At 63.1% G+C, this 55,658-nt stretch carries 56 protein-coding genes and 1 tRNA gene (2 of these 57 running past the window's edge); 25 read left to right on the plus strand and 32 right to left on the minus strand.

Annotated features, from left to right (window positions below; translation table 11 throughout):
* Positions 1-809: the 5' portion of a helix-turn-helix domain-containing protein gene (locus D1223_RS17370; protein WP_119377611.1), read on the minus strand. Its footprint begins 187 nt before the window's first position; only the first 809 of its 996 coding nucleotides appear in the window; it begins with the start codon at positions 807-809; the stop codon falls past the left edge of the window.
* A 132-nt stretch (positions 810-941) separates the two neighbouring features.
* On the opposite strand from D1223_RS17370, the gene D1223_RS17375 reads away from it, so the two are divergent.
* Positions 942-1,196 carry a hypothetical protein gene (locus tag D1223_RS17375; protein ID WP_119377612.1) on the plus strand — a complete coding sequence of 85 codons (255 nt, stop codon included), beginning with the start codon at positions 942-944 and terminating at the stop codon, positions 1,194-1,196.
* A 108-nt stretch (positions 1,197-1,304) separates the two neighbouring features.
* Positions 1,305-2,348, plus strand: coding sequence for a sodium:calcium antiporter (locus D1223_RS17380; RefSeq protein ID WP_199288229.1), 1,044 nt, complete (start codon positions 1,305-1,307; stop codon positions 2,346-2,348).
* A gap of 16 nt (positions 2,349-2,364) precedes the next feature.
* Here D1223_RS17380 and D1223_RS17385 read toward each other — a convergent pair whose 3' ends face one another.
* From D1223_RS17385 to dapD, 4 genes are all read right to left on the minus strand, one after another.
* Positions 2,365-3,891 (minus strand): S10 family peptidase, encoded by a 1,527-nt coding sequence (locus D1223_RS17385; RefSeq protein WP_119377613.1) that lies wholly within the window; start codon positions 3,889-3,891, stop codon positions 2,365-2,367.
* 67 nt (positions 3,892-3,958) lie between these two features.
* Positions 3,959-4,402 (minus strand): hypothetical protein, encoded by a 444-nt coding sequence (locus D1223_RS17390; protein ID WP_119377614.1) that lies wholly within the window; start codon positions 4,400-4,402, stop codon positions 3,959-3,961.
* 56 nt (positions 4,403-4,458) lie between these two features.
* Entirely contained in the window at positions 4,459-5,889 is a 1,431-nt protein-coding gene (locus tag D1223_RS17395; protein ID WP_119377615.1) for an amidohydrolase family protein, read from the minus strand.
* A gap of 76 nt (positions 5,890-5,965) precedes the next feature.
* Positions 5,966-6,796 (minus strand): 2,3,4,5-tetrahydropyridine-2,6-dicarboxylate N-succinyltransferase, encoded by an 831-nt coding sequence (dapD, locus tag D1223_RS17400; RefSeq protein ID WP_119377616.1) that lies wholly within the window; start codon positions 6,794-6,796, stop codon positions 5,966-5,968.
* Positions 6,797-7,057: 261 nt separating this feature from the next.
* Between dapD and D1223_RS17405 the strand changes: the two genes are divergently transcribed.
* Positions 7,058-7,837 (plus strand): outer membrane protein, encoded by a 780-nt coding sequence (locus D1223_RS17405; RefSeq protein WP_119377617.1) that lies wholly within the window; start codon positions 7,058-7,060, stop codon positions 7,835-7,837.
* Between the two features lie 52 nt (positions 7,838-7,889).
* Here D1223_RS17405 and D1223_RS17410 read toward each other — a convergent pair whose 3' ends face one another.
* A complete protein-coding gene (locus D1223_RS17410) occupies positions 7,890-8,573 on the minus strand; it encodes a cytochrome b/b6 domain-containing protein (protein ID WP_119377618.1) in 684 nt (227 codons plus the stop codon).
* Between the two features lie 108 nt (positions 8,574-8,681).
* Between D1223_RS17410 and D1223_RS17415 the strand changes: the two genes are divergently transcribed.
* Positions 8,682-9,182, plus strand: a complete 501-nt coding sequence (locus tag D1223_RS17415) for a helix-turn-helix transcriptional regulator (protein ID WP_119377619.1) — start codon at positions 8,682-8,684, stop codon at positions 9,180-9,182.
* A 13-nt stretch (positions 9,183-9,195) separates the two neighbouring features.
* On the opposite strand, the gene D1223_RS17420 is transcribed toward D1223_RS17415, so the two are convergent.
* Together D1223_RS17420 and D1223_RS17425 are read right to left on the minus strand one after the other, a co-directional pair.
* The gene (locus tag D1223_RS17420) at positions 9,196-9,975 is read right to left on the minus strand and encodes a DUF2189 domain-containing protein (RefSeq protein WP_119377620.1); all 780 of its coding nucleotides are present in this window, start codon (positions 9,973-9,975) and stop codon (positions 9,196-9,198) included.
* Between the two features lie 72 nt (positions 9,976-10,047).
* Positions 10,048-10,704, minus strand: coding sequence for a TetR/AcrR family transcriptional regulator (locus D1223_RS17425; RefSeq protein WP_119377621.1), 657 nt, complete (start codon positions 10,702-10,704; stop codon positions 10,048-10,050).
* A gap of 130 nt (positions 10,705-10,834) precedes the next feature.
* Here D1223_RS17425 and D1223_RS17430 point away from each other — a divergent pair, with 130 nt between their 5' ends.
* Positions 10,835-11,671 (plus strand): sterol desaturase family protein, encoded by an 837-nt coding sequence (locus tag D1223_RS17430; protein WP_119377622.1) that lies wholly within the window; start codon positions 10,835-10,837, stop codon positions 11,669-11,671.
* An 11-nt stretch (positions 11,672-11,682) separates the two neighbouring features.
* On the opposite strand, the gene D1223_RS17435 is transcribed toward D1223_RS17430, so the two are convergent.
* The 10 genes from D1223_RS17435 to D1223_RS17480 all read right to left on the minus strand — a co-directional run bounded on the left by D1223_RS17435 (position 11,683) and on the right by D1223_RS17480 (position 21,897).
* Entirely contained in the window at positions 11,683-11,958 is a 276-nt protein-coding gene (locus D1223_RS17435; protein WP_119377623.1) for a metal-sensitive transcriptional regulator, read from the minus strand.
* 18 nt (positions 11,959-11,976) lie between these two features.
* Positions 11,977-14,208: a copper-transporting P-type ATPase gene (locus D1223_RS17440; RefSeq protein WP_119377875.1), complete on the minus strand. Its 2,232-nt coding sequence runs from the start codon at positions 14,206-14,208 to the stop codon at positions 11,977-11,979.
* A 142-nt stretch (positions 14,209-14,350) separates the two neighbouring features.
* Positions 14,351-14,773: a c-type cytochrome gene (locus D1223_RS17445; protein ID WP_119377624.1), complete on the minus strand. Its 423-nt coding sequence runs from the start codon at positions 14,771-14,773 to the stop codon at positions 14,351-14,353.
* 98 nt (positions 14,774-14,871) lie between these two features.
* Positions 14,872-15,213 (minus strand): YXWGXW repeat-containing protein, encoded by a 342-nt coding sequence (locus D1223_RS17450; RefSeq protein WP_119377876.1) that lies wholly within the window; start codon positions 15,211-15,213, stop codon positions 14,872-14,874.
* Between the two features lie 77 nt (positions 15,214-15,290).
* Positions 15,291-16,037 (minus strand): pyrimidine 5'-nucleotidase, encoded by a 747-nt coding sequence (locus D1223_RS17455; protein ID WP_119377625.1) that lies wholly within the window; start codon positions 16,035-16,037, stop codon positions 15,291-15,293.
* Complete coding sequence (locus D1223_RS17460) at positions 16,034-17,062, minus strand: DUF1036 domain-containing protein (protein WP_233350013.1); 1,029 nt, start codon at positions 17,060-17,062, stop codon at positions 16,034-16,036. The genes D1223_RS17455 and D1223_RS17460 overlap by 4 nt, the downstream gene beginning before the upstream one ends.
* Positions 17,052-17,951 carry an acetylglutamate kinase gene (argB, locus tag D1223_RS17465; RefSeq protein WP_119377627.1) on the minus strand — a complete coding sequence of 300 codons (900 nt, stop codon included), beginning with the start codon at positions 17,949-17,951 and terminating at the stop codon, positions 17,052-17,054. Before argB ends, D1223_RS17460 begins: the two co-directional genes overlap by 11 nt.
* 79 nt (positions 17,952-18,030) lie before the next feature.
* On the minus strand, positions 18,031-18,489 hold the full coding sequence (locus D1223_RS17470) for a hypothetical protein (protein WP_119377628.1): 459 nt from the start codon (positions 18,487-18,489) through the stop codon (positions 18,031-18,033).
* A gap of 123 nt (positions 18,490-18,612) precedes the next feature.
* Positions 18,613-20,598, minus strand: coding sequence for a hypothetical protein (locus tag D1223_RS17475; RefSeq protein WP_119377629.1), 1,986 nt, complete (start codon positions 20,596-20,598; stop codon positions 18,613-18,615).
* A gap of 72 nt (positions 20,599-20,670) precedes the next feature.
* Positions 20,671-21,897, minus strand: coding sequence for an ATP-grasp domain-containing protein (locus D1223_RS17480; protein WP_119377630.1), 1,227 nt, complete (start codon positions 21,895-21,897; stop codon positions 20,671-20,673).
* 294 nt (positions 21,898-22,191) lie between these two features.
* On the opposite strand from D1223_RS17480, the gene D1223_RS17485 reads away from it, so the two are divergent.
* The 3 genes from D1223_RS17485 to D1223_RS17495 all read left to right on the plus strand — a co-directional run bounded on the left by D1223_RS17485 (position 22,192) and on the right by D1223_RS17495 (position 24,153).
* Positions 22,192-22,692: a DUF4440 domain-containing protein gene (locus D1223_RS17485; RefSeq protein WP_158586619.1), complete on the plus strand. Its 501-nt coding sequence runs from the start codon at positions 22,192-22,194 to the stop codon at positions 22,690-22,692.
* Positions 22,693-22,755: 63 nt separating this feature from the next.
* Positions 22,756-23,583, plus strand: coding sequence for a MipA/OmpV family protein (locus D1223_RS17490; protein WP_119377632.1), 828 nt, complete (start codon positions 22,756-22,758; stop codon positions 23,581-23,583).
* A 15-nt stretch (positions 23,584-23,598) separates the two neighbouring features.
* Positions 23,599-24,153 (plus strand): lipocalin family protein, encoded by a 555-nt coding sequence (locus D1223_RS17495; RefSeq protein WP_119377633.1) that lies wholly within the window; start codon positions 23,599-23,601, stop codon positions 24,151-24,153.
* 39 nt (positions 24,154-24,192) lie between these two features.
* Here the strand turns inward: D1223_RS17495 and D1223_RS17500 are convergent, their stop codons facing one another.
* The 7 genes from D1223_RS17500 to D1223_RS17535 all read right to left on the minus strand — a co-directional run bounded on the left by D1223_RS17500 (position 24,193) and on the right by D1223_RS17535 (position 32,641).
* Positions 24,193-24,696 carry an anthrone oxygenase family protein gene (locus tag D1223_RS17500; protein WP_119377634.1) on the minus strand — a complete coding sequence of 168 codons (504 nt, stop codon included), beginning with the start codon at positions 24,694-24,696 and terminating at the stop codon, positions 24,193-24,195.
* Positions 24,697-24,775: 79 nt separating this feature from the next.
* On the minus strand, positions 24,776-25,204 hold the full coding sequence (locus D1223_RS17505; RefSeq protein WP_119377635.1) for a DUF4345 domain-containing protein: 429 nt from the start codon (positions 25,202-25,204) through the stop codon (positions 24,776-24,778).
* Positions 25,201-26,046 carry an NAD(P)H-binding protein gene (locus D1223_RS17510; RefSeq protein WP_119377636.1) on the minus strand — a complete coding sequence of 282 codons (846 nt, stop codon included), beginning with the start codon at positions 26,044-26,046 and terminating at the stop codon, positions 25,201-25,203. The genes D1223_RS17505 and D1223_RS17510 overlap by 4 nt, the downstream gene beginning before the upstream one ends.
* Positions 26,047-26,162: 116 nt before the next feature.
* The gene (locus D1223_RS17515; protein ID WP_119377637.1) at positions 26,163-27,164 is read right to left on the minus strand and encodes an AraC family transcriptional regulator; all 1,002 of its coding nucleotides are present in this window, start codon (positions 27,162-27,164) and stop codon (positions 26,163-26,165) included.
* Between the two features lie 258 nt (positions 27,165-27,422).
* Positions 27,423-29,666: a catalase/peroxidase HPI gene (gene katG / locus D1223_RS17520; RefSeq protein WP_119377638.1), complete on the minus strand. Its 2,244-nt coding sequence runs from the start codon at positions 29,664-29,666 to the stop codon at positions 27,423-27,425.
* A 138-nt stretch (positions 29,667-29,804) separates the two neighbouring features.
* Positions 29,805-30,272: a GNAT family N-acetyltransferase gene (locus tag D1223_RS17525; RefSeq protein ID WP_119377639.1), complete on the minus strand. Its 468-nt coding sequence runs from the start codon at positions 30,270-30,272 to the stop codon at positions 29,805-29,807.
* 92 nt (positions 30,273-30,364) lie between these two features.
* Positions 30,365-32,641 (minus strand): TonB-dependent receptor, encoded by a 2,277-nt coding sequence (locus tag D1223_RS17535; RefSeq protein WP_119377641.1) that lies wholly within the window; start codon positions 32,639-32,641, stop codon positions 30,365-30,367.
* Between the two features lie 217 nt (positions 32,642-32,858).
* Between D1223_RS17535 and D1223_RS17540 the strand changes: the two genes are divergently transcribed.
* Both D1223_RS17540 and D1223_RS17545 read left to right on the plus strand, forming a co-directional pair.
* Positions 32,859-33,332: a hypothetical protein gene (locus D1223_RS17540; RefSeq protein WP_147372892.1), complete on the plus strand. Its 474-nt coding sequence runs from the start codon at positions 32,859-32,861 to the stop codon at positions 33,330-33,332.
* Positions 33,333-33,365: 33 nt separating this feature from the next.
* The gene (locus D1223_RS17545; protein ID WP_158586617.1) at positions 33,366-33,920 is read left to right on the plus strand and encodes a DUF1697 domain-containing protein; all 555 of its coding nucleotides are present in this window, start codon (positions 33,366-33,368) and stop codon (positions 33,918-33,920) included.
* Here the strand turns inward: D1223_RS17545 and D1223_RS17550 are convergent.
* Entirely contained in the window at positions 33,917-34,300 is a 384-nt protein-coding gene (locus tag D1223_RS17550) for a glutathione S-transferase N-terminal domain-containing protein (protein WP_158586616.1), read from the minus strand. The genes D1223_RS17545 and D1223_RS17550 overlap by 4 nt on opposite strands.
* Positions 34,301-34,475: 175 nt before the next feature.
* On the opposite strand from D1223_RS17550, the gene D1223_RS17555 reads away from it, so the two are divergent.
* A complete protein-coding gene (locus D1223_RS17555; RefSeq protein ID WP_147372894.1) occupies positions 34,476-35,063 on the plus strand; it encodes a hypothetical protein in 588 nt (195 codons plus the stop codon).
* Here D1223_RS17555 and yihA read toward each other — a convergent pair.
* The 4 genes from yihA to rpmH are packed head-to-tail and all read right to left on the minus strand — an operon-like array spanning position 35,060 to position 38,133.
* Positions 35,060-35,704 carry a ribosome biogenesis GTP-binding protein YihA/YsxC gene (gene yihA, locus D1223_RS17560; RefSeq protein ID WP_119377646.1) on the minus strand — a complete coding sequence of 215 codons (645 nt, stop codon included), beginning with the start codon at positions 35,702-35,704 and terminating at the stop codon, positions 35,060-35,062. The two genes, D1223_RS17555 and yihA, sit on opposite strands and share 4 nt — an antisense overlap.
* A complete protein-coding gene (gene yidC / locus D1223_RS17565; protein ID WP_233350011.1) occupies positions 35,701-37,548 on the minus strand; it encodes a membrane protein insertase YidC in 1,848 nt (615 codons plus the stop codon). The genes yihA and yidC overlap by 4 nt, the downstream gene beginning before the upstream one ends.
* A 35-nt stretch (positions 37,549-37,583) precedes the next feature.
* Entirely contained in the window at positions 37,584-37,967 is a 384-nt protein-coding gene (gene rnpA / locus D1223_RS17570; RefSeq protein ID WP_119377648.1) for a ribonuclease P protein component, read from the minus strand.
* Between the two features lie 31 nt (positions 37,968-37,998).
* Positions 37,999-38,133, minus strand: coding sequence for a 50S ribosomal protein L34 (gene rpmH, locus D1223_RS17575; RefSeq protein WP_119377649.1), 135 nt, complete (start codon positions 38,131-38,133; stop codon positions 37,999-38,001).
* 171 nt (positions 38,134-38,304) lie between these two features.
* Here rpmH and D1223_RS17580 point away from each other — a divergent pair, with 171 nt between their 5' ends.
* From D1223_RS17580 to D1223_RS17595, 4 genes are read left to right on the plus strand one after another with little or no spacing between them, the layout of a single operon-like run.
* The gene (locus D1223_RS17580) at positions 38,305-39,099 is read left to right on the plus strand and encodes a DUF547 domain-containing protein (RefSeq protein ID WP_119377650.1); all 795 of its coding nucleotides are present in this window, start codon (positions 38,305-38,307) and stop codon (positions 39,097-39,099) included.
* Between the two features lie 49 nt (positions 39,100-39,148).
* Positions 39,149-39,934 (plus strand): TVP38/TMEM64 family protein, encoded by a 786-nt coding sequence (locus D1223_RS17585; RefSeq protein ID WP_119377651.1) that lies wholly within the window; start codon positions 39,149-39,151, stop codon positions 39,932-39,934.
* A complete protein-coding gene (locus D1223_RS17590; RefSeq protein WP_119377652.1) occupies positions 39,931-41,409 on the plus strand; it encodes a dihydrolipoyl dehydrogenase family protein in 1,479 nt (492 codons plus the stop codon). The genes D1223_RS17585 and D1223_RS17590 overlap by 4 nt, the downstream gene beginning before the upstream one ends.
* A gap of 39 nt (positions 41,410-41,448) precedes the next feature.
* The gene (locus tag D1223_RS17595; RefSeq protein WP_199288230.1) at positions 41,449-42,816 is read left to right on the plus strand and encodes a sensor histidine kinase; all 1,368 of its coding nucleotides are present in this window, start codon (positions 41,449-41,451) and stop codon (positions 42,814-42,816) included.
* On the opposite strand, the gene ggt is transcribed toward D1223_RS17595, so the two are convergent.
* Positions 42,813-44,600 (minus strand): gamma-glutamyltransferase, encoded by a 1,788-nt coding sequence (gene ggt, locus D1223_RS17600; RefSeq protein ID WP_119377653.1) that lies wholly within the window; start codon positions 44,598-44,600, stop codon positions 42,813-42,815. The two genes, D1223_RS17595 and ggt, sit on opposite strands and share 4 nt — an antisense overlap.
* A gap of 78 nt (positions 44,601-44,678) precedes the next feature.
* On the opposite strand from ggt, the gene D1223_RS17605 reads away from it, so the two are divergent.
* The 10 genes from D1223_RS17605 (at position 44,679) to D1223_RS17650 (ending at position 54,321) form a co-directional block, all read left to right on the plus strand.
* A complete protein-coding gene (locus D1223_RS17605) occupies positions 44,679-45,671 on the plus strand; it encodes a P1 family peptidase (RefSeq protein ID WP_119377654.1) in 993 nt (330 codons plus the stop codon).
* A 50-nt stretch (positions 45,672-45,721) separates the two neighbouring features.
* Positions 45,722-45,798: transfer RNA gene (locus D1223_RS17610), tRNA-Arg, on the plus strand.
* Between the two features lie 458 nt (positions 45,799-46,256).
* Complete coding sequence (locus D1223_RS17615; RefSeq protein WP_119377655.1) at positions 46,257-48,101, plus strand: tetratricopeptide repeat protein; 1,845 nt, start codon at positions 46,257-46,259, stop codon at positions 48,099-48,101.
* Between the two features lie 75 nt (positions 48,102-48,176).
* Entirely contained in the window at positions 48,177-48,809 is a 633-nt protein-coding gene (locus tag D1223_RS17620) for an ABC transporter C-terminal domain-containing protein (protein WP_119377656.1), read from the plus strand.
* Between the two features lie 12 nt (positions 48,810-48,821).
* Positions 48,822-49,325, plus strand: coding sequence for a tellurite resistance TerB family protein (locus D1223_RS17625; RefSeq protein WP_119377657.1), 504 nt, complete (start codon positions 48,822-48,824; stop codon positions 49,323-49,325).
* 67 nt (positions 49,326-49,392) lie between these two features.
* Positions 49,393-50,439, plus strand: coding sequence for a hypothetical protein (locus D1223_RS17630; RefSeq protein ID WP_147372895.1), 1,047 nt, complete (start codon positions 49,393-49,395; stop codon positions 50,437-50,439).
* A 93-nt stretch (positions 50,440-50,532) separates the two neighbouring features.
* A complete protein-coding gene (locus tag D1223_RS17635; RefSeq protein WP_119377659.1) occupies positions 50,533-51,714 on the plus strand; it encodes a vWA domain-containing protein in 1,182 nt (393 codons plus the stop codon).
* A gap of 7 nt (positions 51,715-51,721) precedes the next feature.
* Complete coding sequence (locus tag D1223_RS17640; protein WP_119377660.1) at positions 51,722-52,456, plus strand: AbiU2 domain-containing protein; 735 nt, start codon at positions 51,722-51,724, stop codon at positions 52,454-52,456.
* A 169-nt stretch (positions 52,457-52,625) separates the two neighbouring features.
* The gene (locus tag D1223_RS17645) at positions 52,626-53,549 is read left to right on the plus strand and encodes an alpha/beta fold hydrolase (RefSeq protein ID WP_119377661.1); all 924 of its coding nucleotides are present in this window, start codon (positions 52,626-52,628) and stop codon (positions 53,547-53,549) included.
* Between the two features lies 1 nt (position 53,550).
* Complete coding sequence (locus D1223_RS17650; RefSeq protein WP_119377662.1) at positions 53,551-54,321, plus strand: crotonase/enoyl-CoA hydratase family protein; 771 nt, start codon at positions 53,551-53,553, stop codon at positions 54,319-54,321.
* A gap of 148 nt (positions 54,322-54,469) precedes the next feature.
* Here the strand turns inward: D1223_RS17650 and D1223_RS17655 are convergent, their stop codons facing one another.
* Positions 54,470-55,658 carry the 3' portion of a DUF2207 domain-containing protein gene (locus D1223_RS17655; protein ID WP_119377663.1) on the minus strand. It continues 503 nt past the right edge of the window, so the window shows 1,189 of its 1,692 coding nt (coding positions 504-1,692); its start codon lies off the right edge, out of view; it ends in the stop codon at positions 54,470-54,472.

The raw sequence follows: 55,658 nt of genomic DNA on the forward strand, positions 1-55,658 counted from the left end.
CGCTCGCGGCGTAGCCATTTTAGCGGCGTTGTACCCGTCCCCTCTCGGAAGCGGCGCAGGAAGGTGCGCTCGCTCATGCCGGAGAAGGCCGCCATCTCGCCAATCTCGATGACCTGATCGAGGCGCTCGCGGGCCCAGTCGAGGACAACAGCGACAGACTGGCCAGCCCGCTCCTGGTAAGGCGCTTCGATGTATTGGGCCTGACTGCCTTCGCGATGGGGCGGCGTGACAAGGCTGCGCGCAATGCGATTGGCGATCTCACTGCCAAAGTCAGTGCGAATGATATGAAGGCTGGCATCGAGGGCCGCGCTGCTGCCTGCTGACGTAATGATCTCACCATCATCGACGTAGAGCACGTCCTCGGTCGCCTTGGTGTCGGGAAAGGCCTGTTTGAAGCCCTGCATGTAGCGCCAGTGCGTGGTTGCCCGTCGCCCTTTCAGCAGGCCGGCATGCCCGAGCACGAAACTACCTGTACAGTAGGAAACGATCCGTGCGCCCGCCTTGTGCGCGCGGCGAACCGCCTCGAGGACGTCGTCCGGCGGGATTTCATCGACCTCCCGCCAGGCCGGGACGATGAGCGTGTCGGCCTCAGCCGCAATGTCATAGCAATGATCCGGCGTCAGCGAGAAAGCGCCGAGGCTTCGCACAGGCCCGCCCGGACCGGCGACCTTGAAGTCATACCAGGGGATGCCGAGGATTTCCGGCCGCGACCAGCCGAATACCTCGACCGCGATCCCGAACTCGAACGGCCAGAACCGGTCATAGACGAGGGTCACGATGCGGTGCGGCTTTGCGGCGCCGTCAGCCATGGCTTCCTCCTCGTGTCGGGCCTCACTTTGGCGAAAATCCACCAACTGTTGGCATTATTGCCAATACAGGCGCCGGCTTCAACCCCCTAGTTTCGATGCAGACAAGGACGGAACCTGCAGAGGAGACGAGAGATGACCCAGGTGAACACGAGCCGCTTGGCTGGGCTGGGAAGAGAACTGGTCCTCGCGGTCCTCACCGCCTCGATCCTTGCGCCCGTGATCATCGGCGCGGCCAGCATCATCTCGGACGAACCCGGGCTTCACACCGGCGAAGCGGTAGACGCGGTGCAATGCTACCGCCTGGCCGGTGGGGTCCTTGAGCAACACGCAACCACTCTGGAGCTGCAGGAACAGCGCCGCGCCGTTCGCAACCCCATCGCGAAATAGGCCGCGGCCGCTGGGCTGCCCGGCTGGCCTGTAACGAGGGGCCATGCCGGGCAGCCGCTCTTGGCGCTCTCGTCCGGGCGGAACCTTCGTGCCCTGAAGACATTGCCCTTGCGTGTCCGGTTCGCCAGGAGAGGTCCGTCCATTTCGCTCGAAATCGCCATTGCAATCCTGATCGCCGCCGCCGGTGTGGTGACGCTGGCCGGTGTCGCGATCACCGGTGAAGCCGACCGGCTGGCCGACCGGACAGGCCTTGGCGAAGCGGTGTTTGGCGGGGTCCTGCTGGGGGGGAGCACATCGCTCTCCGGCATCGTGACGTCGGTAACCGCCGCGCTGGATGGACAGGCGTCGCTCGCCCTCTCCAATGCGGTTGGCGGGATCACCGCGCAGACGACCTTCCTCGTCCTCGCTGACATGCTGCACCGGCGGGCCAATCTTGAGCATGCCGCCGCTGACGCGAACAACCTCCTGATGGCGGCGATGCTCGTCCTGATGGTGGCGCTGCCGCTTGGCGCGGCCTATGCTCCGCCGGTCACGCTGTTCGCGATCCACCCGGTCTCCATCCTGCTCTTCGTGATCTACCTGTTCGGGGCGCGTGCCGCCGTGTCATTGAACAACACGCCGATGTGGCGCCCGCAAAGCACGCCCGAAACCCGCGCCGATGCCCCTGATGAAGCCGCCGCCCATGCCCGCCCGCTCTGGCTGATGGCCGCGACATTTGCCGGGCTCAGCCTGATCCTTGCCGTCAGCGGCTTCGCCATTGCGCGGGCCGGCGAGACGATCTCGGTGGAACTCGGCATTTCGCAGACCGTGGTCGGCGCGTTGATGACCGCGGTTGCCACCTCCCTGCCCGAACTCGTCACGACGATGGCGGCCGTGCGGCGCGGTGCGCTGCAGCTGGCAGTCGGCGGGATCATCGGCGGCAACACCTTCGACGTCCTCTTCCTGTCCCTGTCGGATGCGGCCTATCGCGATGGCTCGATCTATCATGCGATGTCGCAGGCCGACGGACTGATGATGATGGGTGCGATCATCATCACCGCCATCCTCCTGATGGGCCTGATCATGCGCGAGCGCCGCGGCATTGGCTTCGAGGGTGCGGCCATCCTGGTCACCTATTTCGGTCTCGCGGCGGTGCAGGTCAGCCTGGGCTGATCGAAAGCGCCCCCTGTCAGGGGCGTGCATCCTCCAGCTCGCCGCGCAGGAAGGCGCGCATGTCTTCGCTGATCGCTTCGAGAGACGGCTCGTGCAGGTACATCATGTGGCCGGCCGGATAGTAGCTCATCGTCACCCGGTCCTGCGGAATACCATAGCGCGCAAAGGTCATCTCGGCATCGAAGAAGGGCGTGATCATGTCGTAATAGCCATTCGCCACCCAGACCTGCATCGCCGTGTTACGGCGCATGGCCGTGGTCAGCTGCCGGGCGGAATTCACATAGTGCGGTTCCCAGGCGCCATCCTCCGGGCCGTATTTCCAGCCGCTGCCGACCTCACCGCTGGAGGCGATATAGGGCCGGTCCATCTCAACCTTGAGATCACCGAGAAGGTACTGGTTCATCAGCGCCGAATAGGCCGAGGACACGAAATAGCTCGCCGCGTCGCCGGACGGGGTTTCGGCGGCGTCATCGGCTTCATCGCCTGCATAGCGACCGTCGAGGCGCCCGATGGCGAGGCCCTCATCGCGCAGCAGCTCTTTCTGGAAGCGCGGCATCAGGATGCGCAGGTCGGAGGTCTCGATATAGGCCGGATCAAGGCCGGTGAAGTAGGCAAGCCGGTCGCGGATGCGCGCATGCTCGGTCTCCGTCAGCCGCGCACCTTTCAGCAGGGCCGGGCCATAGTCGTCACGCGCGAACGTGCGGGCTTCGGCCAGGAACTGGTCCTGAGGCACGCCCTGCCCGGCCTTGCCGTGATACTGCGCGGCCGCCGCCATGCTCGGCAGGTAGGTGATGTAGGAATAGACATTGTCGTGGACCGAGGTCGAGCCCTGATAGTCCAGCGCCTGCGAGATCAGCAGCAGGCCATTGAGGGCGATATCGACATCCCCGGTCGACAATTCTTCGGCCAGATAGGCCGCGCGCGTCGTGCCGAAGCTTTCCCCAATGATGTATTTCGGCGCATTCCAGCGCTTGTGCTTGTTCAGCCAGAGGCGGATGAACTCGGCAATCGAGCCCTTGTCGCCATCCTCGTTCCAGTAATCCTTGCCTTCACCCTCACCGATGGCCCGGCTGAAGCCGGTGCCGACCGGGTCGATGAAGACAAGGTCGGAGACATCGAGCAGGCTTTCTGGATTGTCGACCATGCGATAGGGCGCTGCGCCATCATCGGCGTCGGCATTGCTCGCAACGACGGCGCGCTTTGGCCCGAGCAGTCCAAGATGCAGCAAGACCGAGGCCGAGCCCGGCCCGCCATTGAACACGAAGGCCACAGGCCGCTGCGGGCCCGCACCCTCTTTCACATAGGAGATGGTGAAGAGGCTTGCGGCCGGCTCGCCATCTTCATTGTCGATATAGGTTTCGCCGGCCTCGACCGTGTAGTTGACCCGCGTGCCGTTGAACGTGCCGCGATGGGCCGTCTCGAACATCACCGGTTCGGGGATGGGCTCTGCCGCCGCTTCGGCCTTGTCTGCTCCAGCCTCATCGGCCCAGGCAAGACCCGCCGCCGACGTCGCCACCAGGCAGGCCACCAGAAATCTGCGCATGATCGATCCCCTCAACTCAAATTCGGATGGCTCCATTCACACGCTAATCAGCAGGCGGGCAAGGGCGCTATCCGACGCGGGTCAGCGAGAAGTAGCCGTCGTCACCCTCACAGCCGCACGTATCCGGCTTGAGGCAGGGCATATGCCATTTGCCCTCATAGCGCTCGCCCTCGGTCTTCGCTTCGCCGGTACAGAAAAAGGGGGAAACGCTGAGCGTGCCCTCATGCATATGCAGGTCGAGCAGGACGAGATTGCCGGTCAGCTCACCCTCGACATCGGCCTCGACGCTGTATTTTGTGACATCCCCGATCTGGAAATCCACGGTGGTCTGTCCGCTGAAAGCACTGTCGATCTGGACGAAATCCGCGATGGCCCGGAGGTCGACGACGGAGTTCGACGAGACCAGCCGGTATGCCAGGTGCACCTCCCACCGACCGGCCTCTTCCGGCGCAGGATCACCGATCATGGCGAGTGCCGATGGCCGGGTGAGGGTGTCAGGGTTGCCTGCCATAGGACATCCATAGGCAGATCGCTCACCGAGCTCCAGCCCCGGTTCATTCCTGCGACCTATGGCAGGCCGACCCGGCCCTCGAGCCCGTCTGTCAGCCGCTTCGGATCGTATGCGCGTCCGGCCTTGAACACGATTTCGATGTTGCGAATGGCCGCCGGGTCCGCCTCAATGTCTCCAACGACCAGGACCAGGTCAGCCCGATAGCCCGGCTCGATCCGCCCGATCTCATCATCGAGGCCCAGCGCCCGCGCACCATTGAGCGACATGATGGCAATCGTCTGCGAGGTCGAGAATCCTGCTTCCCGCAGGAGCTCGAAGTTTCGCTGATCGCCAAGGCCCGGCAAGACGTGGCGCCCGGTATCCGGCCCCGCCAGCAGCCGCCCGCCCGCCTCCACAAAGCGGCGCTCGAACGCCGTCAGGAGGCTCCAATAGGCCGGGTCAGTCGATGGCGTTGCTGCGCTCTCATTCATCGCCTTCGTCCGCGCGCGGGCGGCGTCGGCCAGTTGTGGCGCAAGCAGCTTTAGTGCGCGCTCATCTGCCTGCGGACGATGCGGAAAACGCGACTCCAGGATGGCCAGTGTCGACGTCAATTCGACACCCTTGCTGACCAGCGTCTCGATCAGGGAGCGGATCTGCGGATCGTCAATGTCCATCGCTGCCTTTGCGTCGAGACTGGGCACACAGACGCCACGGGGTTTGTCCGGCACCATGTCGCTCGCCGGGTGCAAGCCGTGCTCCAGGCCATCGATGCCCATTTCGGCAGCCTCTGCATAGGTGATCGAACAGAGATGGCCCGTCACACGCAGACCGCGCTTGTGCGCCTGGTCGATGATGATGGCTGCGATGTCGGAGTCGGTATGCCGGTAGAGCTTGATTGTGCTGACCCCGCGATCAGCCCATTCGTCCACGAAGCGGCGCGCGGCCTCCGCATCGGCGGGCTTGTCCATCGGCGCATTGCCGCCTGGCCCGGTGATGTACGGCGCTGAGGCCAGGATTCGGGGGCCGGGGACAGTTCCCCGCTCAATCTCCCGGGCAAGCCTCAACTCCCCAATCGGATCAGCGCTGCCGGCCGTCTGGATCGTCGTCACGCCCGAGGCAAGGTAGAGGCGGGCCGCAACATCGCCCATGGATGGCGCGCCGGGCATATGCAGATGATTATGCATGCCGACAAGGCCGGGCAGCAGCGACTTGCCGCGCCCGTCTATGCGCAAGACGTGGTCGGGTGCCGCGAGCGTTCCGGCAGCGCCCAGTCCGGCTATCCGACCGTTCAGGAACAGAATGTCCCGGGGGACGCGGCCAGTATCGTCCTCAAAACCGGGGATCATCACGCCATTGATCAGGAAGTCGTCGCCCGGTGCGACCAGATAAGGCGCGAGAAGGTTCTCTCTGGTTTGCGCAACGACTTGCCCCTGAACGCCTGCTGCTACGAATGACAGCGCCACGGCGGCCCGACGGACAAATCCGAAAATCGTGATCAGGATGGACACTCTCGCTGATTCGCTACACTTGTAACAAACCTCTTGTCTCCTGCTTCGATCTGCCCGTCAAGACGCCAGAACAACGTCAAGGCCGAAGGAGTTCGTTGATGCCGGTCTTGCTGCGCGTGCGCTCATCCACGGTCTTGATGATCACCGCGCAATAAAGGCTCGGGCCCTTATTGTCGCCGGACGGCATGGTGCCCGGCACGATCACCGAATAAGGCGGAACCTCGCCCATGAAAACCTCACCGGTCTGGCGGTGCACGATCTTGGTCGATTGCGACAGGAACGTCCCCATCGCCAGCACCGAGCCCTCACGCACGATGACGCCCTCGGCGACCTCGGCACGCGCGCCGATGAAGCAATTGTCCTCGATGATCGTTGGATTGGCCTGCAGCGGCTCCAGCACGCCGCCAATGCCCGCGCCGCCCGACAGGTGCACGCCCTTGCCGATCTGCGCGCACGAGCCGACCGTCGCCCAGGTATCGACCATGGTGCCCTCATCGACATAGGCGCCAATGTTCACGAAGCTCGGCATCAGCACGACGCCGGAGGCAATGTAGGAGCCGCGGCGCGCAACGGCGCTCGGCACGGCGCGCAGGCCGGAGGCTGCGAAGTCATCCGCGCTCCAGCCGTCGAACTTGCTCGGCACCTTGTCCCACCAGGTCGAACCGTCCGGCCCGCCCTTGATCGGGCCATTGGCGTTGAGGCGGAAGGAGAGGAGCACAGCCTTCTTGAGCCACTGGTTCACAACCCAGTCGCCATCAGCGCCCTTCTCGGCCACACGCGCCTTGCCGGAATCCAGCATCGCCAGCGCTTCCTCGACGCTGTCGCGCACCTCGCCTTTGGTGTCGGTAGAGACATTGGCCCGCTCGTCCCAGGCTTTTTCGATAATGCTTTCAAGCTTCGCGGTCATGGCGCGCTCTCCGTCTTGGTCTTTTCAGGTGCTGGCGTGTTCAATCGCGATTGAGGCCATGCCACAAGGTCGCCGGTGACATAGTCCATCTGGCCGGGGGCGTCATCCCCTTCTCTCGCGAATGGCCCATTCGGCGAGACCGCCTTCCCTCTTCTAACGAAACCGTAATGACAAGGCGCCGCGATCGGCTTGATCGCCGCGATGCGAAATCTAGTTCGCTGGATCGAGGGAGAGCAAAACAACGGTTAACAGGAGAAACCGATGACCTTTGGAAGAAGCCTTCTTTTCGCATCTGCCGCCTTCATGCTTGCCGGAACCGCCCATGCCGATGGCTGGTATATTGGCGGCTCCATCGGCCTGAACAATCAGTCCGATTCCGACAATTCAGGCTCCACAGGCGCCTTCACCACGGGCAATCTCGGCGACGGGACGACCCTCGATGTCGCCTCCGGCACATCCTATGGCTGGACGACGGAGTTCGACAGCGGCATGGCCTATTCGCTGGAAGCGGGGCTGCGCTATGATACAGGCTGGCGCTCGGGCATCGAGATCACCCGCACCGACGCCGATGTGGACACCCACAAGAATGTCGCCCTGGGCGGCTCACCGATCGGCACGCTGGACGCCGCCGCAATCGCCGGCTCGCCGACACCGCTGGGTGTCAGCATCGCCGATGTCGTAGCCGATGGCCGGGGCGACATCACCAATACCGGCCTCTTCGTGAACGTCTATTATGACTTCAATCGCGGCAATGCGTTCGAGCCCTATCTCGGTGCCGGTCTCGGCTATGCCGACGTCGAAGTGACCTACAACCCGTCGGGCATCGGCGTCATCAATGGCAGCGAAAGCAAGTTCGCCTACCAGGCCAAGGCCGGCGCAACCTATGCGATCAACCCCGACTGGGGCGTCTATGCCGAATATGCCTACCGGGCGACCGAGGATATCGAGCTGCAGAACCAGCTCTTCCCGGGCAGTCTCGAAATCGAGAACACCCAGCACATCCTCTCCATCGGGGCCCGCTACCGCTTCGGCGGCCTCTAGACTGAGGAAACGACAGGACGCCCCGGCCTCAAGCGCCGGGGCGTTCCTGCTTTTAGGACGACTTCCGGCCGGTAATCATGGCCCGCACCAGGTTCTCGCCATGCGCGAGGCTTGAGGCGATCACACCAATCACATGCAGGCCAACAAGGACGAGTGTCAGATAGACAAAGGTGGAGTGCAGGCCCTCGATCACTTCGCCCGCTTCACTCTCGCCATATTCGCCGTGCTCTTCATGTTCGTCATGATCATCGTCCTCATACACGCTTCGACCTGCCTCAGAATCCGTAGCAGCACCGGGCGCATCGACCGCGATGATGCCGGCGAGCGGACCTTCCCCCTTTTCCACGGCCAGCAGCGCCATGCCGGTGCCGGCTGTGCCGGCCAGTGAAATCAGGAGAGCGACAATCATCGCAGCGCCGGCCGGGTTGTGGCCGAGATGCCGCTCGGCCTTTCCCGACAGAAGCCCGCGCAGATAGCCAAGGACAGCCGCGGGCCCACGCACGAAAGAGGCGAACCGGGCATGCCTTGTCCCGACAACACCCCAGGCAAGGCGGACCACCACCAGCACAGCGACCGTATACCCCGCCCAGGTGTGAAGGCCCGGCAGTTCGTCACCCGTCAAATAGGCGGTAAAAAACGCGATCACGACGCCCCAGTGGACAAGCCGGACGATGGGGTCCCAGACCCTGATGGTTTTTCTTTCCGGCTCGGTGCCGGTTGCTGATGTCGCTGCCATGGCATTCACCTTTCCTCATTAGGTGAATTCTCTGATGGGACCGCCAGCCGTGTTGCGCCATACGTCATTCGACAGGCCATCCGGCCCTGGTGCATTGGAGGGACAGCCATGTCAGATGACAGGGGCAGCCATTTCATCCGTCTGATCTCGGCAACCGTGTTTGGCGTGATCGCCGTCCTGATCGCGTTGGACCTGCTGCTGGACAGCCGCGACGGCGTTGGCTGGCTGCACGTGATCCTCGAAGGCAGCGTGCTGGTTGCCGCGCTCATCGGCATGCTGGCCATGCTGCACCGTTTCGGTCGGGTGAGTGTGGATCTCGACACGGCCCGGATCGATGCCGAGCGCTGGCGTGCGGAACATCAGGCCATCCTGCAGGGACTGGCCGCCGCGATCACACGCCAGTTCGAAGCCTGGCAGCTGACAGAAGCGGAAGCCGAGATCGGCTTCCTGCTGCTCAAGGGGCTGAGCCATCAGGAGATTGCGCAGGTCCGGGGCACGAGCGAACGAACCGTGCGCGAACAGGCCCGCAGCCTGTACCGCAAATCAGGCCTCACCGGGCGAAGCCAACTCTCGGCCTTCTTCCTGGAAGACCTGCTGCAACCGGCTTGAACACGGAACCCGCCTAACCCGCGCGCGCCTCGCGGTGCTGGACCAGATCGCGATAGGCATGCCAGCTGGCCAAGCCGATCCATGGAAACACGATGACGAGGCCGACCAGCGCCAGCGCCATGCCGAGCGCCGTCAGCGCTGCAATGAGGAACGCCCAGAACAGCATCACCGGCAGGTTGGCAAGGACGCTGCGCGCGCTGGTGATCACCGAAATGAAGACGTCGCTGTCGCGCGCGAGCAGCATCGGCGCGGAGACGACGACCAGCGTAAAGGCGAAGAAGGCGATCACCCCGCCCACCGCGCTGCCGATCAGGCCCATGCGAAGTCCTTCGGGCGTGGTCAGCAGGAAGGCCAGGAAGTCGGCTACGGATGTGTGCACCGAATAGGTCGACAGCCCGTAGATGATGTAGGCCGCCTCCGCCCAGATCCCGAACAGCACGAACAGCGCGACACCCAGCAGGACCGTGTCGGCCCGCAGCACGCCCTTCGGAAAAACCATGTCACCCAGCCCTGGCGCCTCACCCTCCCCCAGCATGGCCGCCGCCCTGTAAAGGCCCATGCCGAGCAGCGGCGCCACAATCAGAAAGCCGCCCGCCATGACAAGGAACCATGTGAACTGGCCCGTGAGATACAGCGTCGCCGTCACGGCAAAGCTGATGAGGGCGAGCCCCACGCCATAAGCGAGGCACACGCCCGGCGCGCGCCACAAATCCTGCCATCCGCGCGCCAGCCAGGTCATCGGCGCGTTCATCGGGACACGGTTGATCCCCGGCAGCTGAAACGGTTCAGACATGCCCCCTCCCTTGCTTTTTGAGAAGGTTAGCGGGCGATTCCACAAACGCCAATCAGGAAGGGTCCGTATGAGCTAGTCTCGTTCCAGCGCCGCCAGCGCCCGCGGCGAAACAGGTGCCGATATCCCGGCGGCAATCATGTCGATCAGCGTCTCGACCTCGAATTCGAAATCCGCCGACGCGCCAATATCGCGTGCCTCGAAAGAGGCCAGCGCGGAGACGCACTGCTCGCTGGCCAGCAATAGGCGGGCCTCTGCAATCGCTTCAGGAAAATAACGCATGGTCTCCGACAGGTGGGTGATCGTTTCCATCCAGGCTGTCATCAGGTCTGGCGGCGCAAGCTCAATCGCCAGCAGACGCTCGCGGGCTGCCCGAGTCAGGAACTGGAGATAATGATTACCTTCCGGGCGCGGGCGCAGCTCCTCGGCCATTGGCCAGACCATCACCTCCACCAGGGCACGGACATCATGGATTCGGCCTGCCTTGCGGACCTCGTCCAGCGCTGCCTGCCGGCGGGGATTGATGACAGCCATGCGCAGCGCAAACACCGCCTCGACCAGGCGGTCGCGCGAGCCGAAATGATATTGAATGGCGGAGGTATTCTTCTGGCCGGCCGCCTCGCTGATCTGGCGCAGCGACGCACCATGGAGGCCATAGTCCGCAAACATCTTTTCCGCCGCCACGAGGATTGTGTGACGGCTATCCCGCTGTTCTGTCTTTGTATTCGGCATTAACGCGATCACCTTAAATGATGACGATCAAGTCATGAATTTACCCTATATTGTTTCTTTTCATTTGCCAAATTAATGCGGGTGAATTAATTTGGTTGTGTTGGATTGCCGAAAGAAGGGAGACACGGCCATGCCCGAAGACACGTTCACGCTTGCTGATGCGGGGTGGATCTATATCGCCACGCTGGTCATCCTCGTCCTCGAGGCGGTCACGGGGCAGCTGAAGGGCTGCACCCGGCGCGACTTTGGGCTGACGGCGTTGTGTTTCGTGGTCAATTCGGTGGTGACCCGCCCCCTTGTCGGGCTAGGCATGGGCGTCTTGGCCGCCTGGCTCGTCCCGGCCTTTGCAGGCGCAGGCGCCACCGTACCGCTCTGGCAGGCCGTTCTGATCAGCTTCGTATCGCTGGAATTTGTCTTCTACTGGGTTCACCGCTGGTCGCATGAAGGCCAGAAAAAGGGCCACTGGCTGGAGTGGCTATGGAAGATTCATCGCACCCATCATTCGGCGACAGAGATCAATGTCACCGTTGTCCAGCGCCAGAACATCTTCTGGGCCCTGTTCAGCCCGCATATCTGGATGGTCGCGCTTTTCACCTATTTTGGCATGGTCTCAGGCGTGGCGATCTCAATGGTTGTTCTCTATGTCTGGAATCTGCTGACCCACACCCACTGGCGCTTTGATCAGGCCCTTTTGAAGTATCCTGCCTTCCGCGCCATCATGCACATTGTCATCACGCCGAGCATGCATCACGCCCATCACGGCTTTGGCAAGAACGGCAAGATGTACCGCAATTACGGCCTCTGCCTGTCCGTATTCGACTGGATGTTCGGCACGCTTTTCGTTCCGGATGGCAAGCCCTCGCGCTACGGCGTGCCCGGCGAACAGCCCCACTGGGCGGAGGAAGCCTTTTACCCGCTCAACCTGCTCACACCGACGCAGAAAAAGGAGGCTCCCGCAAAGGCCTGAGGCGCGCTGCCCTATTTCTTCCGGCCGCCGAGCACGGCGACGAGTTCGTCGACCTTGGCCTGGCGGTCTTCGAGATCGCTGGCGCTCAGCGCATGATCGACGCAGGTGTCGATATGGTCGGCGAGGATGACCTGTTCGAGGCCGGACAGGGCCGCCTTCACGGCCTGCACCTGGCGGACAATGTCGATGCAGTACTTGTCCTCCTGCACCATTTTCGAAATGCCGCGCACCTGGCCCTCAATCCGGGCGAGGCGCCGGACGGCCGATTGCTGGGTATCAGGTTTCATCTTGCATCCTCGCGAGGGTCAAAGCTTCAGGGTTCTCAGCCGCAGCGCATTGCCGATCACGGAGACCGAGCTGAGGCTCATCGCGCCGGCCGCAATCATCGGGCTGAGCAGCAGGCCGAAAAACGGATAGAGAATACCCGCCGCGATGGGAACGCCAAGTGCGTTGTAGACGAAGGCGAAGAACAGGTTCTGGCGGATATTACGCATGGTCGCGTGGCTGAGCTCGCGCGCCTTGGCAACGCCGATCAGATCGCCCTTGACCAGCGTCACGCCCGCACTTTCCATGGCGACGTCGGTGCCGGTGCCCATGGCAATGCCGACATCGGCCTGGGCGAGCGCTGGCGCATCATTGATCCCGTCGCCGCACATCGCGACGCGCGCGCCGCCCGTCTGCAACTCCGACACGATGCGGTGCTTGTCTTCGGGCGACACATCGGCGTGGACCTCGTCGATGCCGACCTTGTCTGCGACAGCGCGGGCCGTCTTCTCATTGTCGCCGGTCAGCATGACGATCTTCAGCCCCTCGGCGTGAAGCCGCTTGATGGCTTCCGGCGTCTTCTCCTTGATCGGGTCAGCCACGGAGACGAGGCCGGCGGGCTTTGCGTCGACAGCGACGAACATCACGGTCTGGCCTTCGGCGCGGTACTGGTCAGCGCTGGAGCCAAGCGCGTCCGACCAGCCGCCGATGCGCTCCATCATTTTACGATTGCCGATGGCGACGGTCTGTCCGTCGACGCTGGCCTGTGCGCCTTCGCCGGTAACCGATTCAAAGCCGCTTGCGTCCTTGCGGGGCGCGCCTTTGGCGTCTGCGCCGCGGACAATGGCTTCGGCCAGCGGGTGCTCGCTCGAGCGTTCGACGGCGGCAACGAGACTGAGCAGCCCAGCCTCGTCAAAGCCTTCAGCGGGTTCGACATGGATTAGCTCCGGGCGGCCGAGCGTCAGCGTCCCGGTCTTGTCGACCACCACCGTGTCCACCTTCTCGAAGGTTTCGAGCGCTTCGGCATTCTTGATCAGGATACCGTTCGAGGCGCCCTTGCCGGTGCCCACCATGATCGACATCGGCGTGGCAAGGCCGAGCGCACAGGGACAGGCGATGATCAGAACCGCGACCGCATTGACGATAGCAAAGGCCATGGCCGGGTCCGGTCCGAAGGCAGCCCAGAGAATGAAGGTGAGGATGGCCACACCGATCACTGTCGGCACGAAGATCGAGGAGACGACATCGGCGAGCCGCTGGATCGGCGCACGCGAGCGCTGGGCGGCGGCGACCATCTGAACGATCTGCGAGAGCAACGTGTCCTCACCGACATGCGTCGCCGTCATCACCAGAGATCCGGTGCCGTTCACCGTGCCGCCGGTTACCCGGTCGCCGGCCGATTTCTCGACTGGAACGGGCTCGCCCGTCACCATGGATTCATCCACGCTGCCATGGCCTTCAAGAACCTCGCCGTCGACGGGGACCTTCTCGCCCGGGCGCACGCGCAGCCGGTCGCCGGCCTGGACATGGGCCAGGTCGACCTCTTCCTCGCTGCCATCTTCGGCAATCCGCCGCGCCATTGGCGGCGCGAGTTCGAGCAAGGCGCGGATGGCTCCGGAGGTCGCGTTGCGGGCGCGCAGCTCAAGCACCTGGCCGAGCAGGACAAGCGTCACGATAACGGCCGCAGCCTCGTAATAGACAGCCACACTGCCACCATGCCCCCGGAACGACCCCGGGAAGATGCCGGGCGCAACGGTGGCCACCAGCGAATAGATGTAGGCCACGCCCACGCCCATCGCGATCAGCGTGAACATGTTGAGGCTACCCCGTTTTACCGATTGCCAGCCGCGCTGGAAGAAAGGCAGCCCTGCCCAGAGCACGACCGGCGTTGCGAGCGCGAATTGCAGCCACGCGCCCCAGCTCGGATCCACCCAGTCCTTCAGCGGGCTGCCGGGGATCATCTCGCCCATGGTCAGGATGAGGAGCGGTGCCGACAGCGCCAGCCCCACCCAGAAGCGGCGCGTCATGTCATCGAGTTCGCTCGTATCCTGCTCGGCGGTGACCGTTTCCGGCTCCAGCGCCATGCCGCAGATCGGGCAGCCCGTATTCGACGTCTCGCGCACCTGCGGGTGCATCGGACAGGTCCAGACCGTGCCGGAATAGTCCTCTGGGATATTGTCATAGGCATCATCCGGCTTGTCCGGCGCGGCGTGCGCATGATGGTGGCAGCTATGGCCGTGATCATGTTGGTGGTGTGTGTGCTCTTGCGCCATGGCATAGGCCTCCTGACCGGATGTCCGGTGTTCGCAAGCAGCAGACATAATACCCCCTAGGGGTATATTCAAGCACACGCACTTTTCCCCTGCGGCACTGGCTGAGCGGCGGCCGCCTGCAATGCCTGATCAAGCGAGAGGACTAGCCGCCCGCTGGTTCGTCCTGGATCGAGATGAGATAGGCGAGCACGGAATCGGTGCCGATCGGGCCGAAATCGAAGTCCGGCATGTCCTTGTGGCCGACATGGATCCCTTCACGGAAATCGTCGGCGAGGGCGTCGGGATCATAATCGGCAAGCACCGATCTCAGCGGCGGGGCATCGGTGCGCGGGCTTTCGCCTTCGGCGCCAATGGCATGGCAGAACGCGCATTGCATCTCCGCGATCTCGCGGCCGTTCTCGATCATCGCGGGATCGTCATAGACAGCATCCACAGGCGCGCTTTCCGCCGATTCTTCCGGCGCGGTTTCAGGCGGCGGGCTGCAGGCGGCAAGGCCTAGCAGTGTCAGCCCGGCCAGCAAAACCAGCCCCTGACCGGCTGAGCGCATTTTCGGAAACTGCTTCATGATGTGCGGTCCTTTTTCGCGCGCCCGCGGAAGCGGGACACCGTCACTCTCCTTATGGATGAGGGACCGCCTCCGGTGCAAGGACGTGGTGTTTACAGCTAGTGCCAGCGGCCTGGGCTCCAGTACCAGCCATTGCGGGTCTCGACCCAGTGGCCGGCCGTCCAGCGCTTTCCGCGCGGCGGGTTACGTTCCCAGTAGCCATCGACCCAGCGGAACTCGACCCCGCTCCATTCCCAGTAGCCGCTGATCCAGATCGCCCCGCTCACCGGGCGCGGCGGAATGGTGACTCGGCGCGACGGCGGCGGCGCTTTCTGGATGTAGACGACATGCGTCCCGGGCCCCGGCCCCGGTGGGCCATAGCCATGATGCCCCCAGGCACAGCCCCCCAGCACAACCAGGCAAGCGCCCGCGACCAGAAGGCTCAAGCGACCTCGCTTCATGTCTCATTCCTCCAGCAGACGTGTCACTGGATGATCCGATAGGCACCGCTCGTTCGCCTGCCTTGATTTGGGTCAATTCATGGTCCGGCGGACGCATCAGCCGCCGGTGTCACCACCTGCAGCACGTCCTGCAGGAAGCCTGTCAGGTCGGCGGTGAGGTAGTCGACATGCGGGTGGTCGGCGTCTTCCGGGCCGGCGGGGCGGGCCTCGACCGGCTCATGGCTCCAGTCCTTGCTCGAATGGACCAGCACGGTGGCAAAGCCCATCGCATGCGCCGGGGCGAGGTTGCGCTCCAGGTCCTCGAACAGGATGGCGCGCGCCGGGTCGACATCATGGGCCGCGCAGAAGGCGTCATAGGCATCCTGCGAGGGCTTCGGATGAAAGCCTGCATCCTCGATCCCGAACATCCCGTCAAAGGCGGTGTGGACCTGCATGTATTTGGTCACCCGCTCGGCATGGCGGCGCGAGCCATTTGTGTAGACCAGCTTGCGGCCCGGCAGCGCGGCGATGGCGGTGCAGAGGTCCGGCTTGATGGGCAGCGGCGAGAGGTCGATCTCGTGGACATGCGCGAGGAACTCGTCCGGCGACATGCCGTGCATCGTCATCAGGCCCTTCAGCGTCGTGCCATGCTCGGCATAATACTTCTTCTGCAGCGCCCGCGCCTCTGCCCGCTCCAGCCTCAGGAAACGCGCGACGAAATCGGTCATGCGCTGGTCGATCTGGGCGAAGAGGTCGCACTCGGCCGGGTAAAGCGTGTTGTCGAGATCGAAGACCCAGACATCACGGCTTGTCAGTGGCGAGAGGTCAGCTCCGTTGGCGCTCACGACTCCGGCTCTTTGAAATCGCGGTCGAAGAATTCGAACAGCAGGCGGCGGTTCTCGGCTGGCGGGGTCGCCTCGAACAGCGCCTCGCGATAGGCGGCCGCGGTGCAGTCCTTGCGCCCCATTATGGCAAACTGGGTGCGCGAGACACAGAACGGGTCAGTCGCGTTTTTCAGCGTGCGCGTGCCGTTCTCGGTCTCCATCTCGGCGAAGACGAAATGTTCCGCTGTCAGCAGCGGCTCATCGATCACGCGGGCACAGCCGCCGCTTTCCAGCAGCCACCACCCGCGGCTCTCCCAGCCCTCGCCCTTGCGACGGGCAATCGCCGACCAGATGCGGTTGCGCGTGCGGTTGCAGAGCGTCAGGCCGATATTGCGCCCACGCTCCTGCGCGATCTGCTCGAGCACGTCGATCAGGTCCGCGTCGGAAGTGTCGGCGTCGAGGCTGTTCTGGCTAAGGAACTCGCCGATCGCCGCGCGTGTCTTGCGGCCGATATAGCCGTCGATATTGCCATTGTAGATGCCGGCATCGGCCAACAGGCGCTGTACGCCGGCCGCGCCGGCCTTCTCCATGTCGAATTCCTCGGTCTCGGTCAGCGAGGTTTTCCAGCCATTGCGGTTCTCGATCAGCACCGGGCGGAAGTCGCGGCTTTCAAGCCCCATCGTGGTGCATTCCTTCGGGCTTTCGACCGAGAAGCTGCCTGTCGTATCGATGCAGAGCGGGAAGTCTCCGCCCCAGATACGCCGCCCGCCGCGATGGGCATTGGACGAGCGCGCGAAGAGATAGTGGATGCCGGGCCGCAGCGGGCCTTCCAGCGCCGTCTCGCAGGAGCCCGGCCGTAACCGGCGCCAGCCCTCGACGACGACACCCTGGCCTTCATAGCGCCCGACGGATGCCTCGATCACATAGCTTGTCTTGTTGCAGAGCTGCCAGCCCTTGGCTGCCTGCGCATCCGCCGCGCCAGCGCCAAGGCCGGTCAGCCACAGCGCACCCAGCGCCGCAGCAGCAGCGCAAACCTTAGAGAACAATCGTGCCGGCACCATGTTCGGTAAACAGCTCCATGAGCAGGGCGTGTTTCGCGCGGCCATCGAGTATGACTGCGCCTCCGACACCATTCTTGACGGCGTTTGTGGCGGTTTCAAGTTTGGGAATCATCCCACCTGAAACAGTCCCGTCCGCGATCAGCCCATCAAGGTCATCGGCGCGGATTTCGCGGATCAGCTGCTTGTCCTTGTCGAGCACGCCGGCGACATCGGTCAGCAGCAGCAGGCGCGAGGCGCCCAGCGCGCTGGCAATCGCCCCGGCAGCCGTGTCGGCATTGACATTGTAGCGCTTGCCCTCGCCATCGAAGCCGACCGGCGCGATGACGGGGATGAAGTCGTAATCATAGTCGGTGAGCAGCTTCAGCACCGAGACATCGACCCGTTCCGGCTCACCGACAAAGCCGAGATCGATCAGCTGCTCGACCTGGCTGTCCGGGTCCTTCTTGGTGCGCGAGGCGCGCCTGACCTTCATCAGGTCGGCGTCCGAGCCCGACAGGCCGACCGCCTTGCCGCCCGCCTTGTTGATCGCCCGCACGATGGATTTGTTGATCGGGCCGGAGAGGACCATCTCGACCACTTCCATGGTCGCATCATCGGTGACGCGCAGGCCGTCGCGGAATTCCGACTTGATGCCGAGGCGCTCCAGCAAGCTGGCGATCTGCGGGCCGCCGCCATGCACGATGACCGGGTTCACGCCGAGATGCTTCAGCAGCACCACATCGCGTGCGAACGCCTCCGACAGCGCCTCGTCCACCATGGCATGCCCGCCATATTTGATGACCACGGTCTGGCGGTCATAGCGCTGGATGAAAGGCAGCGCCTCCGACAGGGTCGAGGCGGCATAATGGGCTGGGGTCTTGGTCTCGTCGTTCATGGAAGCGGCGTGTAGCGGGTTTCGGGGGACACGTTAAGTGGCTTCCCCCGAAATGCAGGGCGTGTCTGCGTCCCGCCCGTCAATTGTCCATCCAGAAGCGGACATCCCGGCTGCAGGCCAGGATGGCATCGTCCATTTCGGAAAAGAAAAAGCTCGGATCGGTCACAAGCGAAAGAAGGCCGCTCGATTTCTGCGAGCTCAGCAGCTTGACCGGGACAGACATGCCGAGGTCGCTCCACTGGTCCCGACAGCGCATATCAATCGTCTGAAGCGCCCCGAGTATGCTGTCGCCCCATCGGTATTCCAGGTCCCGGAAATCCATCACGACGCACAGGGCATCGATACAGGTCATCCAGTAAACCGTCTGCGCGGCGATGTACCGGCCGTGATCCTTGCCTTTCGATCCGTCAGGCATCTTGCCGTGAAAGCTTACCACCGCGATCATGTCATGCAGGTCGACGGACTTGTGCACGCGGTAGAATTTCGCGCGAACCCCTTTGGGCGCACGCGGCTTTTTCGCAGGCTTGAGCAATGACATGGGCAATCATCCGTTTGCCGGGGATTTAAAGACTATCGCCGAAGGATCAATCGGAGCCATTGCCCCCGTGAGCGGCCACGCACACCTGTCCGGGAAACCCGCAAGGCGGGCAGGCGAACGGCTTTAAACCCTGTCGCGGCCCCAGCTGGACAGTATCTTCGCCCGGATATCGTCGATTTCGCCTTGCGGGACGGCGGCGGTGGCGGCCTGCTCCAGCGCATCGAAATGGAAGATGTAGAGCCGCGAGGCGAAGTCCGCGATCGACACCGAGGATTCCCCGTAATTCTCACCATTGCCGGCCGTCGAGACGACAATGCCATCGCCCCAGTCCTGACCGCTGTCATTATTGGGGTTGAAGAAGTAGACACGCACCTCGCCGGACGGATCGCGCGCCACACGGATAATCGCAATGGCATGCCAGCCAACAAAACGCGCGGCGCTGTCCGTCACGGCAATACCGGCCGGGCTTGGATGGATGACGGGCTGATTGCCATTATAGTGGGGATGGAAGGCGGTGTAGAAACGGCGAACAAAGCCATCCACATCGACGAGCTTGCCGGTCGGCACATCCACGACGATGTCGAAATCGCGCGCCACCCACCAGCCGTGCATCTCCGGATTGATCCAGCGATGCGGGTCGCCTTCACGGCCCGCACACAGCCGGCCCATCTCCATGTAGATGCGGTCAAGGTGGGGCACGAGGATGGCCGAGACCGGATCAACCTCCACAAGCGGTCCTTTCGCCAGGGCCGTTGTCAGGTCGCGCGAGGAGACCGGCTGGCCCTCGAAGGGCATGCGGATTTCATTGTCGCGCGCCGCCCAGGTGACCAGCTGCAGCAGGTAGTCGGGATCGACATAGGACCACATCGCAATCGCGCGCGCGGCCTGGCAGGTCGGATTGTTGCCCTGCCCCACACCAAGCGGCTGGCCGAGGACGCTGATCACGCCCGCGAGTAGCCATGCCTCTGCATCCGGGGCCGGTCCGAAACTCGCGGCTATGCGCTGGCGCGTCTCCGGTGAAAGGTTGAGCTTCAGCTGGCGCCACAGGGCCGGGGCCGTGGGCGGCAGGTGCAGGATACCGCGCTCAAGCATGAGCGAGAGGCCATAGATAGCCTGCGCGGTCTCGACATGGATGGCTTTCTCGGCCAGCGCCTGAATGAGCGGGGCAAAGGAGCCGTAATTCTCACGCCCCGTTGCCGACAGGCCGAGACAGTCGGGGATCAGCTCCCGGCGATGCTGGAGCAGGTGGCGCAGCAAGACGGCGTGATAGGCCGATACCAGCCCCGTATCGTGCATCGCCCGCGCCATCGCCGTGGCTTCCTGCGACAGCGCTTTGTCATCGATGGCAGCAAGGCGCTCGGCATAGCGCTCGATGCCCGGATCCTCTCGGCACTCATTGGTCGGGCCGAACAGCGCACTGACGAGCCGGTCAGCGCCCCAGCCCGAAGGCGGCTGTTCGCTGGACGCCTCGCCGGACCAGGTCGCAAGCTGGGCGATCATGGCCTTGATCCGGTCTGTCTGGATCGGACGCTGCGCGAGGATGCGCCAGATCTCGGTGATGACGGCATCGAAAATCCGGCTGTAGCCGATCTCTTCCGCGATCAGCTTGAACAGGCCGTTGATCGCCTGCGCCCAGTCATCCCCGATCTGCCGCGAGACTTCCGTGCCACCGCCAAACAGCCGCTCGAGATTGAGGCCGAGAACCTGGGCCAGGAAATGGTGCGCCTCCTCGGCCGAAAGCGTTTCCAGCGCATAGTCGCCACGCGCGACCGCAAGGAAACGAAGCTCGCTCAGCGTCTCAAGGGTGAGAGCATCGGGCGCGCCTGCCTCGAAGGTGTGACGCACCAGGACCGGCTTGAGGTGGGCCGGATCATTCCAGTCCGTGCCCGCGAAGATACCGGCTTGATCGAGCGCCTGGATACGGTCCAGGCAATCGCCAAGCCCGCCCGCCGAGCGCAGCACCTTGCCGGCCTGGTCGATCGCGCCCGGCTGGTAGGTCGCTTTCAGCAAGTCGCTTGCATTCGCAAGCCGGGCGATGGCGCTGTCCAGACGCTTCAGGTGCATCGCATCAGTGCCCGGAGCGGGCTGGTTTCCGTCTGCCTGGCTCACCGTATCTGGCCCTTCGAATCCATGCAGGGAGGCTAGCGAAGGCACATCGGCCTGACTACAGGCCGTGAGCGCCTACACATAGAAGTCGACCTCTTCCTGGCGTTTCAGCAGGTCGCGCATCTCGGTGGCGTCCTCACCATGGAAGTAGACGAGACCCCAATGGGTTCCGAAGGCGGAGCGCTTGGACACTTTGGTCTCCATCGGCTCGCCCAGCTCGTGCCAGTCGAAATAGGCATGGTCCTCGGTCTCCTTCGGGATTTCCAGCCGCGAAACGACCCGGTTGCGCGGATAGACGCCGAAACAGCCGGCATAGCCATTCGCATCCTCGACCGGCGTCGGCAGGAAATTCTCGATCTCCTCCTCGGTAGTCTTCGGATCGAACATCATGACCATCGCCTGATAGGCATTGAAACCATAGACGCGCTCAAGCAGCTCGAACACCTTGAAGCCCGGCGGGCGGTAGGCGACCTCGCCGAAATACATGACATCGTCCGGCCCGATGAAATATTCCGGGTGGATGAAGCCGAACTTGATGTCGAACGTCTTGATCAGTTTCTCGATCTCGGCCTTCACCTTGTCGCGCATGGCTTCCAGCTCGGGGCTGGCCGGCACGAAGACCGAATAGCCGAGGCGCACATATTCGGAGATGTTGAGGAAGCGCACCTTGCCATCGTGGATCCACGCCTCGGCGGCGAACTCCCAGCCATCGAGGTGGCTTTCCATGAGGACGGGAAAGTCGCTGTCGGGGATTTCATCGACATCCTCAACCGTGCGCACGACCCGGTGACCCATGCAGCCGGCCAGGTCGAACGCCTTGATGTGGATCGGATCATTATCGTCGCCTTCCTGCTTCAGAAGGGTCTGGTTTACGCGGCGCAGGAAGCGGGCGACGTCGTCGCGGTCATGCGCTTCCTCGAAAATGCCGACCCGGATGCCGCCAAGCTGCGCGCGGCGCTTCATCAGCGACTTGTCGCGAAACAGCATGGACTGGCCGAGCAGGCGCGGATTGTCGAGCAGGACGGCATTGACCGCGCCGGCCCATTCCACCGTCTCCTCATAGAGCGGGACGGCGACATCGACGCCCTCATCCTTCAGCATCTGCGCGATCTCGAAGGAGTTCTCGTTCAGGCGCTCGAAATTCCAGGACATGAAGGGAATGTCGTTCTTCTCGGCATATTCCTTCGCCCAGCTCGGCGCGACGACGATGTAGCGCCGGTCGAATTTCTTCATCGCGTCGATGGCGTTGATGCTCCAGCCAAGGAGCGCGATATAGCCTTTGTCGGGATTGTAATCAGTCATTTGACCTCCAGGGGTCTTTAAAATAATCGGTTTGCGAATAGTCGGGCTGCATGGCGCTGGAATGGCCAGCTCGCGCCTGTGTCATGCACCCAGCCGGACGGTTGGAGCGCTGTATGTCATGCAGTTCATGGATGCCCTGAACCTAGGCATTGACGCCGCAGTGTCAAACCGGCGGACACCGCGGGGTGAACAATTTGCGGGCAAAGCCAGCGTCATCGGCCCGGACCGCTCTTGCCTGCCACTGCGGCGCGCCGCATGCTGACGGCCTGCGCGAGAGAGATGAGAGAGGGCGCCATGACCAACAGGACCATCATTCGGGGGGCGATGCTTGCTTCAGGGCTCGGCCTTGCCGCCGCCTGCACGACGGCGCCCGCCGGCCCGGCCTTTGACGGCGAAGCCGAAGCTGCGGAGATCGACCAGCTGCGCGCCGACTTTATGGCCGCGATGGCGGCGCAGGATTTTGCCGCCCTCGGCGCGCTCAGCCATCCGGACTTCCAGCAGACCGTGCCCGGTGGCCCGGCGCATCTGGAGATGCTCGCGGCAGCCGGCAACGCGCCCTTCCCGCCTGGCTACCAGCTCGACATCACGCCGAAGGAGCTCGTCATCATCAATGAGGACTGGGCCTACGAATACGGCACCACCGTGCAGTCATACCTGCCCGAAGGCGCGAGCGAGCGGGTCGAGATCCCGAACACCTATCTCCTGATCCTAAAGAAGCACAAGGGACAATGGACCCCCTACCGAGAGGTCGCCAGCGCCCTGCCGCCGCCCGGCGGCTGGCCAACGGCAGACTAGCCTGATCCGCGAGGCCCCTCCTGCCGTAGACAGTCCAACATCTCGCAGCAGACGGACCCTCCCATGAAATATGCCCTGACGACCGCCGCCCTTCTTTTGGGCAGCGTCGCCCTCGCCTTCCCTTCCCAGGCCCAGGAACGAGAGCCACTCAAAGGCTGGCAAGTCAGCGTCGGCGCGGGCGTCCTCACCTCGCCCACCTATGAGGGCGACGATGACTATGACCTGAAAGTTCTCCCCAATCTCCAGTTCCGTTATGGCGAGCGCTTCTTCGCGTCAGTCCAGGAAGGCGTCGGTTACCGGTTGTTCAACTCGGAGACTTTTTCCGCCGGCCCGATCGCGAAGATCCGCTTCTCGCGCGATGAGGATGGCGACCAGACCTTCTCCGTCACAGGTGGCGAGACCGATGACCTGCGCGGCCTCGGCGATATCGACACCACGATTGAGGCGGGCGGCTTTGCCGAATGGACGGTGGGCGACATCACCCTCTCTGGCGAAGTCCGACAGGGCATTGGTGGCCATGAAGGCCTCGTCGCAGACCTCGGCGCCTCATATGGCGGACGGCTTACTGGCTTTGGCCCTCCCGTCTTCTGGTCCGCCGGTCCGAATATCCGGCTTGCAGACAGCGACTACACCTCCGCCTATTTCGGCGTGACGCCGCTCCAGTCGGCCCGCTCCGGCCTGCCGCAATATGAGGCCGATGGCGGGCTCTACTCCTATGGGCTCAGCGCCAGCGCCTTCGTCCCGCTCGACCGGGACAATCGCTGGTCGCTCGTCATGATTGCTGGCTATGACCAGCTCGCAGGTGATGCCGGCGACGCCCCGCTGGTCGACCTGCGCGGCTCACGCGACCAATTTACCTTTGGTGCGTTTCTCTCCCGCACCTTCCAGTAAACAGGAGCCGCCCGCATGAAACTCGCTCTCCGCGCCGTCGCCCTCGCCTCGCTCATCCCCTTCGCCGCCGGCTGCGCCAGTCTCAGCCAGCCTGACTATCGCGAAGAAAGCGCCCCGCCGCCCACCGTCGAAAGTGTCGACCTTGAGCGCTATGCCGGCCTCTGGCACGAAATCGCCCGCTACCCCAACAGCTTCGAGGAAGGCTGCACCGATACCACCGCCGACTATGCCCTACGCGATGACGGCCGCATCTCGGTAACCAATGCCTGCACCAAGGAAAAGACCGGCAAGCGCGATGTCGCCGAAGGTGTCGCGAAAGCCGTAGACGGCTCGAACAACTCAAAACTGAAGGTAAAATTCGCCCCCGAATGGGTCCCCTTCGCCTGGGGAGACTACTGGATCCTCCACCTCGAAGCCGACTACTCCGCCGCGCTCGTCGGCTCACCCGATGGTAGGTACCTCTGGATACTGGCGCGGGAAAAACAGCCGGACGAGGCGGTAATCGAAAAGATCGTGAACCGGGCACAAGAGCTGGGATACGAAACCTCGCCGCTAAAGTTTGCGAGGTGAGACGAGGCAGGCGACAAATACCCATCCCGCTCATCAGCGTCACACCTGACCACTCGTGAGCAGCAAGACAGCCGAAGCCATGTAAACCACCGCCGTCGCGACACTGCCGAGCGTGCGGACGTGGTTCAGCCGCGTCCAGTCGCGGCCATAGCGTGCCCAGTAGGCCTGCGCATCCGGCGAGGTGTGGTCGAGCCGGTCGAGCCGGTTGTTCATGGGCACATTGCCAATGATCGTCATCAGGAACACGCTCGGCACATAGACCAGCGGCGCAGCGATCAACGCGGCGAGGGCGGCGCCTTCGAAGACGGTCAGGCTGTACAGCGCGAACAGTATGGAAGCCGGCGCGATCAACAGGATGCCGGCGACGAACTGGGTTCTGATCACGGTCTTGTTGATCTGCTGCATCGACTCGATGCCGCCGGCCGGTTCGGCCCTGAGAAGCGCGGCCATGATGAATTCGGAAAAGGCAGAGAACACGCCGCCGATCACAGCGCTCCACAGGGCGAGGAATAGGCAGAGATAAAGCGTCCATTCATAGGTCATGAGCCTGGGTCCTTGGTTCGGTTTGAGAAAGGTGAAGCGTGGTCCGGGAGCGGGCAGCCCGCTCCCGGACAGTGGCGGGCTAGACGGCGATGTTGTGGTAGCGGCCTCCGGCCGGCTGCTGCCGGGATGCGGTATTCATCCACAGGACGGCCAGCACGGCTGCAATGCCGAGTTCGACCAGCATTGCCACGATCAGGGACTGCGACGGCACGCCGTGCAGCGCCATGCTGACAAGACGGCCGGCGCCATATGTGCCGTACGCGATCACGCCAGCGGCAAGCCCTGCATTGGCGAAACGCAGCCTGACCGCGCCGAGGATCATCAGTGCGCCGGTGACGAGCAAGATGCCGGCGGGCGCCGACAGTTCCGACATCAGGCCGGGGTCATGGTCGACCAATATGCCGCTCGTCTCGAGGAACGCCCGCGGCGACGCCAGGAGCGCGCTGCCGATCAGGCCGAGGATCGTCCCGGACCCGGCCAGGGCTAGGCGCGTCAGAACGCGGCTCATGCTGCTGTCCTCCAAACGCCGGTTGCCGCGACATCGCGGGCATAGTCGGCGAAGTCCTTTGGCGGGCGGCCGAGTGCGCGCTGGATGCCATCGGTCAGGTGGGCGTTGCGCCCATCGAGCACGGTGGAAAACAGATAATCCAGCATCCAGACGACATCCTTCGGTGCGCCGGAGGCGGCGACCTCGGCGACGAATCCATCGTGTGGCACGTCCACATAGGTGATCTCGCGGCCTGTGGCCCGCGAGAGGTCGGCGGCCACATCGGCGAGCGTCATCAGGCGCGGCCCGGTTACTTCATAGACCTGGCCATGGTGGTGGTCTTCGGTGAGCGCGGCGGCGGCGACATCGGCGATGTCGTCAACGTCGACAAAGGGCTCGGCCTGATCACCAGCCGGCAGGGTGATCACGCCGCTGAGGACCATGTCGACAAAGGCGCCTTCGGAGAAATTCTGGTTGAACCAGCTTGCCCGCACGATCGTCCATTCGAGGCCGGCCGCGATCACGATTCGCTCGCAGGCCTGGGCTTCCTCTTCGCCGCGGCCGGACAGGAGGACCAGCCGCTTGACGCCGCGCCGCTTCGCCAGGTCGACAAAGGCCTGGATCGCATCCTTCGCGCCCGGCATGGCAAGGTCGGGTGCGTAGGTGATGTAGACCGCCGTGACACCCTTGAGGCTCGCCTCCCAGCTTTTCTCATTGTCCCAGTCAAAGGACGGGACACGCGAGCGTGAGCCGATACGGACGTCGCGGCCCATGGCTTTCAGGCGCTCGGCGACGCGGCGGCCGGTCTTGCCCGTCCCGCCCAGCACGAGGGTAAGGGGTTTCTTTCTGTTGAGGAAATTCATTGGGTCGCTCCTTTCTTTGAATAAGCGAGCCAATGAATAGGGCAGGCACAGCGCCGCGTTCTTGCCACAGCGCGACGGAGTTTTGTCAGATCACGACAAATGACGCCTCTGGCGGACTATTGGGCGGTGAGGCGGTAGGATCTCGGCGTCTGGCCGGACCAGCGCTTGAAGGCGCGCGTGAAGCCGCTCTGTTCGGCAAAGCCCGTCAGGAAGGCGATTTCGGCCAGGCTGTAATCGGTCTCGCGCAGCAGCTGGCGGGAGAGTTCGCGGCGTGCCGCATCGACCGCGGACTGGAAAGACTGCCCTTCATCGGCCAGCCGCCGCTGCAGCGTGCGCGCGCCCATGCCGAGGGCCTCGGCGACGCCCGACAGCGTGGGCACGCCGTCACTCAGCTGCTGCGCCACGACCTGACGCACCTGCTCATCGAGGGCCTCCTCGCGGGCCTTGCCGGCCAGCTCCTCCTTCAGGCGGCGGTCGAAATAGGCCGACAGGCCCTTGTCGCTCAGCCGGTTCTTCGCCTTGAGGCGTTCGGCTGAAACGAGCAGCGCGTCGCGGTCGGCGCCGAAATGAACCGCGCAGCCGAAATGGGATTCGTGAGCGTCGGTCCGTCCGGGGGCGTCATGCCTGAAATACACCGCACGCGGCACGAACGGGGTTTCCGACACTTCATGGCTGATGGCCGCGACACTGGCGATGGTCGCCTCATTCGACAGCCTGAGGCCGAGATGACGGTCACCGGCGCGATGGAGGTGAAGGAAGGCGCCGTCCTGCACATGTTCCACCGTATAGGAGGAGACAGTGGTGAGCCTGCGTCCGAATTGCTCGGCCCGCTCATAGGAGCCGGCCAGCGTCGTCGCCGTCTTCCACGCAAAGCCGAACGCGCCATAATCATCGCACCGCATCGACGCCCCGACGCGAAGCGGCAGGGTCAGGCCGTCCGGGTCCCTTCGCGCGAGGTCTGCGAAGAAATCGTAATAGGCATGCGACGCGACCATCTGTGAGGAGTCGACCGGTTCATCCGGCTGCAGGCCGAGGGATTTCAGCGCGTCGCCCGTCTCAACGCCCGGACTGACCTGCCGGGCAACCTTGTGCGCAAAGAGTGACGTGATCTCCCCCATCGCCCGAGTTTACGGCCGCAGGCGCGGTATTCAAGCGCGCCTTCCGTAATCCCTACGCCGTGATCCGCCGGAAAAGCCTGGAGGTGTCGACACTCCGAAGACCGGCTCCTCCGCCCGTCCTGAACGCCCCTCGCCTGACAACCCCTCTTACTGACCGCGCCGCCCCTGACCCGGCGCCGCGCGCGGTTGTGCTGGCGGACAGAAAAAAGCGGCGCCCCGGAGAGCGCCGCTTCCTGTCATGGTTTCGGGCTTGCCCGCTTATTTGTGAAGGTCGAAGCGATCCGCTTCCATGACCTTCGTCCAGGCCTTCACAAAGTCCTTCACGAACTTCGCGCCATTGTCGGACTGGGCATAGACCTCGGCCAGCGCCCGCAGCTGCGAGTTGGAACCGAAGACAAGGTCAACCCGGCTGGCGGTCCATTTCAGGTCGCCGGTCTTGCGGTCATGGCCTTCATAGAGCTGCTCGGCATTGGCCATCGGCTTCCACTCGGTGCCCATGTCGAGCAGGTTGACGAACCAGTCATTCGTCAGCTGGCCGACACGGTTGGTGAAGACGCCGTGCTTGCTGCCCTTGTAGTTGGCACCGAGCACCCGCATGCCGCCGACCAGCACCGTCATTTCCGGTGCCGACAGGGTCAGCAGCTGGGCACGGTCGACCATCAGCTCTTCCGTCGGGACCTTGATGCCGTCGCGCATATAGTTGCGGAACGCGTCAGCATGCGGCTCCAGCGGGCCGAAGCTCTCGGCATCGGTCATCTCGTCGGACGCATCGGTGCGACCCGGCGTGAACGGCACCGTGACTGCGTGGCCGGCATCCTTGGCGGCCTTCTCGACACCCGCCGAACCAGCGAGCACGATCAGGTCGGCCAGCGAGATCTTCTTGCCGCCCGAGGCGGAGCTGTTGAAGTCCTTCTGGATGCCTTCCAGCGTCGAGAGGACGCGCGACAGCTCGCCCGGCTCGTTGACCGTCCAGTTCTTCATCGGCTCAAGGCGGATACGGGCACCATTGGCGCCGCCGCGCTTGTCGGAACCACGGAAGGTCGAGGCCGAGGCCCAGGCCGTCTTGACGAGGTCAGAGACGGACAGGCCGGAGGCAAGCACCTTGTCCTTGAGGGCGGCGATGTCGCTGTCATCGACCAGCTTGTGGTCGACCGGCGGCACCGGGTCCTGCCAGATCAGGTCTTCTTCCGGCACTTCAGGGCCGAGATAGCGGGTCTTCGGACCCATGTCGCGGTGGAGCAGCTTGAACCAGGCCTTGGCGAAAGCCTCCTGGAACTCTTCCGGGTTTTCCTGGAAGTGCTTGGAGATCTTGCGGTATTCCGGGTCCTCGCGCATCGCCATGTCGGCGGTCGACATGAAGATCGGGACCTTCTTGTTCGGGTCCGCCGCATCCGGGGCCATGTCCTCTTCCTTGAGGTTCTTCGGCGTCCAGACATTTGCGCCGGCCGGGCTCTTGGTCAGCTCCCACTCATACTTGAACAGCACGTCGAAGTAGGAATAGTCCCACTTGATCGGGTTCGGCGTCCACGCACCTTCGAGGCCGGAGGTGATCGTGTCAGCGCCCTTGCCCGACTTGTATGTCGACATCCAGCCGAAGCCCTGCGCCTCGATCGGTGCGCCTTCCGGCTCCGGGCCGACCAGGGAAGCATCGCCAGCGCCGTGCATCTTGCCGAAGGTGTGGCCACCAGCGGTCAGGGCGACGGTTTCATAGTCGTTCATCGCCATGCGGGCGAAGGTCTCACGGATGTCCTGGCCAGAGGCTTTCGGATCGGGATTGCCGTCCGGGCCTTCCGGGTTGACGTAGATGAGGCCCATCTGGACCGCGGCGAGCGGGTTCTCCAGCGCGACAGCGTCGGCGCCGCCCTTGTCGAGGTCGCGGCGACCGCCATAGCGGCTTTCCGGATTGTCGGAGATGGCGAGCCACTCGCTTTCGGAGCCCCAGTAGGTGTCCTCTTCCGGTTCCCAGACGTCGGCGCGGCCACCGGCAAAGCCGAACGTCTTGCCGCCCATCGACTCGATGGCGACATTGCCGGCGAGCACGAGCAGGTCAGCCCAGGAAATCGAATTGCCGTATTTCTGCTTGATCGGCCAGAGCAGGCGGCGGGCCTTGTCGAGGTTGCCATTGTCCGGCCAGGAGTTGAGCGGCGCGAAGCGCTGCATGCCGGTACCGGCACCGCCGCGGCCATCGCCGATCCGGTAGGTACCGGCCGCGTGCCAGGTCATGCGGATGAAGAGACCGCCATAGTGGCCATAGTCAGCCGGCCACCACTCCTGGCTGTCGGTCATCAGGTCCGTCAGGTCCTTCTTGAGCGCCTTGAGGTCGAGCTTCTTGAACGCCTCGGCATAATCGAAATCGGGGTCCATCGGATCCGCTGCAGGCGGGTTCTGATGGAGGATTTTCAGATTGAGCTGGCTCGGCCACCAGTCCTCGTTCTGGGTGCCCCGGAATACCCAGTGCCGGTCACCTCCGCCGGTAAACGGACACTTCATATCGTCAGCCATGGTCGCTCCCTTTCATGTCGGATTTAGGACTGATGCCGGGATAGCACCGAGGTTTCCATCGAACAAATCGATTTCATGGGAATGAGTTATTGAATAAAGTTATGGTTAGCGAGTCTCGCGCTCTGCGCCCCGCCCTGCCTAGGCGAAAGTGTATACCATGAACACTGAATTGGGATCGTCGCGATAGCCTTCGAATGGCCCGCAATAGGCAAAGCCTGCCGACTCATAAAGCTTGCGCGCAGGATAGAAGGCATCCTGGCTGCCGGTCTCAAGGTAGACGCGGGCGTAATAGCGTGAGCGCGCCTCCGCGAGCAGGTGGTTCAGCATGCGCCGGCCAAGGCCCCCTTTTCGGAACTGGGCGACCGTGTGCATCGCCTTGATCTCGCCCGAGCGGCCATCCGAGAGTCGCTTCAGCGCCCCGCAGCCGATCAGCATGCCATTCTCGCGCATATCCCAGACGGTGATACCGGGCGCCTTGAGCCCGTCGATCAGCAGGGCATGCGAACTTTCCGGCGGCGTTGTCTCAAGCATGAGCGCCTTGTGGGCCTGGATCAGGCTCCTGAAATCCTCCGCATCGAGGTTTGCAAGGTCAATGACGACGCTCATGAGACAAGTGTCGTACAGCTGCAATCTGCGTCAAGACGGGATTCGCCCCGGCCTCTGCGGGCCGGGGCATTCCGGGTCAAAGGGCCGCCGGCCTAAAAGGACTTGCGGATGCGCGCGCCGTAGAAGATCGGCTGGCCGGCAATGAAGGTGGGGATGCCGAAGCCATCGCCAGTATTGCCCGCATCGATGATGTAATCCTCGCCCAGCAGGTTCGTCGCATAGGCTTCGATGCCGAAACCGTTTTCCAGGTTGAGCTGGACGTTGAGGTTCATCAGGCCATAGGCGTCCTGGCTGATGGCTTCGCGCTCGGTGTTGTCGAAATAGACATCCGACTGCCAGGTATAGCTCGGCACGAGGACGAGTTCGCCAAAGCCGCCGTCCGCCAGGATGATCCGGGCCGACACCGCCGCCTTGTGGTCGGGTGACAGCCGCAGCTTGTTGCCGTCGAACGAGCCGGTCTCGAAGCGGGCCTTGTTGTAGCCGTAGGAGGCGACGAGGTTCAGCATGTCATTGACGAACCAGTTGGCCTGCGCCTCGAAGCCTTCGGCCGTCGCGTCGCCGGCATTGATCGGCTCGATCAGGCCTTCATCGGTGATCCGCGTCGACTGGAAGTTGGTGTAGTCATAGTAGAAGACAGACGCATCCAGGTTCAGGTCCCCGCCGAGGAAGGCACCCTTGAGGCCGGCCTCGTAGGCATCGACGATCTCGGCATCGAGCACCGCGAAGCCAGCCGCTGGCGCCGAGGCCGAGGCGGTGATGACTTCCGGGCGGCGCCCGCGCGCATAGTTGGCGAAGAGATTGACGGTATCGGTCAGCTCATACTTCGCCGCGGCCCGCCAGGTCAGGTCGTCAAAGGTCTCGCTGCGGGAGATGGTGCCATTGGTCGGCTGCACGAACAGGCCGGCGCCGGTCACCGCGCTCGGGCCGTTCAGCAGCTGGACATTGAGGCCGCTGGTCTTGTCTTCTGTCGTGTAACGAAGACCGGCGGTCAGCTGCAGGCGATCGGTGACATCGACCGTACCGTCGGCAAAGACTTCCGCCGCCTGGGTGTCACCGTAATTGGTGAACTTCTCATTGTGGATCGGCTTCAGCGGGATGATGGTGCCGTCGGTCAGGAAGGCCGTCAGGTTGATGGCCGGGAAAGCGCTGGCCGGCGGCGCGTCGGGAGCCGGGATCAGGCCGCCGAGCAGGGCCTGGACAGACCGCTCATCAAAGGTCAGCGGCACGCCCTGCTCGCCTTCCTCGTCGAAATAGCTCGCGCCGACAAAGCCGCGCACGCGCCCGCCATTGTCATAGTTTAGGCGCAGTTCCTGGCTCAGCTGTTCGCCCTTGGCATCTTCCGCGAAGATCAGGAGGTCGAGGCCGAATCCGTCCGGGTCGAACACTTCCAGGCTGTCAAAGTCGCGCCAGTCGGTGATCGAGGACAGCGACAGGGCGTCCGAGATCTGCCAGTTGCCGAGCAGGGTGACGCTTCTCACTTCCCGATCCAGGCCGAGCTTCTTGCCGCCAAGAAAGTCACCGAACGTATTCAGATTGGCCGGCTCCCATGGGTCGGAGGACCGGCCCGGCAGCGGATCGAAGGCCTTCGACTTGAAGCTCGTGCCTGACGGGGTGTCTTCCTGGTAGTTGGCGATGAGGTCGAAGCGCAGATCAGCCGACGGCTCAAAGGCGAGCGATGCGCGCACCGCCTTCATGTCCTGGCTGTTGAAGTCTTCCTCGGCCGGGTTGAGGCTCTCGACATAGCCGTCGCGCTCACGCAGGCGGCCGGCGAGGCGGAAGGCGACCTTGTCGCCCAGCAGAGGGCCCGTGACGTGGCCGTCGAGATAGCGCTCGTCATAATTGCCGACCCCGGCCGTTGCCTGGCCAGAGAACTCGAATTCCGGTTTGGCCTGGATGACGTTCACCCCGCCGATCAGCGCGCCGCGGCCGAACAGGGTTGGCTGCGGGCCCTTGGCCACCTCGACGCGCTCAAGATCGAACAGTTCGACGATCGACCCGCGTGACCGCGACAGGGACACACCGTCCTGGAAGATCGCGATGCGCGGCTCGATATTCGCCTCGCCGCTGTCGGAGGTGATGCCACGGATCACGAAGCCTGGATTGTTCGGGCTCTGCTCCTGCACTTCGAAGCCCGGAACATAGCGGGCGAGTTCGCTGAACTCATCGAGGCCGAGATCGTCCATCAGCGTCTCGTCGATCGCCGACACGGCCACCGGCACATCGCGCAGATTCTCGGCGCGTTTCTGCACGGTGACCGTAACCGTGGTCTGGCGTAACTCGCCATCGGTGCTGCCGTCCTGGGCGGCGGCGGGCATTGTCAGTGCACCGATCAATATCAGGGAGGTGGATGCAAGGAGAACAGGTTTCATTGGGAGGCTCCGCTATCTTGTTTGCGGCGCTCATAGGCGGATCGTGCGACAATCAGACGACGGATGGACGACAGTGCTGTGACGGTCTGGCTGTGTGTCCTGCCGGGCACAGCGCGTGCACCGCAAATCGAGCATTCTGTTCATGATGCGCTCATCGCCGGCCCGCTAGTCTCTTGCGATTATGAGGAAAACGGGCAAAAGTCGGGGAATGCAGATCATGCGGAAACATGTTGGATGGGCAGTTGGCGCAGTGGCGCTGGGCGCCCTTGGCGGCTGTACGACAGCTGAACTTGAGGCGATATCGGCCGGGCTGAGCGCAGGCATGGCGGACGCCGCCTACACCTCCAGCCAGTATGGCTATGGCGCGCAGCCGGCCTATGGCGGGCGCTACTGGTCCCCCAATACGTTCGGTAGCTATGGCGGCTGGCCGGCGAACTATTCCTATGGCGACTGGGTTGGTTACAACCAGTGCCGCAATACCGGAAGCTTCTACACCTGCGACAGTAATGGCGACGGTTATGCCGACATGTACGGCAATACCGATGATGGCTCCTATGCCTCATCCTCGCTGCGCGTGAACGGGCGGGGCGAGGCCTTCACCTGGGGCAGCGACTGTGGCTGCTGGGAACGCAATCGTGCCTATGATGGCCCGCGACAGCCCGATGAGATCATCATCTATGATGGCGACTAGGTTGATCCGGACCTCCTACCCAGAGCGCTGCGTTTGAACCGCTGGATCACCTTCCTTCGCGGTGTGAATGTCGGCTCCGGCAAGCGGCTTCCGATGAAGGCGCTTGCCGCCGCTCTCGAAGAAGCCGGCTACACTAATGTCGCGACCTATATCCAGAGCGGGAACATCGTCTTTGATTCCGAGCACGACAATTACTGGGATGTCTCTGCAGACCTGACCGACCTGCTGCGCGAAAACTTCGACATCACCCCGCGCAGCCAGGTCTATGCCCCACAGGACCTTGTGCGCATCATCACACTTAATCCGTATAAGGATGAAGGCCTGGAAGAACCGAAGTCGGTTCATTTCTTCCTGCTGGCCGAGCCGGCGGAAGAAGCACGCCTTGATGACCTTCAGGAGATCAAGGCGCATAACGAAGCCTTCGAGCTGACCGATGAGGCCTTCTACCTCCTTGCCCCTGATGGCATTGGGCGCTCGAAACTGGTCGAGAAGCTGGACCGGCTGCTCGGCGTCCCGATGACCGGTCGCAACATGCGCACCATCTACAAGGTCGCCGAACTGGCCGGACTGGATGTCGAGGCGCTCTAGGCCGCCTCCAGCTTCTGCTTCATCTCGCGATTTTCCTGAAACATCTGCGTCATCGCCTTGAAGACACCCGCTTCATAATACGCCAGCAGCGGAAGAGCCTTGCGGTCCACGCTGAAGGCTTTGGCATAGTGGTCGATCAGGGTGTCACTGTCGGCCATATAGGTGCCGGGCGAGGTCTCGACGGCCGGGAAGGTCGCCTCCGGCGCGCACTTCTCCAGGGTGGCTTTGGCTTCGTCATAGGCCCGTGTGCCCTCTTCGAAGACGTCGAAGACAAACTGGTCTGCGATCCCGGCTTCGGTCACGAAAATCCTGAATTTCAGGGAGAACGGGCAATCCAGCTTGAGCACGGCCCGGATGGGTGTGTTGTCAGTTTTCGTCATGGTCTTGCTCCTTGTATCTGACATAAGGAGCGTCCTCAGCGGCCTCGGTGTTCCGAGCGTCCGCAGTCGTCAGCGAGGCCAGCGGGCCCGATGCCCGGCTGAACGCGCATTCATGCGCCAGTCAGGTGGCTTGTCTTAACCTTCGGACAAACAGGACAGATCCGAAAGGCCCATGATGAGCGAACGACACACACGCAGATGGACCCGTCCGGCGCTTGCCCTGGGCGTAATGTCCATGGGGCTGCTGGCGACGGGCTGCGTCGCCTATGACTATTACGACCCGTATTATGGCGACGGCTATTACGATGATGGCTATTATGGCGACGGGTACTATTACACCCCCGGCTATTATTACGGCGAGACCTATTACTACTACCCGTCCTATCCGCGAAACAGCGGTCATCACGGACATTATCGCGGCGGCCATGACGGCAAGGACGGCCACCACAACCGGGACCAGCGCGGAGGTCATCAAGGCCATCATGGCAATCGCGACCAGCGCGACCATCATGGCGACAGGGGTGATCGCGGGCACCGTGGCGACAGGGACCGGGGCGATCGCGGACACAGGGGTGATCGCGGCCAGAGGGGCGACCGGGGCCATGGCCCGCGGGCCGAGAATCCAGCGCCCAAGGCCCCGCCGCAGGCGCGCCCGCCGCGCGACCGCTCACAATCGGCCGCCCGGCAGAACCGCTCTCGGGACGACCGCCCGGCCTATAGGGGATCACGCCAGGAGCTGCTCGGCGACCGCGAGGACCGCTAGGCGGAAAGGCCGAGGATTTCGGCCCGCAATTCCGGCAGGCCCCATCCCTTCTCGGCTGAGGTCAGCCGGATGACCGGATGGGCGGCGGCGCGTTTGGCCAGCGCCTTCTCGATCTTGGCGCGGGTCGCCTCGGCTTCGGTCTTCTTGATCTTGTCGGCCTTGGTCATGACGACCTGATAGGTCACCGCGGCCGTATCGAGCATGTCCATGACCTCAAGGTCTGTGTCCATCAGCCCACGCCGGCTGTCGACCAGCAGGAAGACACGGCGAAGGTTCACCCGGCCCTGCAGGTAGCGAAGGGTCAGGCGCTGCCACTCCTGCGCCTGGCTGCGCGAGACCTTGGCATAGCCAAAGCCCGGCAGGTCAACCAGCCACAGGCGCCCTTCACCGAGGTCGAAATAATTGAGCTCGCGCGTGCGGCCCGGCTCTGAGGAAGCGCGCGCCAGATTCTTGCGGTTGAGCAGCGCATTGATGAGGCTGGACTTGCCGACATTGGAGCGCCCGGCAAAGGCGATCTCCGGCCGGTCGGCCGCCGGCAGCTGGGTCAGGGACGCGGCGCCGAGGACAAAATCACACGGCCCGGCGCACAGGATACGCGCCGCTTCCAGTGTGTCTTCATCAAACTCGGGCGTCTCGCTCACGCCTCTTCCTTCTGCCGGCCCAGCAGGCGGGCAATCAGCTTGTCGAGCTCGGTCTCAACGCCATTACGCCGCATGATGAAGTATTGCTGGATCAGCGACAGCGTGTTCGACCAGACCCAGTACATGACGAGGCCCGCGGCGAAGCCGGCGAAGACGAACATGAAGATCAGCGGCAGGAAGCGCATGATCATCTTCTGCGTCGCATCGGTCGGCGGCGGCGACAGCGCCTGGATGGCCGACATCGTCACGCCGTAGAGGATCGGCAGGATACCAATGCCGATCACCAGGCCGATGATCGGGATCGACTTCACGTCAGCCGCCGCCCAGGGCAAGAGGCCGAACAGATTGCCAATGGCCGTCGGATCCGGCGCCGAGAGGTCGCTGATGAAGGCAAAGGACGAGTGGCGCATCTCGATGGTGACGTAGAGCACCTTGTAGAGCGCGAAGAAGACCGGGATGGTCAGCAGGATCGGGATACAGCCGGCAATCGGGTTGGCCTTTTCCCGCTGGTAGAGCTTCATGATCTCCTGCTGGCGGCGCTGCGGATCGGCGGCAAAGCGCTCCTGGATTTCCTTCATCGGCTCGGCGAGCTTCTTCATCTTCGCCATCGACTTGTAGGACTGGTTGTAGAGCGGCACGAGCGGCAGGCGCACGAGGACCGTCAGCGCCAGGATGGCCCAGCCAAAGGTGCCGAGATTGTGCTCAAGCCAGTAAAGTAGCGAGAAGAGCGGCTTGGTGACGTAGTAGAGAATGTTGCCCCAGTCGATCGCATCCTCGAAACGCGGGATGCCGGCATCCTCATAGTCGCGCAGGACGGCATATTCCTTGGCGCCAGAGAAAATGCGGTTCTTGGAGGTGATGGTCTCGCCCGGCTGAATGACGCGTCCTGCACTGGTTGCCGTAATCTGCAGGATCGGCCCGTTTGCGCGCGACAGGCGTTCGTAGCGGCCGGCAAATTCATATTGCTGTTCGGGAATAAGGCTGGTGAGCCAGTATTTGTCGGTAAAGCCGAGCCAGCCGCCTTCAGAGGCGCGGCGGATACCCTGATCGTCAGCCTTCTTCAGCCCCTTGCCCTTGTCGAGGTTCTTGTAGTTGCGCCAGGTCAGCTCGCTGTCGAACACGCCGAGCAGGCCCTGAAGCGCCATGCCGGATGTGCGCGAGGAGCCGGGATCGGTGGCTTCCAGGAAGCCTTTCCATTCGCCATGGCGCCGGATCGAGCCAAGCGGCGAGAGGGTCCGCGCTTCGCTTCCTGTATTGGTGATGCGGTCGGCGAAGGTGAACATGTAGTTCTCATCGACGCTGATCGTACGCTCGATGGCAATGCCGTCCGAGGTGTAGGTCATGGTCACCGGCGAGCCGGTGGTGAGGGTGTCATTGCCCTCGACCTGCCACCGCGCAGACGGGCCGGCGACAGGCTGGCTGCCGTCGAACCAGTACCAGCCGGCATAATAGCCATACTCGGCATTTGTCGGGCGCAGGAGACGCAGCTCATTGACCTTCTCCACCGTGGTGTAGTGGTCCTTCAGCCGCAGATCATCAAGAATGCCGCCCGTCAGGCGGATCGATCCATCGACCCGCTCGCCATCGATGGTCAGGCGTTGGTTGGCCTGCAGGGCTTCCTCGACGGATGGCGCGATCTCGATGGACGGCTGCCCGCTTTCAACGCTTGCACTCGTATCGACCCCGGCGCTTTCCTGTTGCTGTTCGGCCAGCTCCTGGGCGGCCTGGCGCTTTTCCTGCTGGGGCTGGACGACCAGCGCCTGATAGCCAAACACGAAGGCAATCATCAGCACCATGGCGATGATGAAGTTGCGCTGGTCCTGCGGGTCCATCCCCTGATTCATGTCGAGTTCCGCGGTCTTTACATAATAAAAGGGGGTCAGGCCGTGCCCGACCCCTGTTTCAAGGTTGCGGCGAGGCTTATCAGCGCGCTTTCCATATCGTCAAGCAAGCGCTGCCAGCCAATGCCAGCGGTGTCCATCCGGGCGATGAAGACGTAATCGGCTCCGGGCACGCCCAGCCGGGGCAGCAACTCGCGTGCGGCGGCCTTGAGACGGCGCCGTGCCCTGTTGCGGATAACGGCGTTTCCGGTCTTCTTGGTGGCAGTGAACCCTTCCCCGATATGGCTGCTCGGATCGCCGCGCATCCGGGCCTGGATCACCAGGCTCTTGCGGCGCTCGGACAATCCGCCGCGCACAAAAAGAAACTGAGGCCGCACGGCAAGCCGTACGACCTCAGTGACCTGTTCATCTGTCCGTGCCATGGGGATACCCCCATCAGGCGCGCCGGAGCGCTCAGGCAGAAAGCGTCTTGCGGCCCTTGGCGCGGCGGCGAGCCAGCACCTTGCGGCCATTCTTGGTGGCCATGCGGGAGCGGAAGCCGTGGCGGCGGGCGCGCTTCAGGCGGCTGGGCTGAAATGTACGTTTCATGGGCTTGCGCCTTGATCTTGTGATTGACCGAAATCGGAAACCGCGGCTGATACAGCCACAGGGCGGCATGGTCAAGGCTGCGATGTGCGTGAGATGCGGCTCACGCGACTGTGATGGCGCTTTCGCGGGTCGTGACGTGTAAGACTGCCCGCTTAGGGCTATATCGCGGCCATGAACACAGTCCTCCCCCGCGCATCAAGCCTTGTCCGCACAATCCTGTCCGCCATCGTCCTCCTGGCAGGCGCACCCTTGGCCATGGCCAAATCGACCAGCATCTCCCACGCGCCATGGGGCGCGCTGCTGGAGACCTATGTCGAGCCTGGCGCCGACGGCGTGAACCGGGTGGATTACGCCGCCCTAAAGGCCAACCAGGCCGACCGTGACGCCCTCGACACCTATATCGCGCAATATGCCGATCTCGATTTCGATGCCCTGACGCGCGACGAACAGTTCGCCGCCTGGGCCAATCTCTACAATGCGGTCACGGTTCGCTACATCGTCGAGGAATATCCCCTCTCCACGATCAAGCCCTGGTACTCGCGCGGGCCATGGAAGAAGATCAAGGTGATCGCGGATGGCGAGGAGATCTCCCTCGACGGGATCGAACATGGCGTCCTGCGCCAGCAATGGGCCGACGATCCGCGCCTGCACTATGCGATCAATTGCGCCTCCTATGGCTGCCCGAATTTGCGCGTTGAACCGTGGCAGGCCGAAACGCTGAACGCAGACCTCGATGAGGCCGCCCGCGACTACATCAACCATCCGCGCGGCGTGAGCGTCCTCAAGAATGGCCTGCGCGTTTCGTCCATCTATGACTGGTTCGAAGCCGATTTCGGCGGCAGCGAAGAGGCCGTGATCGCGCATCTGCTGAGCTATGCAGGCCCGGCACTGGCGGAAAAGATCCGGGCAAACCCAGACATCCGCGACCATGACTATGACTGGTCGCTCAACGACACCTCGAAATAAGACGGCCGCAAGCAACACGGCCACTGGCGACAGGAAGGAACGGGCCCAAATGCCCTCAGAAACAAACAACTCCGAATCGGCAGACGTCACCACGCAGGCGGACAAGAAACCCTCGACCTCGATCTGGATCCGCCTCTGGCCGGTCTATGTCATCGCGCTCGGCCTCGTCGCAGCCTGGCAGTTCGGCCTGTTCAGCTACCTGTCGATCGACACGCTGCGCGAACAGAACGAGACGCTACAGGCCTTCGTCGCCGACAACCTGATCATTGCCGTGCTGGCCTATATCCTCATCTATGCCGCCGCGACCGTGTTCATGCTGCCCGGCGCGCTCTGGATCACCATTTCGGGCGGGCTGCTGTTCGGCCTCATTGGCGGCTCGGCGGTCACCGTCGCAGGTGCGACTCTCGGCGCGAGCACGCTGTTCTTCGCTGCGCGAACCTCAATCGGTGCCGCCTTCCGCGAACGCGCCGGCCGGTTCGTGAAGCGGATGGAAGCTGGCTTCCGGGAGAATGCCATCTCCTACATGTTCGCCCTGCGCCTGATGCCGGTCGTCCCCTTCCCCGTGGCGAACATCGCCCCGGCCCTGCTCGGCGCGCGCTACAGGGATTATGCAGTCACCACGGCACTTGGGATCATTCCGGGCGTTGTGGCCTATACATGGATCGGGGCGAGCCTCGGTGCGACCTTCGATGCCGGCGAGACAGAGAACCTGTTCGATGTGGTGAAGAATTTCTTCCCCGCGCTTCTCGCCCTTGGCGTCGTGGCCCTTTTGCCGGTCGCCTACAAGAAAATAGCTGGCCGCAAGGCGGCCCGGCTTGAGGAAGCAGCACAATGAAAGAGGACATCGCAGGAATCCCAGCTGTACCGGGCAGCGCCGGGCAACCACCGGAGAAGCGCAAGGCAGACCTGGTCGTCATCGGCGCCGGGTCCGGCGGTCTTTCGGCGGCAGCCGGTGCTGCGATGCTGGGCCTCGATGTGGTGCTCTTTGAAAAGGGCGAGATGGGCGGGGATTGCCTGAACAGCGGATGCGTGCCGTCCAAGGCGCTCCTGTCGGCGGCCAAGTACGCCGCGGCCGCCCGCGAAAGCAGCGCCTACGGCGTCATGTCCGGCGAACCGGTCACCGACTGGGAGGCGGTCAAGGCGCATATCCGCAAGACGATCGACACGATTGCCCCCGTCGACAGCCGGGAGCGGTTCGAAGGCCTCGGTGTGACCGTGATCCGCGAGCACGCCCATTTCACCAATCCGAACACGGTTGCCTCGGCCAGCGTCGCCGTCTCGGCCAAACGGATCGTGATCGCGACCGGCTCGCGCGCGGCCATCCCGCCCGTGCCCGGCCTTGCCGATGTGAACTACCTCACGAACGAGACCATCTTCACCGTCCCGTCCCTGCCCTCACATTTGATCATCCTCGGCGGCGGCCCGATCGGCATGGAAATGGCGCAGGCCTTCCGCCGGCTGGGCTCGGAGGTCACGGTCATAGAGATGGACCGCGTGCTCGCCCGCGCCGACCAGGCGCATGCAGAGATCGCGTCCGAGGCCCTGCGCAAGGAAGGCGTCTCCATCCTCGACAGGCACCGTGCCGTGAAAGTCTGGAAGGACGCCGGCAAGGTCAGTGTCGATGCCGAGGGCGAAGACGGCACGAAAACCATCAGCGGCACTCACCTGCTCGTCGCGACCGGCCGCAAGCCGGTGACCGACGGTCTTGCCCTGGAGGCTGGCGACGTCGATTTCGACCAGCATGGCATCAGGGTGTCGGACAAGCTGCGATCGATTTCCAACAAGCATGTCTGGGCCGTGGGCGATGTGGCCGGCAAAGGCCAGTTCACCCACCTTGCCGGCTGGCACGCTTCGGTGCTCGTCCGCCGCGCCTTCTTCAAACAGGGCTCGACGTCATCCTCGCTGCCGCTCCCGGCGGTCACCTACACGGCTCCGGAAGTCGCCCAGGTCGGCCTCACCGAACACGAAGCGCGCGAGCGGTTCGGCGACAAGGTCCAGGTCACGCGCTTTGCGTTCGACGAGAATGACCGCGCCATCGCAGAGGGCAAGACCGAGGGCGAATGCAAGCTCATCCTGAAGAAAGGCAAGCTGGTCGGCGCGTCCATCGTTGGCGAGGGCGCAGGCGATATCATCCAGCTTGTCGGCTATGCGATGTCGAACAAGATGAAGCTCACTTCGCTGACCAATTTCATCTCGCCCTATCCGACCCGGACCGAGGTGGTGAAGCGGGCGGCCAGCGCGCATTTCTCCGATGCTGTGTTCGGCAAACCGGCCCGCCTGCTGGTAAGCTTGCTTCAGCGCATTCTCTGACCTATTCCGGCTGGCGTGTCTGACGCCCCGTCATCTTCCGTGCGAAACGGCCGATCCAGCTGGTTTGAAAGCCTGTCGGCACGGCTGTTCGTTGTCACCATCTTCGCCATCCTCGTCGTCGAATTCGTCGTCTTCCTGCCAAGCGCGGCGAGCTACCGTCAGAACTGGCTGAACGAGCGCATCCAGGCCGCCCGCATCGCCGCCCTCTCACTGGAAGCGGCCCCCAGCCGGATGGTATCGGAAGAGCTGTCCAACGAGCTGCTGGAGCGCGCCGAAGTGCTGGCCGTTGCCGAGCTCAGCGACGATATGCGCGAGCAGATCCTGCCGCCGACCATGCCGCTCGATGGGCCGACCAAGCAGATCGACCTGATGGAAGAAGGCATGCTGGGCGCGATCGGCGAGACGATTGCGACATGGGGCGCGCCGGATGACCGGATGCTGATCATCCGCGCCATGGGGTCGGCGCCGGGGCGTGTGCTGGAAATCGTCGTCCCGGAATCCCCGCTGAAGCATGGCCTCATCGCCTTCGGCTGGCGCATCCTCGGCCTGTCGCTACTCATCTCGCTGACCGCCGGCGGGATCATCTACCTCCTGCTCTTCTTCCTGGTCGTGCGGCCGATGCAGCGGGTCACCGCGTCTGTCATCCAGTTCCAGAAGGACCCGGCCTCCTGGACCAAACGCCTCTCGCCCACCCCGCGGCGCGACGAGATCGGCCTGGCACAGAACGCCCTTGCCGACATGGAGAGCGCCGTCTCCGACACGCTGCGCCAGCGCGAACGCCTCGCCCTGCTCGGCGAGGCGGTAGCAAAGATCAACCACGACCTGCGCAACACGCTAGCGACCGCGCAGCTGGCCTCCGATGCGCTCTCAACCTCGGACGACCCGCGCGTACAGCGCTCGGTTCCCCGGCTCGAGCGGGCGCTGGAGCGGGCGATCAAGCTCGCCAGCGAGACGCTGAAATATGGCCGGTCCAATACGCCGGAGCCGCGGCTGCAGACGGTGAACCTGCATCAGGCCACGACAGAAGCGGCGCAGGAAGCGCTCAGCCAGCAGCCCGATACACGGTTCGAAAATACTGTGCCGGACCATACCGACGCGACTGCCGATCCGGACCATCTTCACCGCATCCTCGCCAACCTGATCCGCAATGCCGCCGAAGCCCAGGACGGTCATGGGGAGGTCATGGTCCGCCAATGCGAGAAGGGCCTCGAAATCTGCGACAGGGGGCCTGGCCTGCCGGCCAAGACGCTGGAAAACCTGTTCAAGCCTTTCGCCGCCTCGTCCCGCCGCGACGGCTCAGGCCTCGGCCTTGCACTCTCGCGCGATCTCGCTCGGTCCATGGGCGGCGATCTCGAACTGATCGAGACCGGCCCGGAAGGCACCTGTTTCCGGCTGGTCCTGCCCTAGGGCCTGAAGCCTCTTGCAACGCCCTCGCGGCGCCGGTCGGAGCCGCCTTCGAGGCCGTCATCGCGCACAAGGATGGTGTTGAGCCCGGAATTCTCGCCTTCGCGCTCCTGCACCTCATAGCCCATCGCCGACAGCGTATCGGCCCATTCCTGGCCCTTCGGCACGCCGGTCTCGACCCGCACCTCCTTGCCGCGCGCGATCACGTTCGGCAGGTCGATCGCCTCCTGGACGGAGAGGTTCCATTCGAGGATGCCGATGATGGTCTTCGACACATAGGCGACGATGGAATTGCCGCCCGGCGAACCGGTAACGAGCAGGAGGTCGCCATTCTCGTCGAAGACAATGCTCGGCGAGAGCGATGAGCGCGGGCGCTTGCCAGCGTCCGGCGCATTGGCGACGAGCTTACCATTGATGCGCGGCTGGCGGGAGAAGTCCGTCAGCTCATTGTTGAGCAGGTAGCCGTTCACCATGCGCGAATTGCCGAAGGGCGCCTCGACGGTGGCGGTGAAAGAGACGGCGTTGCCATACTGGTCGACGATGGAGATGTGCGTCGTGCCGCCCTTCTCCTCGGTCATGTCGCGGCCCCACATCCCGATCATCGGGCCGCGGCCCAGCACTTCGCCGGGATCGCCGGGCTGCTGGGTGGCATCCATCGGGGCCATCTGGCCCACGCGAGCATCGAGATAGTCCGGATTGATCAGGTCCTCGGCCGGCACTTTCACGAAGTCGGCATCGGCGACGTAATGGTCGCGGTCGGCATAGGCGAGCCGCTGGGCCTCGACCCAGGCGAGCAGGACGTCCTCTTCAGCGAGGTCCATATTGTTCGGCAGGGCCCGGTTGTAGAGCCCGTAGATCATGTTCTGGGTAACACCGCCCGAGGCCGGCGGCGGCGCCGAACAGATGCGGATCCGGTCATGGTCGCCGCACAAGGCCGGGCGGACCTTGGCTTCATAGCTGGCAATATCCTCCACCGTCATTTCGCCGGGCAGCGGCTCCTCGGCCACGGTCGCGACAATCGCTTCTGCGTTGGCGCCCTTGTAGAAGGCGTCCGGGCCCTCTTTCGCCACCGCCGTCAATATGTCGGCATAGGGCTGGTTGGTGCGCACCGCGCCCGTCGCAAGCGGCTCGCCATCCGGATAGAAATAGGCGGCGCTCGCCTCATGATCATCAAGGCGCGTCGCCGCGCGGATCTGCGGATTGGCCAGGAAGCCCGCCAGCCGGGGCGAGACTTCGAAGCCCTGCGTCGCCAGGTCGATGGCCGGCTGGAACACGCTTGCCCAGTCGGCCTGCCCTTCGGCGTCATGCGCGGTCTTGTAGAGGGAGACGATGCCCGGCACGCCCGGCGAGCGGCCCGATTGCCAGGCCGGGACGAAATCCAGCACCTCTCCGTCAATGACAAACAGGTTTTCATCGGCGGCCGCCGGCGCCGTCTCGCGCCCGTCATAGACGCTCAGCCGGTCATCCTGGAAATCGTAATAGACAAGGAAACCGCCCCCGCCGAGGCCCGAGCTCTGCGGCTCGACAAGGCCGAGGACAGTATGAACGGCGATGGCCGCATCGATCGCGTTGCCGCCCGCCTGCAGGATCTCGAGGCCAGCTTCCACCGCGCGCGGATCGGCTGCCGCCACCATCGCGCCCCTGGTCCAGCTGCGCGTCTCCTCTGCCGGTTCGACCGGGGCATCGGCAACCGTGTTCTCGGCCGGTGGCGGTGCCTCAGGCGCGGGCTGGCACGCGGCGGCCGCTGCAAGAGAAATCACTGCGGAGAGGAAAAAAGGCTGTTTCATGCTTGGGCGCCGTTCCTGTTCTGTGGTTCAAGGCTACCGACCGGATTCAATCCTCAAAGTAAAGGTGGTTTACTGCACATGTCACGACCCGGACCGCGAAACCTGATTACCGATGTCCCCGGCCTGACCGTGGGCAATGCCGAGGACAGGGACGTCCTCACCGGAACAACGGTCATCGTGGCGGATGAGCCCTCCACGGCGGCCTGTTCGGTGGCTGGCGGCGGGCCCGGCACCCGAGAGACAGACCTCCTGCGCGCCGACACCATGGTCGAGCAGGTCGACGCGATCGTCCTGTCGGGCGGCAGCGCCTACGGCCTCGCCGCCGCTGACGGGGTCACGGCAAAGCTTGGCGCGATGGGGCGCGGCTATGGCCTGAAGGACCTGCCGGGCGTGCCCAAGACGCCGATCGTGCCGTCTGCGATCCTCTATGACCTCGCCAATGGCGGCAACAAGGCCTGGGGCGAGGCCCCGCCCTATCGCGCGCTCGGCGAGGAAGCCTTCGAGAATCGCGCGGCGAGTTTCCCGCTCGGCAATGTCGGCTGCGGCCTCGGCGCCAATGCCGGCGCGCATGCCGGCGGGCTCGGCTCGGCCTCGCTGCGCACGAATGACGGCTTTACCGTCGGGGCGATTGCGGGGGTCAACTGCTTCGGTTCTGTCTTCATGCCCGGCACGACCAGCTTCTGGGCCTGGCCCTACGAACTCAATGGCGAATTTGGCGGGCACCGTCCGGGCGCCGACTATGAGTGCGATCCGGAGGAATGGGGCGACGCCAAGATGAACCCGCAGCCCGGCCAGAACACCACCATTGCCTGTATTGCAACCGATGTCGCCCTGACGCCGGCGCAGGCGCAGCGGGTCTCGCAGATCGCGCTGGCCGGCTTTGCGCGCGCCATCCGCCCCGTCTTCGCTCCCTTCGATGGCGACGCCCTGTTCGTGCTCTCCACCGGCCGCGTCGCGCTGGAGGAACCAACACCGATACAGCTCACGCGGATCGGTGAACTTGCCGCCTCGACCCTTGCCCGGGCCATTGCGCGCGGGGTATATGAGGCAGATCAGAAGAGTGCAGCATAAGCGCTTGCATCGGGCGCGGCGCGCCGCTATGTGTCCGCCCTCGAAACGGAGCACCCGTAGCTCAGCTGGATAGAGCACCAGACTACGAATCTGGGGGTCAGAGGTTCGAATCCTCTCGGGTGTGCCATTTCGCTTCCATGACAATCCACCGCAGCGTCAATGATTAACGCCGCGCTCCGCCAGCGCAGTCGCGCCTGTGCTTGAATTCTGTGCGCGGGGCCCGGATTTCCAATCGGACTGGCCGGAATATTCGACAATTCTCAAGGGGCTTTCCCTGATCGAATTAGACCGCTTAACTGCTGTAATCACAGCAGTTTCAGGCTACAGAGAAGCAACCCTTCCGAGCCCTCACGCGACAAAATGCGATCATTGCGGCTTGGTAACGTCTTTACCTGCGGACGATCCGCCCGTTACAACCATTATGGTTAATAGTCAGGGGTGACGCTTTTGATCAGGGTTCGATTTCCAACAAGGTCCGGGTTCCTGGGACTGGTTATGGCGGGGTCTGCGATTGCACTTTCGGCATGCGAGAGCGCGCCGGTCCAGGCACAGACGCAGACTGCATCAGCAGGATGCACGGAATGGGTGGCACCGTCAGGGACGGCGGAAGACGTTGCGCGGCGGTGCCGTGACCGCGCCGACGATTCAGACATTTTGGGCCGGGAAGCCGGGCTGTCCTATTATCACGCCGCCAACGCCTATGACGTGCTCGGCGACAGCGCCGCGGCTGCCGACATGGTCGAGCGTTCCTTCAACGAACTGGCAACGTCCGACCGCTGGCTGACCACGCCGCCGAACGGCCTGTCCGAGGAAGACCAGCGCGACTGGCTGGCCCAGCGCCGGCAGTTCCAGCTGGAGCGGCTGATGCTGGCTGCAGATGCCTATCGGGGCCTGGCGGAGGCCTACACCCAGTCACCGACATCATCCTTCTCGAACCGTTGCGCGAGCCGGCTCGACTGCCTGTCGAAGGCGATCGGCCACCTGGCCGATGGTGAGGCGATTGCCGCCCGGCTAGCGAGTGTCAGCCGCGAGCCGCTTTATGACCGCTATCACCTGGCGCTGGGAGACCTCTATGAAGCGCGCAACCGGCCGGGCGACAGCGAAGCGGCGATCCGAGCCTATCAGACGGTCGCCAGCAGCCCGCTCGCCGGGCCGGCCCCGGCCACGGCGCGCGCCAACCTGGCAGGCCTGACGACACGGCTTGCCCATGACGCGCTTGAGCGTGGCGGCGCGGCGGATGTCGTGCAGGCGATCCGCTACTTCAACCTCGCGCGCGATGCCGATCCGACGAATGCCGAGGCCCCCCTCGGGCTTGGCCAGATCTATCTCGACGGCGGCACGGCGGCGAACGACCTCGCACAGCTCGGCCGGGCCGAAAATGCCTTTTCCGACGCCCTCGCGCTCAGCACGCAGGCCAGCCAGAAAGCAGCGGCCTATATGGGCCGCGGTGCCGCGCGCAGCCGCATCGCCAGCCTCAACGGCACATCCGCCCAGGCTGCGATTGCCGACTATCAGGCGGCCGCCCAGCTCGCCGATTCCGCCGAGACGTTCCTTGTGCTCGCCCGCTCGTGCAAGGCGAGCCGCGACTGGCAATGTGCCGACGAGAATTTCGCGCGCGGTATCTCCCGCCTGCAATCGGAGAATGCCTCCGGCGAGGCGCTGTCTGCGGCCCTGCTCGAACAGGCCGATGTCCGCGAGCGCATGTCGATTTACGGGCCGGGCGATGTCCGGGCGCTGCTGCAGCAGGCCGTGAATGCCGCGCCTGCTTCTGGCGAAGCCAATATGGAGCTGGCGCGTCACGACATGGCGCACGAGAACTGGAACGGCGCCGAGACCGGCTTCAAGCGCGTCGTGCAACCCTCGACCACAGGCAGCGACCTGCTGAAAGCCGAAGCCTATGGCGCCCTGGCGCGTCTCGGTGCGTCGCGTCCCGGCGGGAACCTCGAACAGGCGATCGGCTATATCGAACGGGCCGCCGACCTCGACAAGGCCAATCCGGACTATCCGCGCGAGCTTTGCATTGCCCGGATCTATCGCGGCGGGTCCAGCGTGACGGCCAGCCGCAACGCCCGCACCTGCGACCTCGGGGCCAGCACGGGCAGCCTTCTCCTGCAGGCCATGTTCGACATGCGCCGCGCGCAGTATGCCGGCGCGAGCACGGCCGCCCAGATCCGCCGCACGGCGCGCGACCATATCAACCGCGCGCTCGACGTGACCGGTCCTGATCACATCACCGATTATGACTGGCCGCTTGAGGACAGCCTGCCGCCGGTGAAGACCCGCGCCATCCTCCTTTACCTGAAGGAGGCGACGCTAGCCTGCGGCGGCAACTACACATTCTACCTGCCCGAAGCCAATGGCATCACGTCCACCGACTATTCGGCCGCGCGTGACTTCCTCGATTTCTACAGGTCACGACTATGCACCTGAGGCGCCGGTTGAAACCCATTTACGCGACGATCAGAATGCAGAGAGTCACAGCTTCAGGCTCAGCAGGAGGGGACCATGTCTAATCAGCCGCCCGGACACACGCCGGCGCTTTACGAAGACCGCACACTGTTTCCAACACCCGTTCAGGAACCGCCCGGTCATCACAATAATGGCGGGCCATCCGGCGGAGGGATTTCCGCGATCGGTGTGATCATCGTCGCCTTCATCGCCGCCGCGGTGGCCGGCGGCATCGTCTGGTTCGCATCCTCGTCGAGCGGCGGTGGCGGCGGGGGCACGACGAATTCGCAGATCGCCGCGCTGCAGGAAGAAAATGCCCGGCTGGCCGGCATGATCAAGGAGTTCGAAGAGAACCAGGAGCAGGAGCAGATCGCCAGCTATGAGGAAAAGATCGCCGCGCTCGAAGCCCAGGTCGCGAATTTCGGGTCTTATGGTAGACTGGCCGAACTGGAACAGCAGATTGCCGAGCAGAAGGCCGAGATAGAACGCCTGATCGCCCAGCCGGAACGCCAGCGCATGCCGGCGAGCGCCCGCGAAATCCCGGAGCCGGAAAACGATACCGACTGGGTGTCCCGCGTGGAAGACGAACTCGAAGCCTATCTCAAGGTCCTTGAAGACCGGGTGGAATGGGTCGCCTCCTGGCCAGCCCGCAATCCGCCACCGCCTTGTTCGGACCCGGAAAATTGCTGAGGAAACAGAGCCATGAGTGATGTCAAAATGCTCTTCGACAAAGCCGAAGAGATCGAGTCCGGCAGCAATGCCTTTCCCGATATCGAAAAGCTCGAGCAGGAGTTCAACGAGAGCGGCGAGTCCGACTGGACGATCCCCGAGGCGTTCTTGTGCCTGCTGCTGGAAGCGGCCTTCTCCGACGGCAGCATCGCCCCGGAGGAACGCGAGGAGATCGCTGCGCTGGTCAAACGCTCACGCACGATGAAGCGGCTGAGCCCACAGCAGATGGCCGCGGTGAACCAGACGGTGAACGAGCGCATGGGCGAGCGGAACGAAGGCCTGCGAGAAGCCTGTCTCACCCTGCCGGCCGACATGCGCCTGTCGGTCTATGCCCACTGCGTCGACATCGTCCTGGCCGACCGCCAGCTGCGCGAGGGCGAGGAAACCTTCCTCAAGCAGATCGAGGAATACATGCACCTCGAGCCGGAAATGGTGAAGGCAATCCGCGCGGTGATGCTGATCAAGAACCGCTACTAGGTTTCGTATCCACCAGTTGATGTTGCAACCTAAGAGTGTAGGCTGATCGAAAGGTCAGGAGTTCTCAATGGTTCGTTTTGTGCGAAGAGCCTCAGCTTTGGTTATATCCTCAGCATTGCTAATTTGTTCACCGGCTTCGGGACAGAGTTTTCCATCTGATCCGAACGAACAACAAAAAATAATTGGCGCATTTGTTGAAATAAATGATGTTTGGAATGAACTAATTCCAACTGTTAACGAGTTGGAGGAGCTGCTTCCGCTTCTTGTGTCGCTTGACCAAGGAGAGATTACCAAGTCCACCTACCTCAGCGAAGTAACTAGAAAGCGCGATAAACTTAAGAGCAATCTGCGCTTCGCAAAAAGCCAAGTACGTGAAATCGTCAATCGAGAATATGGCGAATCTAGTTGGGCAACAAGAATTGAACAGTATGAAACTGAACTCGATGGCATGTTTCGCCAGCTGGAGGCGCTGTTCGATACGACCAATGATTTCTTCATAAGTGCTCCGTCTCTCGATGCTGAAACTGAGGCGTACTATTCGGAGATCATGGTCGACAAGATTAGGATTGTGACCCAACTCTCAAACCTATCCCTGCGAGGGGATATTGCGATGTTGGGTGAAGAACATCCGAATGTTTTTATTCTTCGTTCTTGGGAGCACCAGAGTAACGTGTTCGCAAACTTGTTTGAACTCGATCACATATTTTACTACGGCTCCGACGATGATGTAGACCGCTACTTTCAGCTGATTGATCGATCTAAGGCTGAACTGGACAACTTTCAGAATACTAAAGCCGCTGGCTTGGCCGCAAACGAAGAAATGAAATCCGAATACAGCCACCTGAGCCTTGGTGCTACGGCTCAAGAACGAGAGCTGATTGATCTGGTTTTGCAACTGAACGATTCATTTTCGCAGGCTTGGTCAACTGAACAGGATATCGCCGACAAATATCGACGCCAACTAACACTTTACGAAACAATGCCGGATCCTTTTCCCAGCGATGAAATTGAGAAATTGGATCAGAAAATAGTGGTATTGGAAGACACTAGGTGGGCGCTTTTCGACGAAAGACTGGAATTGGCCCAAGATTTGGTGAATAGGGCAGCTGATTAGTCGAGAGCACGCGCCCTCTTGCGCCGCGTCAGCCCTTGGACATAGGGCTGACGCGCGCTACTGTCTGACACAGAGAATGGAGAGCCGCCGCCCATGTTCATGAAATTCTTCAACGAGCTGCGTCAGCAGAAAGTGCCCGTCACGCTCAAGGAATACCTCACACTGCTCGAGGCGATGGACAAGGATGTCATCGGCATGGACGTCGAGGACTTCTACTATCTCTCCCGCGCCGCGCTGGTGAAGGATGAGCGCAACCTCGACAAGTTCGACCGCGTCTTCTCCCACGTCTTCAAGGGCCTCGACACCATGCAGGACGCCGTCGACGTGCAGGACCTGCCGGAAGAGTGGCTGCGCAAGATGTCGGAGAAATTCCTCACCAAGGAGGAGATGGACGAGATCGAGGCGATGGGCGGCTTCGAGAAGCTGATGGAGACGCTGAAAGAGCGCCTCGAAGAGCAGAAGAAGCGCCATGAGGGCGGCAACAAATGGATCGGTACGGGCGGCACCTCGCCCTTCGGCGCGAATGGCTACAATCCCGAAGGCGTGCGCATCGGGCAGGAAAAGTCCCGCCACCGCCGGGCCGTAAAAGTCTGGGACAAGCGCGAATTCAAGAATTACGATGACAGCGTCGAGCTGGGCACGCGCAACATCAAGGTCGCGATGAAGCGGCTGCGCAAATGGGCGCGCGAGGGCGCCGACGAGGAACTCGACCTCGATGCCACCATCCGCAACACCGCCAAGCAGGGCTATCTCGACATCGAGATGCGCCCGGAAAAGCGCAACACGGTCTCGGTGCTGCTGCTGATGGATGTCGGCGGCTCGATGGACCCGCACGTCAAGGTCATGGAAGAGCTGTTCTCGGCCGCGCGTTCGGAGATCAAGAACCTCGAATATTTCTACTTCCACAACTGCCCGTATGAAGGCCTCTGGAAGGACAATCGCCGCCGCATGAACGAGCGCATCCCGACCTGGGACGTGCTGCACAAATACCCCTCGGACTACAAGGTCATCATTGTCGGCGACGCCACGATGAGCCCGTATGAGATCACCTATGCGGGCGGCTCGGTCGAGCACTGGAACGAGGAAGCCGGCGGTGTCTGGATCCAGCGCATCGTGCAGCAATTCCCGAACCTTGTCTGGCTGAACCCGGTCAAGTCCGGCGCCTGGGAGTACACCGGCTCGATCAAGCTCATCAACGAGCTGATCGGACCGGGACGCATGTTCGAGCTGACCATCAAGGGCCTCGAAGAGGCGATGAAAGAGCTGAGCCGGTAATAGGTAGATGACCCAAAAGCAAGCTCTGGAAACGCGCACAGAAAAAGCGCTGAAACAAAGCGCCAGTGATTTTTATAGAGCACGCCAAAGCTGGTCACTGTTCATTTCAAGCAATGGGCCTTTCGATAGCCCCAAAAGATCACTCCATGAAATCGTGAACAAAGCGAACCTTGGTTTCTCGTTCAACGCTATTCAAAATCTGTCAATTAGTGATTGCATTCTTTCTATATGTAGATTGACAGACAGTGTATCTGACGACCGGCTGAACATTTGCCTGTTGCGCCGGGACATGGAAAAGCATCGCAACCTTTTTCTGGAGAATGCCGAGGCATTCTTCGCTGATCCAGGCAATTTGATTCATGGTCGCTCGTGTCAAGTCGAGTTGCTGCGATATTGTGGCCAATTTATCTATACTTTGACACTTATTGATGAATTTATCGCATCACGTAGCCTGAAAACGATCAGAAGTCACCGAAACAAGGTGCTCGCTCATTCCCTCAAATCGAAAGCAGACGTACCGAAGGTCTCAGATGTTGAAGATGCTTTGACCGCAGCCGGCAAAGTAATCGCTGCATTGTATTTGGTGCTGCAACATTCCACGTTGGTCGTGGATGAGTTGGAGAGCCAATATCTACGGAAATTCGATAAATTCTGGGACGCCGTCGAATTGGGCGCTCAAGAGCAACCAAAGCGGCAGGCGCAGAAGTTTCAGGAAATGCTACAGAGAGCGCAAAAAACGTAATCCAATTCCGCGAACTGATCACATACATCGCTCGGCAAGTGAGCGAGTGTGGATCCGCCTAATCCAGAAATACGACTAACAAGGTCTCCGTCCGAACATAGCCTCACACTTGGAGCGCTTGAGCTTTGTGCTGACACGCCTAGTCTGTTGCACAAACAGGGAGAGACATATGCCGCGCATCGAAGCCAACGGAATCGAGATCGAATACGAGGAATACGGCAAGCCGGACGACCCGATGCTGCTGCTGGTTTCCGGCTTTTCCGGGCAGATGATCACCTGGCCGGACGCCTTCAAGCAAGGCCTTGCGGAGGCCGGGCGCCGCGTGGTGATCTTCGACAATCGCGACATCGGCCTGTCGACCGAGTTCACCAATGAGGTGCCGCCAGCCCCGCGCGACATCGTCAAGGGCGTCATGGCCGGCGAGCCAATGCATGAGAAGGTGCCCTACATCCTCAACGACATGGCCGCCGACGCGGCCGGACTGGTCCAGGCGCTCGGCGCCAACAAGGCAGATGTCATGGGCTTTTCCATGGGCGGCATGATTGTCCAGCTGATGGCGCTCAACCATCCAGAGCGCGTGCGCACCCTCATCCCCGTCATGACGACGTCAGGCGATCCGGCCCTTCCGCCAGCCACGCCCGAAGCACAGCAGGCGCTGACAGCCGTTCCGGAGGTGCGCAACGCCGACGCCATCGGCGATCTTGCCGCTCAGTCGCGCCGGGTCATCGGCTCGCATGAAACCGTCCGCAATTCCGATGAGGCCGTGAAAGCCATGGCCATCCGGGCGTTCGAGCGCTCCGACCGGCCGATGGGCGTTGCCCGGCAATATGCCGCCATCCTCGCCCAGCCGCGCTGGCACGAACGGCTGGCCGGCGTCTCGCACCCCACCCTCGTCCTGCACGGCGCGCAAGACCCCCTGATTCGTCCCGCCGCCGGCCAGGACATTGCCGAGCGCATCCCCGGCGCCGAGATCGAGATCATCGAGAAATGGGGCCATGACCTGCCGGAGAAGATGGTGCCTGTCCTGCTCAACCGGATCGTCCCCTTCCTCGGCAAGCATGTGCCGGAAGAGGCCCGCGCGGATGTGAACTGAGATGGCCGATACCGTCCTGACTGCGCGCGATGGCGACATCTTCACCGTTACCATAAACCGGCCGGCGGCCCGCAATGCGGTCGACCGCGACACGGCGCAGGCGCTCTATGACGCCTTCAACGCTTTCAATGACGACGGGGTGCTTTCGGTCGCCATCCTGACCGGCGCGGCGGGAAATTTCTGCGCCGGGGCGGACCTGAAAGCCGTCTCCGAGGGCAATGGCAACGTCACCACCGCGCGCGGCGATATGGGGCCGATGGGGCCGACGCGGTTAAGCCTCGGCAAGCCTGTCATTGCGGCGGTTGAGGGCTACGCCGTGGCAGGCGGACTGGAGCTGGCGCTCTGGTGCGACCTGCGGGTCATCTCCGAGACGGCGCGTTTCGGCGTCTTCTGCCGGCGCTTCGGTGTACCGCTGATCGATGGCGGAACCGTCCGCCTGCCGCGCCTCATCGGCCACTCGCATGCGATGGACATGATCCTGACCGGCCGGGAGGTCGCCCCCGACGAGGCGATGGCGATGGGCCTCGCCAACCGGCGGGCCGAGGCGGGCGGTGCGCTCAAGGCCGCAAAGGCACTGGCAAGCCAGATCGCCGGCTTCCCGCAGCTCTGCATGCGGGCCGACCGTCGTTCGGCGCTCGACCAGTGGAGCCTCGACGAGAAGACCGCCCTGATGGCCGAGATTTCCGGCGGCATGGACGTCATCCGCTCCGGCGAGACGGCCAAGGGCGCAACGGCCTTCTCATCCGGCAAGGGTCGGCACGGGGAATTCTGAGCGGCCCCACCCCGACCCTCCCCTGAGGGGAGGGGGCGCAAGCCTCGCCGTTCCAGAGCCCGCATGGTGAGCGAAGTCGAACCACGCGGGCGTATGCGCGAACGTCTCAAGGAGAACCATTCGGCTGCCCTGCCGCAGAGGCGCGTTTTTACCAGCCGCCCCCGCCGCCGCCGCCACCGCCGCCGCCGGAGAAGCCGCCACCGCCCGAGCCGGACGAGCTGGAGCTTTGCGGCATGGAGCTGGTGACCGCCGAACTCATCGTCGAGACCATCGACTTGTTCATGCTGGCAAAGGAACCGTGCCGGCCCATATGGCTCCAGCCCGGATTATAGGCCGCTGCCTCTTCCGGCAGGAGCTTTTCGAAATGCTTCGTCCATGGCTCTTCGACGCCGAGCGCGATCGCATAGGGCAGGAACTTCTCGTAGCGCTCCACCGTCATTGGCGGCTCCTGGCCTGAGCCGACCTCGAAGGCGTTGAGCTGCAGTTTCTCGGCCTTTTCCAGGTAGAGCTTGAAGCCCTCAATCTCCGTGCGGACATCCTGGCCCTTCGGGGTCGGCGCCGGCATCAGGTACATGAAAACACCGTTCAGGATGACCAGCGCCCCAACCAGCAGCGTCATCGCCAGCGTCCAGCCCGGCGCCTGGATGATCGCCCAGGCAATCGCCGCGCCCGACAGCAACACGGCGAAGATCGTGTAGCCGACATTCCATTTGAAATAGGCCGAGCCGAATCGGTCCGAAACACGCTTGCGGAACGCCATATAGGCGGTGGTGAACGTCTTGTTGTACTTGTCGCCAAGCGTCATCGTCCCGTGCGAGAGCAGCTTGCGGTCGAGCAGCCGCTCCTCGATGGGCAAGGTTTCGCCGTCGGCAGTCTTCGGCGTCAGCACCGTCTTCTTCTTGTCTTCGGCATCGATCTCGACAAAGCCCTTGATGCCGAGATTGACCAGCGTCGCGATCAGCGCGTCATGCTGGTGAAAGCCGCGATGATAGATGTGGTGCACGGCGGCCGGGGAATAGCCCATCGGCGGCTCGTAGCGGGCAAAGACCGGCCCCTTGGGCGGGTCGACACCAACCGTCTGCCAGGAGCGGTAGAGGAAGTAGAACACCCCGCACAGCGAGGTCAGCAGGATGACGACCGCGCCATAGCGTTGCCACCAGAGGGCGGTCTTGTCGGCCGCGCTCGGCGGGTCGATCACGCCCTTGTCCATCGTCAGGGAGATGGTCAGCCCCTCCCGGACCCGCAGCGGCTCGGTCGTCTCGAACATATAGGCGCGCCCGTCACGGCTGAACCGGTAGGCGCTGCCCGTGTCGCCCTGCCCGCCCGTATAACCATTC

Source organism: Henriciella mobilis, assembly GCF_003576285.1.
Lineage (GTDB): Bacteria > Pseudomonadota > Alphaproteobacteria > Caulobacterales > Hyphomonadaceae > Henriciella > Henriciella mobilis.

What these genes read in the sequence shown, in the direction of transcription:
- D1223_RS17420 (WP_119377620.1), bottom strand. Translation starts at nt 9,975, where the DNA reads ATGTCTGAACCGTTTCAGCTGCCGGGGATCAACCGTGTCCCGATGAAC.
- D1223_RS17585 (WP_119377651.1), top strand. Translation starts at nt 39,149, where the DNA reads ATGCCCTCAGAAACAAACAACTCCGAATCGGCAGACGTCACCACGCAG.
- dapD (WP_119377616.1), bottom strand. Translation starts at nt 6,796, where the DNA reads ATGACCGCGAAGCTTGAAAGCATTATCGAAAAAGCCTGGGACGAGCGG.
- D1223_RS17555 (WP_147372894.1), top strand. Translation starts at nt 34,476, where the DNA reads ATGAGCGAACGACACACACGCAGATGGACCCGTCCGGCGCTTGCCCTG.
- D1223_RS17410 (WP_119377618.1), bottom strand. Translation starts at nt 8,573, where the DNA reads ATGGCAGCGACATCAGCAACCGGCACCGAGCCGGAAAGAAAAACCATC.
- D1223_RS17500 (WP_119377634.1), bottom strand. Translation starts at nt 24,696, where the DNA reads ATGACCTATGAATGGACGCTTTATCTCTGCCTATTCCTCGCCCTGTGG.
- D1223_RS17385 (WP_119377613.1), bottom strand. Translation starts at nt 3,891, where the DNA reads ATGCGCAGATTTCTGGTGGCCTGCCTGGTGGCGACGTCGGCGGCGGGT.
- rnpA (WP_119377648.1), bottom strand. Translation starts at nt 37,967, where the DNA reads ATGGCACGGACAGATGAACAGGTCACTGAGGTCGTACGGCTTGCCGTG.
- D1223_RS17625 (WP_119377657.1), top strand. Translation starts at nt 48,822, where the DNA reads ATGAGTGATGTCAAAATGCTCTTCGACAAAGCCGAAGAGATCGAGTCC.
- D1223_RS17620 (WP_119377656.1), top strand. Translation starts at nt 48,177, where the DNA reads ATGTCTAATCAGCCGCCCGGACACACGCCGGCGCTTTACGAAGACCGC.
- D1223_RS17485 (WP_158586619.1), top strand. Translation starts at nt 22,192, where the DNA reads ATGACCAACAGGACCATCATTCGGGGGGCGATGCTTGCTTCAGGGCTC.
- D1223_RS17590 (WP_119377652.1), top strand. Translation starts at nt 39,931, where the DNA reads ATGAAAGAGGACATCGCAGGAATCCCAGCTGTACCGGGCAGCGCCGGG.
- ggt (WP_119377653.1), bottom strand. Translation starts at nt 44,600, where the DNA reads ATGAAACAGCCTTTTTTCCTCTCCGCAGTGATTTCTCTTGCAGCGGCC.
- D1223_RS17390 (WP_119377614.1), bottom strand. Translation starts at nt 4,402, where the DNA reads ATGGCAGGCAACCCTGACACCCTCACCCGGCCATCGGCACTCGCCATG.
- D1223_RS17445 (WP_119377624.1), bottom strand. Translation starts at nt 14,773, where the DNA reads ATGAAGCAGTTTCCGAAAATGCGCTCAGCCGGTCAGGGGCTGGTTTTG.
- D1223_RS17450 (WP_119377876.1), bottom strand. Translation starts at nt 15,213, where the DNA reads ATGAAGCGAGGTCGCTTGAGCCTTCTGGTCGCGGGCGCTTGCCTGGTT.
- D1223_RS17540 (WP_147372892.1), top strand. Translation starts at nt 32,859, where the DNA reads ATGCGGAAACATGTTGGATGGGCAGTTGGCGCAGTGGCGCTGGGCGCC.
- D1223_RS17580 (WP_119377650.1), top strand. Translation starts at nt 38,305, where the DNA reads ATGAACACAGTCCTCCCCCGCGCATCAAGCCTTGTCCGCACAATCCTG.
- D1223_RS17635 (WP_119377659.1), top strand. Translation starts at nt 50,533, where the DNA reads ATGTTCATGAAATTCTTCAACGAGCTGCGTCAGCAGAAAGTGCCCGTC.
- D1223_RS17650 (WP_119377662.1), top strand. Translation starts at nt 53,551, where the DNA reads ATGGCCGATACCGTCCTGACTGCGCGCGATGGCGACATCTTCACCGTT.
- D1223_RS17640 (WP_119377660.1), top strand. Translation starts at nt 51,722, where the DNA reads ATGACCCAAAAGCAAGCTCTGGAAACGCGCACAGAAAAAGCGCTGAAA.
- D1223_RS17440 (WP_119377875.1), bottom strand. Translation starts at nt 14,208, where the DNA reads ATGGCGCAAGAGCACACACACCACCAACATGATCACGGCCATAGCTGC.
- D1223_RS17495 (WP_119377633.1), top strand. Translation starts at nt 23,599, where the DNA reads ATGAAACTCGCTCTCCGCGCCGTCGCCCTCGCCTCGCTCATCCCCTTC.
- yidC (WP_233350011.1), bottom strand. Translation starts at nt 37,548, where the DNA reads ATGAATCAGGGGATGGACCCGCAGGACCAGCGCAACTTCATCATCGCC.
- D1223_RS17425 (WP_119377621.1), bottom strand. Translation starts at nt 10,704, where the DNA reads ATGCCGAATACAAAGACAGAACAGCGGGATAGCCGTCACACAATCCTC.
- rpmH (WP_119377649.1), bottom strand. Translation starts at nt 38,133, where the DNA reads ATGAAACGTACATTTCAGCCCAGCCGCCTGAAGCGCGCCCGCCGCCAC.
- D1223_RS17405 (WP_119377617.1), top strand. Translation starts at nt 7,058, where the DNA reads ATGACCTTTGGAAGAAGCCTTCTTTTCGCATCTGCCGCCTTCATGCTT.
- D1223_RS17415 (WP_119377619.1), top strand. Translation starts at nt 8,682, where the DNA reads ATGTCAGATGACAGGGGCAGCCATTTCATCCGTCTGATCTCGGCAACC.
- D1223_RS17435 (WP_119377623.1), bottom strand. Translation starts at nt 11,958, where the DNA reads ATGAAACCTGATACCCAGCAATCGGCCGTCCGGCGCCTCGCCCGGATT.
- D1223_RS17430 (WP_119377622.1), top strand. Translation starts at nt 10,835, where the DNA reads ATGCCCGAAGACACGTTCACGCTTGCTGATGCGGGGTGGATCTATATC.
- D1223_RS17535 (WP_119377641.1), bottom strand. Translation starts at nt 32,641, where the DNA reads ATGAAACCTGTTCTCCTTGCATCCACCTCCCTGATATTGATCGGTGCA.
- D1223_RS17490 (WP_119377632.1), top strand. Translation starts at nt 22,756, where the DNA reads ATGAAATATGCCCTGACGACCGCCGCCCTTCTTTTGGGCAGCGTCGCC.
- katG (WP_119377638.1), bottom strand. Translation starts at nt 29,666, where the DNA reads ATGGCTGACGATATGAAGTGTCCGTTTACCGGCGGAGGTGACCGGCAC.
- D1223_RS17645 (WP_119377661.1), top strand. Translation starts at nt 52,626, where the DNA reads ATGCCGCGCATCGAAGCCAACGGAATCGAGATCGAATACGAGGAATAC.
- D1223_RS17480 (WP_119377630.1), bottom strand. Translation starts at nt 21,897, where the DNA reads ATGACTGATTACAATCCCGACAAAGGCTATATCGCGCTCCTTGGCTGG.
- D1223_RS17515 (WP_119377637.1), bottom strand. Translation starts at nt 27,164, where the DNA reads ATGGGGGAGATCACGTCACTCTTTGCGCACAAGGTTGCCCGGCAGGTC.
- D1223_RS17505 (WP_119377635.1), bottom strand. Translation starts at nt 25,204, where the DNA reads ATGAGCCGCGTTCTGACGCGCCTAGCCCTGGCCGGGTCCGGGACGATC.
- D1223_RS17375 (WP_119377612.1), top strand. Translation starts at nt 942, where the DNA reads ATGACCCAGGTGAACACGAGCCGCTTGGCTGGGCTGGGAAGAGAACTG.
- D1223_RS17510 (WP_119377636.1), bottom strand. Translation starts at nt 26,046, where the DNA reads ATGAATTTCCTCAACAGAAAGAAACCCCTTACCCTCGTGCTGGGCGGG.
- D1223_RS17605 (WP_119377654.1), top strand. Translation starts at nt 44,679, where the DNA reads ATGTCACGACCCGGACCGCGAAACCTGATTACCGATGTCCCCGGCCTG.
- D1223_RS17630 (WP_147372895.1), top strand. Translation starts at nt 49,393, where the DNA reads ATGGTTCGTTTTGTGCGAAGAGCCTCAGCTTTGGTTATATCCTCAGCA.
- D1223_RS17550 (WP_158586616.1), bottom strand. Translation starts at nt 34,300, where the DNA reads ATGACGAAAACTGACAACACACCCATCCGGGCCGTGCTCAAGCTGGAT.
- D1223_RS17525 (WP_119377639.1), bottom strand. Translation starts at nt 30,272, where the DNA reads ATGAGCGTCGTCATTGACCTTGCAAACCTCGATGCGGAGGATTTCAGG.
- D1223_RS17470 (WP_119377628.1), bottom strand. Translation starts at nt 18,489, where the DNA reads ATGTCATTGCTCAAGCCTGCGAAAAAGCCGCGTGCGCCCAAAGGGGTT.
- argB (WP_119377627.1), bottom strand. Translation starts at nt 17,951, where the DNA reads ATGAACGACGAGACCAAGACCCCAGCCCATTATGCCGCCTCGACCCTG.